The sequence below is a fragment of the Pseudomonas sp. MAG002Y genome (assembly GCF_019400845.1).
GTDB classification, from domain to species: Bacteria; Pseudomonadota; Gammaproteobacteria; order Pseudomonadales; family Pseudomonadaceae; genus Chryseomonas; species Chryseomonas luteola.
This window is the reverse complement of the sequence record NZ_WOEJ01000009.1, coordinates 57236-114906: the sequence shown is the minus strand read 5'-3', so window position 1 is coordinate 114906 and position 57671 is coordinate 57236. Positions and strand designations below refer to the sequence as shown.

53 protein-coding genes and 1 other RNA gene (2 of these 54 running past the window's edge) are annotated in these 57671 nt (G+C 55.0%); 18 read left to right on the top strand and 36 right to left on the bottom strand.

The features are described 5' to 3' along the window. Both GM154_RS14525 and GM154_RS14520 read left to right on the top strand, forming a co-directional pair. Positions 1–429, top strand: partial view of an MFS transporter gene (locus GM154_RS14525; protein WP_219652599.1) — the final stretch only. It extends 735 nt beyond the left edge of the window; only the last 429 of its 1164 coding nucleotides appear in the window; its start codon lies beyond the left edge, outside the window; it ends in the stop codon at positions 427–429. Between the two features lie 21 nt (positions 430–450). Further along, positions 451–1500: an alkene reductase gene (locus GM154_RS14520; RefSeq protein ID WP_219652598.1), complete on the top strand. Its 1050-nt coding sequence runs from the start codon at positions 451–453 to the stop codon at positions 1498–1500. Positions 1501–1545: 45 nt separating this feature from the next. Here GM154_RS14520 and GM154_RS14515 read toward each other — a convergent pair whose 3' ends face one another. The 3 genes from GM154_RS14515 to GM154_RS14505 form a co-directional block, all read right to left on the bottom strand. Next, complete coding sequence (locus GM154_RS14515; protein WP_219652597.1) at positions 1546–2457, bottom strand: ATPase; 912 nt, start codon at positions 2455–2457, stop codon at positions 1546–1548. Between the two features lie 100 nt (positions 2458–2557). Beyond that, entirely contained in the window at positions 2558–3511 is a 954-nt protein-coding gene (locus GM154_RS14510; RefSeq protein WP_219652596.1) for an NAD(P)-dependent oxidoreductase, read from the bottom strand. 12 nt (positions 3512–3523) lie between these two features. Next, positions 3524–4414, bottom strand: coding sequence for a LysR family transcriptional regulator ArgP (locus tag GM154_RS14505; RefSeq protein WP_074824738.1), 891 nt, complete (start codon positions 4412–4414; stop codon positions 3524–3526). 87 nt (positions 4415–4501) lie between these two features. Between GM154_RS14505 and GM154_RS14500 the strand changes: the two genes are divergently transcribed. The 8 genes from GM154_RS14500 (at position 4502) to GM154_RS14465 (ending at position 13610) form a co-directional block, all read left to right on the top strand. After that, positions 4502–4900, top strand: a complete 399-nt coding sequence (locus GM154_RS14500; protein ID WP_074824740.1) for an ACT domain-containing protein — start codon at positions 4502–4504, stop codon at positions 4898–4900. Between the two features lies 1 nt (position 4901). Continuing rightward, positions 4902–5504 carry a LysE/ArgO family amino acid transporter gene (locus GM154_RS14495; RefSeq protein WP_074824742.1) on the top strand — a complete coding sequence of 201 codons (603 nt, stop codon included), beginning with the start codon at positions 4902–4904 and terminating at the stop codon, positions 5502–5504. Positions 5505–5663: 159 nt separating this feature from the next. Continuing rightward, the gene (locus tag GM154_RS14490; RefSeq protein WP_010795280.1) at positions 5664–6245 is read left to right on the top strand and encodes a superoxide dismutase; all 582 of its coding nucleotides are present in this window, start codon (positions 5664–5666) and stop codon (positions 6243–6245) included. A gap of 152 nt (positions 6246–6397) precedes the next feature. Further along, complete coding sequence (locus GM154_RS14485) at positions 6398–8464, top strand: bifunctional diguanylate cyclase/phosphodiesterase (RefSeq protein ID WP_219652595.1); 2067 nt, start codon at positions 6398–6400, stop codon at positions 8462–8464. 104 nt (positions 8465–8568) lie between these two features. Then, positions 8569–9909 carry an imelysin family protein gene (locus tag GM154_RS14480; protein ID WP_219652594.1) on the top strand — a complete coding sequence of 447 codons (1341 nt, stop codon included), beginning with the start codon at positions 8569–8571 and terminating at the stop codon, positions 9907–9909. A gap of 102 nt (positions 9910–10011) precedes the next feature. Next, entirely contained in the window at positions 10012–11430 is a 1419-nt protein-coding gene (locus GM154_RS14475; protein WP_219652593.1) for a di-heme oxidoredictase family protein, read from the top strand. 10 nt (positions 11431–11440) lie between these two features. Further along, positions 11441–12505, top strand: coding sequence for an imelysin family protein (locus GM154_RS14470; RefSeq protein WP_010795284.1), 1065 nt, complete (start codon positions 11441–11443; stop codon positions 12503–12505). A 22-nt stretch (positions 12506–12527) separates the two neighbouring features. After that, positions 12528–13610 (top strand): DUF1513 domain-containing protein, encoded by a 1083-nt coding sequence (locus GM154_RS14465; protein WP_219652592.1) that lies wholly within the window; start codon positions 12528–12530, stop codon positions 13608–13610. Positions 13611–13640: 30 nt separating this feature from the next. Here the strand turns inward: GM154_RS14465 and pncB are convergent, their stop codons facing one another. From pncB to GM154_RS14440, 5 genes are all read right to left on the bottom strand, one after another. Further along, the gene (pncB, locus tag GM154_RS14460; protein WP_197870971.1) at positions 13641–14840 is read right to left on the bottom strand and encodes a nicotinate phosphoribosyltransferase; all 1200 of its coding nucleotides are present in this window, start codon (positions 14838–14840) and stop codon (positions 13641–13643) included. A gap of 318 nt (positions 14841–15158) precedes the next feature. Continuing rightward, positions 15159–15884, bottom strand: coding sequence for a lipopolysaccharide kinase InaA family protein (locus GM154_RS14455; protein WP_219652591.1), 726 nt, complete (start codon positions 15882–15884; stop codon positions 15159–15161). Between the two features lie 2 nt (positions 15885–15886). Continuing rightward, a complete protein-coding gene (locus GM154_RS14450) occupies positions 15887–16567 on the bottom strand; it encodes a class I SAM-dependent methyltransferase (RefSeq protein WP_219652590.1) in 681 nt (226 codons plus the stop codon). 79 nt (positions 16568–16646) lie between these two features. Further along, positions 16647–17942, bottom strand: coding sequence for a HAMP domain-containing sensor histidine kinase (locus GM154_RS14445; RefSeq protein WP_219652589.1), 1296 nt, complete (start codon positions 17940–17942; stop codon positions 16647–16649). Then, on the bottom strand, positions 17932–18615 hold the full coding sequence (locus GM154_RS14440; RefSeq protein WP_010795291.1) for a response regulator transcription factor: 684 nt from the start codon (positions 18613–18615) through the stop codon (positions 17932–17934). Before GM154_RS14440 ends, GM154_RS14445 begins: the two co-directional genes overlap by 11 nt. A gap of 174 nt (positions 18616–18789) precedes the next feature. Between GM154_RS14440 and GM154_RS14435 the strand changes: the two genes are divergently transcribed. Further along, a complete protein-coding gene (locus tag GM154_RS14435; protein ID WP_219652588.1) occupies positions 18790–19518 on the top strand; it encodes a phosphatase PAP2 family protein in 729 nt (242 codons plus the stop codon). Between the two features lie 62 nt (positions 19519–19580). On the opposite strand, the gene groL is transcribed toward GM154_RS14435, so the two are convergent. The 4 genes from groL to GM154_RS14415 form a co-directional block, all read right to left on the bottom strand. Continuing rightward, a complete protein-coding gene (gene groL, locus GM154_RS14430; RefSeq protein ID WP_010795293.1) occupies positions 19581–21221 on the bottom strand; it encodes a chaperonin GroEL in 1641 nt (546 codons plus the stop codon). Positions 21222–21266: 45 nt separating this feature from the next. Further along, on the bottom strand, positions 21267–21560 hold the full coding sequence (locus GM154_RS14425; RefSeq protein WP_010795294.1) for a co-chaperone GroES: 294 nt from the start codon (positions 21558–21560) through the stop codon (positions 21267–21269). Positions 21561–21757: 197 nt separating this feature from the next. Beyond that, entirely contained in the window at positions 21758–22237 is a 480-nt protein-coding gene (locus GM154_RS14420; protein WP_219652587.1) for an FxsA family protein, read from the bottom strand. A gap of 229 nt (positions 22238–22466) precedes the next feature. Then, positions 22467–23480, bottom strand: a complete 1014-nt coding sequence (locus GM154_RS14415) for a DUF481 domain-containing protein (RefSeq protein WP_073449434.1) — start codon at positions 23478–23480, stop codon at positions 22467–22469. Positions 23481–23666: 186 nt separating this feature from the next. Here GM154_RS14415 and GM154_RS14410 point away from each other — a divergent pair, with 186 nt between their 5' ends. Beyond that, the gene (locus GM154_RS14410) at positions 23667–24020 is read left to right on the top strand and encodes an MGMT family protein (protein ID WP_219652586.1); all 354 of its coding nucleotides are present in this window, start codon (positions 23667–23669) and stop codon (positions 24018–24020) included. A gap of 29 nt (positions 24021–24049) precedes the next feature. After that, the gene (locus tag GM154_RS14405) at positions 24050–25777 is read left to right on the top strand and encodes an AmpG family muropeptide MFS transporter (protein ID WP_074824772.1); all 1728 of its coding nucleotides are present in this window, start codon (positions 24050–24052) and stop codon (positions 25775–25777) included. A 41-nt stretch (positions 25778–25818) separates the two neighbouring features. Here the strand turns inward: GM154_RS14405 and GM154_RS14400 are convergent, their stop codons facing one another. Beyond that, the gene (locus tag GM154_RS14400; RefSeq protein WP_219652585.1) at positions 25819–26664 is read right to left on the bottom strand and encodes a mechanosensitive ion channel family protein; all 846 of its coding nucleotides are present in this window, start codon (positions 26662–26664) and stop codon (positions 25819–25821) included. A 117-nt stretch (positions 26665–26781) separates the two neighbouring features. Next, positions 26782–27261, bottom strand: coding sequence for a YajQ family cyclic di-GMP-binding protein (locus tag GM154_RS14395; protein ID WP_010795300.1), 480 nt, complete (start codon positions 27259–27261; stop codon positions 26782–26784). 160 nt (positions 27262–27421) lie between these two features. Here GM154_RS14395 and GM154_RS14390 point away from each other — a divergent pair, with 160 nt between their 5' ends. From GM154_RS14390 to GM154_RS14375, 4 genes are read left to right on the top strand one after another with little or no spacing between them, the layout of a single operon-like run. Beyond that, entirely contained in the window at positions 27422–28336 is a 915-nt protein-coding gene (locus tag GM154_RS14390) for a putative 2-dehydropantoate 2-reductase (protein WP_219652584.1), read from the top strand. Between the two features lie 42 nt (positions 28337–28378). Continuing rightward, positions 28379–30400 carry a HAMP domain-containing sensor histidine kinase gene (locus GM154_RS14385; RefSeq protein ID WP_019366764.1) on the top strand — a complete coding sequence of 674 codons (2022 nt, stop codon included), beginning with the start codon at positions 28379–28381 and terminating at the stop codon, positions 30398–30400. Between the two features lie 17 nt (positions 30401–30417). Beyond that, entirely contained in the window at positions 30418–31008 is a 591-nt protein-coding gene (locus GM154_RS14380; RefSeq protein WP_219652583.1) for a cob(I)yrinic acid a,c-diamide adenosyltransferase, read from the top strand. After that, on the top strand, positions 30998–32053 hold the full coding sequence (locus GM154_RS14375) for an ion transporter (RefSeq protein ID WP_219652582.1): 1056 nt from the start codon (positions 30998–31000) through the stop codon (positions 32051–32053). Before GM154_RS14380 ends, GM154_RS14375 begins: the two co-directional genes overlap by 11 nt. A gap of 39 nt (positions 32054–32092) precedes the next feature. On the opposite strand, the gene GM154_RS14370 is transcribed toward GM154_RS14375, so the two are convergent. From GM154_RS14370 to secA, 4 genes are all read right to left on the bottom strand, one after another. Continuing rightward, positions 32093–33037, bottom strand: coding sequence for a Nudix family hydrolase (locus GM154_RS14370; protein WP_219652581.1), 945 nt, complete (start codon positions 33035–33037; stop codon positions 32093–32095). Continuing rightward, complete coding sequence (locus GM154_RS14365; RefSeq protein ID WP_219652580.1) at positions 33034–33672, bottom strand: glutathione S-transferase family protein; 639 nt, start codon at positions 33670–33672, stop codon at positions 33034–33036. The genes GM154_RS14370 and GM154_RS14365 overlap by 4 nt, the downstream gene beginning before the upstream one ends. Positions 33673–33763: 91 nt before the next feature. Next, positions 33764–34981, bottom strand: coding sequence for a bifunctional glutamate N-acetyltransferase/amino-acid acetyltransferase ArgJ (argJ, locus tag GM154_RS14360; protein WP_219652579.1), 1218 nt, complete (start codon positions 34979–34981; stop codon positions 33764–33766). 90 nt (positions 34982–35071) lie between these two features. Beyond that, positions 35072–37813: a preprotein translocase subunit SecA gene (gene secA, locus GM154_RS14355; protein WP_019366770.1), complete on the bottom strand. Its 2742-nt coding sequence runs from the start codon at positions 37811–37813 to the stop codon at positions 35072–35074. Between the two features lie 205 nt (positions 37814–38018). Here secA and GM154_RS14350 point away from each other — a divergent pair, with 205 nt between their 5' ends. Beyond that, complete coding sequence (locus GM154_RS14350) at positions 38019–38483, top strand: DciA family protein (protein WP_010795309.1); 465 nt, start codon at positions 38019–38021, stop codon at positions 38481–38483. Positions 38484–38522: 39 nt separating this feature from the next. On the opposite strand, the gene lpxC is transcribed toward GM154_RS14350, so the two are convergent. The 18 genes from lpxC to rsmI all read right to left on the bottom strand — a co-directional run. Further along, on the bottom strand, positions 38523–39434 hold the full coding sequence (lpxC, locus tag GM154_RS14345) for a UDP-3-O-acyl-N-acetylglucosamine deacetylase (RefSeq protein ID WP_010795310.1): 912 nt from the start codon (positions 39432–39434) through the stop codon (positions 38523–38525). A gap of 109 nt (positions 39435–39543) precedes the next feature. Next, positions 39544–40716 carry a cell division protein FtsZ gene (ftsZ, locus tag GM154_RS14340; protein ID WP_010795311.1) on the bottom strand — a complete coding sequence of 391 codons (1173 nt, stop codon included), beginning with the start codon at positions 40714–40716 and terminating at the stop codon, positions 39544–39546. 53 nt (positions 40717–40769) lie between these two features. Further along, positions 40770–42017: a cell division protein FtsA gene (gene ftsA / locus GM154_RS14335; RefSeq protein ID WP_010795312.1), complete on the bottom strand. Its 1248-nt coding sequence runs from the start codon at positions 42015–42017 to the stop codon at positions 40770–40772. Positions 42018–42041: 24 nt separating this feature from the next. Beyond that, a complete protein-coding gene (locus tag GM154_RS14330; RefSeq protein WP_010795313.1) occupies positions 42042–42902 on the bottom strand; it encodes a cell division protein FtsQ/DivIB in 861 nt (286 codons plus the stop codon). Between the two features lies 1 nt (position 42903). Next, a complete protein-coding gene (locus GM154_RS14325) occupies positions 42904–43854 on the bottom strand; it encodes a D-alanine--D-alanine ligase (protein ID WP_219652578.1) in 951 nt (316 codons plus the stop codon). Then, on the bottom strand, positions 43851–45305 hold the full coding sequence (gene murC / locus GM154_RS14320) for a UDP-N-acetylmuramate--L-alanine ligase (RefSeq protein WP_010795315.1): 1455 nt from the start codon (positions 45303–45305) through the stop codon (positions 43851–43853). Before murC ends, GM154_RS14325 begins: the two co-directional genes overlap by 4 nt. Further along, a complete protein-coding gene (murG, locus tag GM154_RS14315; protein WP_219652577.1) occupies positions 45298–46368 on the bottom strand; it encodes an undecaprenyldiphospho-muramoylpentapeptide beta-N-acetylglucosaminyltransferase in 1071 nt (356 codons plus the stop codon). The genes murC and murG overlap by 8 nt, the downstream gene beginning before the upstream one ends. Then, complete coding sequence (ftsW, locus tag GM154_RS14310) at positions 46358–47557, bottom strand: putative lipid II flippase FtsW (protein WP_019366775.1); 1200 nt, start codon at positions 47555–47557, stop codon at positions 46358–46360. The genes murG and ftsW overlap by 11 nt, the downstream gene beginning before the upstream one ends. Next, on the bottom strand, positions 47557–48903 hold the full coding sequence (gene murD / locus GM154_RS14305) for a UDP-N-acetylmuramoyl-L-alanine--D-glutamate ligase (protein ID WP_219652576.1): 1347 nt from the start codon (positions 48901–48903) through the stop codon (positions 47557–47559). Before murD ends, ftsW begins: the two co-directional genes overlap by 1 nt. Before the next feature lie 7 nt (positions 48904–48910). Then, positions 48911–49993 carry a phospho-N-acetylmuramoyl-pentapeptide-transferase gene (gene mraY / locus GM154_RS14300; protein ID WP_019366777.1) on the bottom strand — a complete coding sequence of 361 codons (1083 nt, stop codon included), beginning with the start codon at positions 49991–49993 and terminating at the stop codon, positions 48911–48913. Continuing rightward, entirely contained in the window at positions 49993–51360 is a 1368-nt protein-coding gene (gene murF / locus GM154_RS14295; protein WP_219652575.1) for a UDP-N-acetylmuramoyl-tripeptide--D-alanyl-D-alanine ligase, read from the bottom strand. The genes mraY and murF overlap by 1 nt, the downstream gene beginning before the upstream one ends. Further along, entirely contained in the window at positions 51353–52816 is a 1464-nt protein-coding gene (locus tag GM154_RS14290; protein ID WP_219652660.1) for a UDP-N-acetylmuramoyl-L-alanyl-D-glutamate--2,6-diaminopimelate ligase, read from the bottom strand. Before GM154_RS14290 ends, murF begins: the two co-directional genes overlap by 8 nt. Beyond that, the gene (locus GM154_RS14285) at positions 52813–54561 is read right to left on the bottom strand and encodes a penicillin-binding protein 2 (protein WP_010795322.1); all 1749 of its coding nucleotides are present in this window, start codon (positions 54559–54561) and stop codon (positions 52813–52815) included. Before GM154_RS14285 ends, GM154_RS14290 begins: the two co-directional genes overlap by 4 nt. Beyond that, positions 54558–54851: a cell division protein FtsL gene (gene ftsL, locus GM154_RS14280; RefSeq protein WP_010795323.1), complete on the bottom strand. Its 294-nt coding sequence runs from the start codon at positions 54849–54851 to the stop codon at positions 54558–54560. Before ftsL ends, GM154_RS14285 begins: the two co-directional genes overlap by 4 nt. Continuing rightward, the gene (gene rsmH, locus GM154_RS14275; RefSeq protein ID WP_162493722.1) at positions 54848–55786 is read right to left on the bottom strand and encodes a 16S rRNA (cytosine(1402)-N(4))-methyltransferase RsmH; all 939 of its coding nucleotides are present in this window, start codon (positions 55784–55786) and stop codon (positions 54848–54850) included. Before rsmH ends, ftsL begins: the two co-directional genes overlap by 4 nt. A gap of 2 nt (positions 55787–55788) precedes the next feature. Then, positions 55789–56244: a division/cell wall cluster transcriptional repressor MraZ gene (gene mraZ / locus GM154_RS14270; protein ID WP_010795325.1), complete on the bottom strand. Its 456-nt coding sequence runs from the start codon at positions 56242–56244 to the stop codon at positions 55789–55791. 289 nt (positions 56245–56533) lie between these two features. After that, positions 56534–56891, bottom strand: an RNA gene (gene rnpB, locus GM154_RS14265) — RNase P RNA component class A. A gap of 51 nt (positions 56892–56942) precedes the next feature. Further along, positions 56943–57671: the 3' portion of a 16S rRNA (cytidine(1402)-2'-O)-methyltransferase gene (rsmI, locus tag GM154_RS14260; RefSeq protein ID WP_074824803.1), read on the bottom strand. Its footprint extends 120 nt past the window's final position; 729 of the gene's 849 nt are visible here — the last part of the coding sequence; the start codon falls outside the window, past its right edge — the gene reads right to left on this strand; its stop codon occupies positions 56943–56945.

Below are 57671 nucleotides of genomic sequence, written 5' to 3'. Positions count from 1 at the left end.
GTAGGCCTTACCTTCGGCAACATCCTGGGTGGACGCCTTGCAGACTGGCGTCTGTCCACAACGCTCATAGGTATCTTCATCGCGATGGCCGTCGTGTCATCCCTTTTGGCCTGGACCAGTCATAGCACGGTCGCTACCGAGATCACCCTGTTCCTGTGGGCAGCCTGCGCCTTTGCAGCGGTTCCCGCACTTCAAATCAATGTGGTCACCTTTGGCAAGGACGCACCCAACCTCGTTTCTACCTTGAACATTGGCGCTTTCAACGTCGGCAACGCGCTGGGTGCCTGGGTAGGAGGAAGCGTTATCGCCCATGGACTGGGCCTGACCAGCGTTCCGCTGGCTGCCGGGGGACTGGCCCTGATTGCCTTGATTCTGACCCTACTGACCTTTAGCCATGCCCGGAAAAGCGGCTTGGCTGTCAGCCAATGATTCACCTACGGAGTCGTTACCATGCCCAACCTGTTTGATCCGATCAAAATCGGCGCACTGGAATTGCCGAACCGCTTCGTCATGGCACCGCTGACTCGTTGTCGCGCAGATGATAATCGCGTCCCTACCGACCTTATGGCCGAGTACTACGCGCAGCGTGCGTCGGCTGGTCTGATTTTAAGCGAGGCCACCTCCGTCGACCCAATGGGCGTGGGTTATCCAAATACCCCGGGTATCTGGTCCGACGAACAAGTGGAGGGCTGGAAAAAGATCACTTCAGCCGTGCACAAGTCAGGCGGTCGCATCATGCTGCAACTCTGGCACGTAGGACGTATTTCCGCACCGCTTTACCTCCAGGGCGAAAAGCCGGTGGCTCCAAGCGCCATCGCCGCCAAAGGTCATGTGAGCCTGGTCCGTCCCAAGCAGGAATACGTCATCCCGCGTGCCCTGGAAACCGAAGAGATTGCCAGTATCGTCGAGGCTTACCGCAAGGGTGCCGAGAACGCCAGAAAAGCGGGTTTCGATGGCGTAGAAGTTCACGGGGCCAATGGTTATCTGCTGGACCAGTTCCTGCAAACCAGCACCAACCAGCGTACCGATCAATATGGTGGCTCCATTGAAAACCGGGCTCGCCTGATGCTTGAAGTGACCGATGCCTGTATCGATGTCTGGGGCGCCGATCGTGTAGGCGTTCACCTTTCGCCTCGGTGTGACCTGCATGACATGGGCGACGAAAATCCGGCCGAGACCTTCGGCTATCTGGCCCGTGAGCTGGGCAAGCGCGGCATTGCCTTTATCTGCGCCCGTGAGGCTGAAGCTGATGACAGCCTTAGTCCACAACTTAAGGACGCTTTTGGCGGCGTTTTTATCGCCAATGAACGCTTCACCCATGACAGCGCCAATGCCTGGCTGGAAAATGGAACCGCCGACGCTGTGGCGTTTGGTGTTCCGTTTATCGCCAACCCTGACCTGCCGGAGCGCTTTGCCCGTCAGGCCATGTTGAACGAGCCTCACCCAGAAACCTTTTACGTGCCTGGCCCTGTAGGTTATATCGACTACCCCCGGCTGTAATAAAAAAAGCCCCGCTCTGGCGGGGCTTTTCATGTCTGAAGAATGTCAGCGGCGAGTGTTAATCTGCTGCTGAAGGTTCTGCAGCTGGGTCTGAATCGTACTGATATTGCGCACGGTCTGGGCCCTGAACGCATCGAACGAAGCGGAATCTGGTCCACTGTTGTTGCTACGTGAGTCCAGCTCACTGCGCAGTACAAGAAGATCCTGCTGCAGGTTTTCGATAGCGCCAGAAGGGTCGCCCCGTTTCTTGAGCGCGGCGATATCTGCCTGCAAACTCTTGTTTTGCGCCGTGAGCGAATCGATCTGATCACTGAAGCGTTTCAAATCCCCTTGCGCCGCTTTCAGGCCAGCCTGCTCATCAGCCAACGCCGCTACGCGGCCATTCAGATCCGAGGCGTTGCCCTGCTGCGTCTTGAAGTCAGCGGCCAGCTGGTCGATTCGCTTGTCCAGGGCACTTTGCGCATCCACTGCCGCCTGTTGCTGGCGGGCTACGTCTGCTACCTTGGTCTCGATATTTTTCAGCCGCAACAACAAGGACTCTCGACTGGACGTCCCGCTTGACTCGCTGGCAACCAGCTTGCCCGAGATATCCTGAAGCCGACCGGCAGCTTCTTCACTGATTCGTGCAAAGTTCTCCTGGGTCGCGACGACCTGCTCCTGCATGAGCTGAATTTGCTGATGGCTCCACCAACCCAGCCCCGCCAACGCAATGATCATGGCCGCAATCAATGCCCATAGAGGACCTGTGCTCGGAACGCGGGCCGGTTTGGCTCCACGCGAAGCCCGTAATGGCTCTTGGGGATTAGCCGCGACATGGGCCTCGGCTTCCCGCCCCTGTTCCACAGGCGCATGGCGATGATGCCTACCGTGGCTGGCACGCCCATAGTCTTCGCTAAGGTCCTTGTCAGGCGTCAGGCTGGGTACATTGTCGAGTTCATCAAATGAATCGTTTCGCATGGCGGACCTTCATTGGTGAAAAAAGCATGAGCCGACAGGCACGGGGCTTGCTCTCAAAAAGCTAGTATACAAATGCCATCACAGCGCTGGCAGTCTGGCGTTATCGCCTTGCGGAGCGGTTTTCAATATATTCATCCAAAGCTTTCCAGACCGTGGTCTGGGGTTGAAAACCCAGGATATCGCGGGCCCGATTGATATCCAGTGTAAAATTGCGATCCATCAGGTGCAGAGGATCGGGTTCACGTTCTTTTCTGGCGGATTTGATTGCAGCAAGCATATCTTGCAGCAGAACCTTTGGCTGAATGCGAGCCGTGGCCTGCCCCAGAACCGGAAGCTTCAGACGGCGCATCAGATAATTCACCACGTCCCATACCGGCTGAGATTGCCCCTCGCTCAAGTTGAAAGCCTTGTTCAGCGCGTCTGGGTGCTCGGTCATAAGTGCAACACCCAAGGCTGTGCAAAGGCTGTTCATGCTGGTGAAGTCCCAGCGATTGAGACCGTTACCCAATTGACGCAGGCGTTTTTGACGGTTGATCTGAACAAGCTTTGGCGCCCAGGCATTATCAGGCAGCCCAATAATCTGCGCAGGGCGCAACACAATGACGTCCAACCCGAACTCTGCTGCTGTAAAAACCAGGCGCTCGATCTGCAAGCGACGCTGCGCCTCGACTGTCCGCGGCTTGGCAGGTACGGCATCCTCCTTGAGCGCCTCCCCTCCCGCTTCGTAAACATGGCTGGAAGATAGATAGACCAGGCGCGAGACCCGCATATGCAGGCAGGCCTCAATAAAGGAAAAACTGGCGTCCATGGCCTGCGCCGAAAGATCGCCTACGCCATCGGTACAATGTGCAACGGCATCGATATCATCACACAGGCGCCGCGCCTGCTCCGTGTCGGTCAGGGTCCCCGGGATATATTCAGCGCCCTGCTTTACCAAGGCATCGAGCATAGCTCCCGGCTGACCGTGAATACGCACCAAATGCTTGTCCGCCAATAGATCCAGGGCGAGGCGTGCACCAATGTAGTCACTCGCGCCCGTCACCAGAATTCGCATCAGATCTCCCCGTCAAGTCGCTACCAGCCAACAGGCTGCCTGGCTCTCCAGATGTCGAGTCAAGGCCGTCAGCAAATCACCACCGTTACGCCAGGAATGCCAGTACAGCGGCACATCGATCACCTGCCCCGGCACCAGATCAATTAATTCGCCTCGCTCGCGCTCCGCCTGGGTTTGCAGCTCGGGAAGCAACCCCCAGCCAAGCCCGTTGGCGACCATTTTCACGAAGCCCTCCGAAGAAGGACATAGATGATGATCGAAATGACCAGTAAAGCCCAGCCGTGCCAGGAAATGATGCTGAAGCTGATCATCCGGCCCATAGACGACTGCAGGCACCTGAGCGAGGCGCTCAGCCGTTACGTCCTCGGACAAGTAATGTGCATGAAAGGCGGGGCTGGCGACTGCCCGGTAACGCATGGCGCCCAGCAATACCGCCCGGGCACCGGCGACCGGACGTGCACTGGCACAGACGCAGGCGGCTACCTCCCCGGCCTGCATACGCTTGAGTCCCACCTCCTGATCCTCGACAACCAGATCCAGCAGGATCCCCTGTCTGGTACAGAAGGGGCCGATACTGGCCGCCCACCAAGTAGCCAGACTGTCGGCATTGATGGCGACCCGCAAACGCTCCACCGTCCTGGCTTCATCAAGCCCCGGCACCTGACTATGGAGGTCGCGTTCAAGCAATCGCACCTGCTGAACATGGTTTAGAAGCCTTTGCCCTACATCAGTAGAGGTGGGTGGCGATGTACGCACAATGACAGGCTGCCCAATGCGGGCTTCCAGCAGCTTGATTCGCTGTGAGACGGCAGATTGGGACAATCCCAGTACATGTGCCGCGCGCTCAAAACCGCCCTGCTCTACGACAGCGGCGAGCGCAGCCAAAAGTTTATAATCAAACATCAGTTTTCCTAATGACTGATCAGCACTATTTGTTTTTCTTATACAGGCTTTCTCTCCAGACTGGCCATCCCTTTCTGGAGAACACCGATGTCTCACGCCATTCATGATCTTTCGCTTTTGCTGAGCCAAATGCAGCCTGTGCTCAATCCAGGCCAATACGTGTTTTGTTCGTTACATGAACAGACGTTGCCTCAGGACGTAATCCCCTTGGCAACCTTCAGGGAGCAGGAAGGCCTGACCGTTGTCCTGACCAGGCAAGATGCTGACCGCCTGGCGCTCTCCTATACCTACGTAGCTGCCTGGATCACCCTGAACGTTCACTCCGCACTGGAGGCTGTTGGTTTGACTGCCGCGTTTTCGAACGCCTTGGCACAGCAGGGCATCAGCTGCAATGTAGTCGCCGGCTTTTACCATGATCACCTCTTCGTCGCAGAGGCGGACCAAGCACGCGCCATGGCTGCCCTACTCACGCTGGCGGGCCAATAAGATGTGGCAGAGCTATCTGACAGGACTCATGACCATGGGCGGTCTGATCATAGCCATCGGTGCGCAGAACACATTCATCCTTGCCCAAGGATTGCGCAGGGAACATCACCTGCCTGTGGCCGCGCTTTGTCTGTTCTTCGATATCAGCCTGGTAACCATTGGCGTGTTTGGCCTGGCCACCTTACTGGCCGGGAATGCCTGGCTAATGAGCACCTTCAAATGGGCTGGTATTATCTTTCTGATCTATTACAGCGCCTGCGCCTACAGACGAGCACTCACATCACAGTCACTGCATAGCGCAGCGGCGGCACCCCGCTCATTGGGCAAGACGCTAGGCATTGCACTGGCCGTTACGCTCCTGAATCCTCATGTTTATCTGGATACCGTTCTGGTTCTCGGAGCATTAGGCAACCAGCAACCGGCACCACTGGCTTTTACGGTCGGTGCAGGCTGCGCGTCTGCTCTCTGGTTCTTCACATTGGCAATCGGCTCGGCGCAGCTGGCACCCTACCTGACCCGACCGCGCGTATGGCGCATGATCGATATGGCGATTGGAACCGTCATGCTGATCACGGCCATACAGCTCATCCTTTACAAGCCATAAGACCTTCTGTCGGGTTTGTTACATGGCGAGCTAACGAAGCGAGTGCTATGATCCCCCGCCGCGGTATTGAGCCTAATGCCTTACCGCAGGTTAGACCGGCGCCTGATCGGTCGACCATTGCCGTGCAATGCCCTGACGAAACATTATGGAGAGATAACCATGGCTTTCGAATTGCCGCCGCTGCCCTATGAGAAGAACGCCCTCGAGCCGCATATTTCCGCCGAGACGCTGGAGTTCCATCACGGCAAGCACCACCAGACCTATGTCACCGCACTGAACAACCTGGTGCCCGGCACTGAGTACGAAGGCAAAAGCCTGGAAGACATCATCAAGACGTCCTCTGGCGCCATCTTCAACAACGCTGCCCAGGTATGGAACCACACGTTCTACTGGAACTGCATGACGCCTAACGGTGGCGGCCAGCCTACGGGCGCCCTGGCAGATGCCATCGCAACGGCATTTGGTTCCTTTGACAAATTCAAGGAAGAGCTGACCAAGACGGCCATCGGCACATTTGGTTCCGGCTGGGCCTGGCTGGTCAAGAAGGCGGATGGTTCCCTGGCGCTGGCCAGCACCATCGGTGCTGGCAACCCCATCACTTCGGGTGATAAGCCCTTGCTGACCATCGACGTGTGGGAACATGCCTACTACATCGATTATCGCAACCTGCGTCCAAAGTACCTCGAGTCCTTCTGGAACACGGTGAACTGGGACTTCGTAGCGAAAAACTTCGCCGCCTGATCCTGGTATCTCTCGACAAAACCCGGCTTTTCGCCGGGTTTTGTTTTTAAGTCGTGCCTACTTTTGCGAAGAGACAGCTAGACTCGGTTATTACACATTTCATCCTGTAGTAGACATAGGATGGCAAAGCCATCCATGGAAAGGAGCACGGAGTGAAACTGAGCATTCGGCATAGCCTGTCGTTGAAGCTGCTGCTTGTAGCATTACCAACGGCCTTGCTCGTCGGACTGCTGTTAGGCATCGTACAGATTGCCTATGAGGCCAGACAGGTACGTGATCAGATTCAGACGGACGCACGCCAGACGCTGTCCATGTTCAGGGACCCTGCCACCCAGGCCATGTATCGCCTGGATGACACCATGGCCGAGCATGTTACCCGTGGCTTGTTCAAGCATCCCTCCATTCGTGAGGCTTACATTGGCACTCCCGGCGAGCAGCCCTTATCAGAGCACGCTCGCCCACTGCTCAGCGGCTCGACACGCCTGCTTACTGATAGGCTCTTTGGCAAAGAGCAGCGCTTCAGCATCCGTCTTACAGGCGAGCCACCGGTTGAGGAGTATTATGGCGACTTGCGCATCGCTGTGGACACAGCCCCTTACGGGCAGAAATTTTTAAAGAACTCAGCCTTTATCCTCGTCTCGTTACTGGTTCGCGTCCTGATTCTGGTGCTGGCGCTTTATCTGGTCTATCACTGGGTTCTGACGCGCCCCCTTTCCCGACTGCTCAACCATCTGGCGGCGATCAAACCCGGTCTGCCAGGCCACAAACCTCTCCCCCTCCTCAAAGGACATGAGCAGAACGAGCTAGGCCGCTGGATAAACACTGCCAACCAGCTACTTGCCTCGATCGAGCAAAACACTGCGCTTCGTGAAGAGGCCATCAGCAACCTTCAACGGATCAGTCAGCATGACCTGCTGACCGGCCTTTCCAATCGACAAGCCTTTCATGGTCAGCTTGAGTGGACCCTTTCCGAGGCGGATCGACAAAACCTGAGCGTAGCCGTGCTGTGCCTGGGCCTTGATGATTTCAAAAGCATTAACGAGCAATACGGTTATCAGGTGGGCGACAGGCTTCTGCTTAAACTGGTAACCCGACTGCGGGCGGGCTGCCCGGGAGTAGACGGTTTTGGACGGCTGGGAGGGGATCGCTTTGCGCTCATCAAGCTGATCAGGCAACCCGACGAAGCCGCTGAACTGGCCCATGCTGCTCTGGATGCACTCGATTCGCCATTCAGTGTCGAACAGTATCAAGCCCACCTGAGCGCTTCGATCGGCATCACGCTATATCCGGAGGATGGCCAGACCGCCGACCAGTTGATGCAGCGTGCCGAGCAGACGATGGCCCTGGTAAAAACCCAGGGTCATAGCGGCTACAAGTTCTACGTGGCCAGTGTGGATCAGGACATCCGCTTCAGGCGCGGGTTGGCAAAGGACCTTCGTGAAGCCCTGAGACGCCAGGAGCTTTATCTGGTCTACCAACCTCAGATTGACTATGCGAGCCAACGGATCAGTGGAGTGGAAGCCCTATTGCGCTGGAATCATCCTGTCCACGGATTCATTCCACCCGATGTATTCATTCCCCTGGCCGAGCGCACTGGCAGCATCGTAGCTCTCGGAGAATGGGTGCTTGAGCAGGCCTGCAGTCAACTGCATACTTGGTACGCAAGCGGTTACACCTCCCTACGCATGGCCATCAACCTGTCAGCTGTGCAGCTACAACAGGAAAATCTGCCTGCGTTTATACAATCGCTCCTGTTACGCCACGGGATTCCGCCCAAGCGGCTGGAGCTTGAGGTTACTGAAACGGCACTGATGGAAGATGTGGATACTGCCGTGCAAACGCTGCGTCGTCTCAGGGAAGTCGGCGCGCTGATAGCACTGGATGATTTCGGCACCGGTTATAGCTCTCTGGCTTATCTGAAGCGACTGCCTCTGGACAAAATCAAGATCGACAAGAGTTTCGTGCAGGATCTGAGCGACGAAAAAGACGACGCCCCCTTGGTACGCGCCATTATCCAACTGGGCAAAAGCCTCAACAAAGAGCTTATCGCCGAAGGTGTGGAAACCGACCTGCAGGAGGCGTACATTGTGGAGCAAGGCTGTGACGAGGGTCAGGGTTATTTCTACAGCAAGCCAATCCCCGCCGATCAGATCCCCGCGGTTATCGAGGCGCGTACTCAAGGTCTGCCCATTTCACGGGTTATGCCAGTAAAGCACTGACCCCTGGCGAAAAGGGTTTTCAAAAATGAAAATCTTTCGCATTATTATCCGGCTTTTCTCCAGGCTCATGTAATGAGCACCCTATTTTAGAAAAGGATTCCGGAATGACCCGTATGCATTGGGCGAGCGTAAGCCTCCTCGCTATCGCCATTTCCCTGGCAGGCTGTGGTGACGACAAGAAAGAACAGGCACCCGCCAATCAAGCAGCAGCCCCTGCAGCCACCTCAGCGACAACGTCACAGGCGGCGAAACCGGATGAAGTCGCGGCCAAGGCCGTGATCAAGAATTACGCTGACATTGCCGAGGCTGTGTTCAGCGACGCCTTTACAGCGGGTCAGAATCTGCAGAAAGCCGTCGATGCCTTCCTGGCCTCCCCTTCCGACGCCACACTAAAAGCGGCGCGAGAGGCCTGGATGGCAGCGCGCACGCCCTATTCCCAGTCAGAAGCCTTCCGCTTTGGCAACCCTGTTGTGGATGACTGGGAAGGTCAGCTCAACGCATGGCCTCTAGATGAAGGCCTGATCGACTATGTTGCATCCGATTATCAACATGCGACCGGTAACCCGGCTGCTACTGCCAACATCATTGCCAACGAAGAGATTCAGATTGGTGAAGACAAGGTTGACGTCAAGGACATTACTGGTGAAAAGCTGGCCAGTCTGAATGAGCTGGCCGGCTCGGAAGCCAACGTGGCGACGGGTTACCATGCAATCGAATTTCTGCTGTGGGGTCAGGACCTTAACGGGACAGGCCCCGGTGCAGGCAACCGCCCCGCAACGGATTATCTTGCAGGAGATGGCTGCACGGGTGGTCACTGCGATCGCCGTCGCGCGTACCTGAAAGCGGTAACTGATCTCCTGGTTAACGACCTTGAGTACATGGCTGGTCAGTGGAAGCCGGGCGTACCTGATAACTACCGCGCGACGCTAGAACAGGAAAGTGCAGACTCCGGTATTCGCAAGATGCTGTTCGGCATGGGCAGTCTGTCGCTGGGAGAACTGGCCGGCGAGCGTATGAAGGTATCTCTGGAAGCCAACTCCACTGAAGACGAGCATGACTGCTTCAGCGACGATACCCATCACACCCTTTATTACGATGCACTGGGCATTCGCAATGTTTATCTGGGCCAGTACAAGCGTATCGACGGTACAGAGGTGAAAGGCCCAAGCCTTTCCGAACTGGTTGCCAAGGCTGACCCGCAAGCCGATGCCACGCTCAAGGCTGATCTCGACGATACCCAGGCCAAGATGCAGGCCATTGTTGATCGTGCCGAGAAGGACGGTGTTCATTACGACCAGATGATCGCTCCGGACAACACCGCCGACCAGCAAAAGATCCGTGACGCCATTCAGGCCCTGGTCAAGCAGACCGGCGCCATCGAACAGGCCGCGGCCAAGCTGGGCATCCAAGATCTGAAGCCCGATAACGCCGATCACGAATTCTGATCCGCCCCAAGGGCACGGCGTTTTTACGAAGCCACGGCAGGCCCTACCTGCCGTGGCTTCGATACGTTCAGGTCGATCATTTAACGGTACCGTTTGGCTCTGATGACACTAGCTCCCCTTCGTTTGGCCCCCCTGGCGCTTCTCGTCTCGCTTCTCAGTGCCTGTGATGACTCACCGCACTTTACCCACGCAGAACCGGGCGAGGCCTTGTCGGCGGGTACAACCAGCGTCAATGACCAGAGCGCCAATGCCTTTTCGTTTCCCTCCAACAACCTGACGCCCGTTCAGCGTCTGGATTTCAGCGTAGGTAACAGTTTTTTTCGCAATCCCTGGGTCATCGCGCCCTCCTCCACAACAGCGCGAGATGGTCTGGGGCCGTTGTTCAATATCAACGCCTGTCAGAGCTGCCACCTGAGCGACGGACGTGGTCATCCCCCGGGCCCGCACGTAACCAACGCCTTCACCATGTTGGTCAGACTATCCATACCCGGCGGACCGCAGGATCAGGAGACCCTGAAAAGACTGGGCGTTGTACCCGAACCCACCTATGGCGGACAGCTACAGGACAATGCCATTCCTGGCGTACCGCCAGAGGGCAAGGTCAGGTTCGATTACGCGGACGTACCGGTCACACTCAAGGACGGCACCGTCATCACCCTGCGAAAACCTACGCTGCACATAGAAAATCTCGGGTACGGTCCGTTTCATCCACAAGCCCAGTTCTCTGCGCGTGTAGCGCCACCCATGATTGGTCTGGGCCTTCTGGAAGCCATATCGGAAAGTGACATCCTCAAGAATACTGACCCCAATGATGACAACAGGGATGGTATTTCTGGACGAGCCAACTGGGTCTGGAGCTTTGCGGAGCAGAAGACCATGCTGGGCCGCTTCGGCTGGAAGGCAGGCCAGCCCACACTTGACCAACAGAACGCCACGGCGTTTTCCGGCGACATGGGTCTGACGACCAGCCTGGTCCCCAATGACGATTGCACAGAGGCTCAGACAGCCTGCAAGCAGGCACCTAATGGGGGTGATCCGGAAGTCAGCGACAATATTCGCCGCATGGTGCTCTTTTATACGCGCAACCTTGCGGTTCCCGTCAGACGCGGAGTCGACAAGCCTTCCGTGCTGCAAGGCAAGACTCTGTTTTACGCATCGGGATGTCCTGCCTGTCACATACCCACCTTCAAGACGGCTGCCAACGCTGCGGTCCCTGAACTGGCCAATCAGACCATTCACCCCTACAGCGATCTTTTATTGCATGACATGGGCGAAGGACTCGCCGACAATCGCTCCGAATTTCTGGCCAGTGGTCGTGAGTGGCGTACTCCCCCCTTGTGGGGAATAGGCCTGACACAAAAGGTCAGTGGTCATACACAATTTTTACATGATGGTCGTGCTCGCAACCTGCTTGAAGCCATTCTCTGGCATGGCGGAGAAGCTGAGGCGGCCAAGCAAAACGTATTAGGGCTCAACGCCGAAGAGCGTACTGCCCTGCTTGAATTCCTGAATTCGCTATAAGGAGCGTTGCATGTTCCGCCCTCGGCTTTTGCTAACCGGGCTTGCCCTGGCACTCGGTGCCTGCTCGCCACAGAATCAACAGGCCCAGACCAGCGCCGCCCTGGCCGAGCAGGTCCTGCTACCGGCGTACGCTCGCTGGGTGGAAACCGATCGGGCATTGGCGAGCAGCGCCGTAGCCTTCTGCTCCGGCAAGGAAGAGCTTGGCAAGGCTCGTGAAGCCTTTTTCAACGCACAAAAGGCCTGGGCCGAACTGCAACCGCTGTTGATCGGCCCGCTGGCCGAAAATAATACGGCTTGGCAAGTGCAGTTCTACCCCGACAAGAAAAACCTGGTCGCCCGCCAGGTGGAACAGCTGCTCAAGAGTAATCCTCAGGTTGATAAGGCCACCTTGGACAAAGCCAGCGTTGTCGTCCAGGGCCTGACGGCGTATGAATACATTCTGTTCGACAGCAATATCGAACTGGCTAATGCAGAACAGAGGGCACGCTACTGTCCGCTTCTGACAGCCATTGCCGAGCACCAGCAGGAGCTGGCACAGCGTATTCTTACCCGCTGGAAGGAAACGGATGGCATGCTGGCGCAGCTCTCCAAGTTTCCGAATCAACGCTATGCCGATGCTCAGGAAGCTATTGCCGACCTTTTGCGGGTACAGGTCACAGCGCTAGACAGCCTGAAGAAAAAGCTGGGCGTTCCGCTGGGTAGACAAAGCAAAGGTATTCCACAGCCATACCAGGCTGAAGCCTGGCGTAGCGAATCGTCGCTTCTCAGTATTGCCGCGAGCCTTGCTGGCGCCCAGGCGCTGTGGAATGGCGTAGACGGTAAAGGGCTACGTGCCTTGTTGCCCAAGGAACAAAAACCCTTGGCTGATAAAATCGATACCGCTTATGCCGAGAGCAGCAAACAGCTGGCAGAGCTGCAACAACAGCCGCTGAAGTCCTGGCTCAGTAACGAGGCGGGCGTCGCCAAACTGAACGCCTTTTATGACAGCCTCAATACCGTACATCGTCTGCATGAAGGCGAGCTGGCCAAGGCCCTTGGCATCCAGTTAGGGTTCAACGCCAACGATGGTGATTGAGTAACGACATTGGGTATCCGTCATGTCCACTCTGTTGAGTAGTCTGTTCCATAACCTGCAACGCCTGGGTCGCTGGACGTTTACGTCAGGGTCCCAGGAACCCCTGCTGCTTTCTGCCCGGGACGATGTAGATGGTCGCCACTTTGCTGTGGGCTATCGCCTCAACGGCAAGGCTGTTTTCGTTACCGAGGTTACGCAACGATGCCATGCCATCGTCACGCACCCCAGCGAGCCCTTTGCTGTCTTCGTGGCTCGCCGCCCAGGTACGCAGAGCTATGTAATCGACCTGCGCGATGGAAAACTTGTCCAGACGCTCGACTCGCCTGCAAATCGTCATTTCTATGGGCACGGGATTTTCCACGCAGAAGGCACGTGGTTCTACGCTACCGAGAACGACACGACGGACCCTGGCCGTGGCCTGCTAAGTGCCTATCGCTTCAGTGATGGAGCCCTGATTCGCTCCCATGAGCTAAGCACCCATGGTCTGGGCCCCCATGAAGTAGCCTGGATGCCGGATGGAGAGACGTTTGTTGTTGCCAACGGGGGAATTCGCACCGAGGCTGAAAGCCGGGTAGAAATGAACCTGGATGCCATGGAACCCAGCCTGGTCTTGATGAGCCGCTCAGGTGAGCTCCTTTCCAAGGAGACGTTGGACCTGCAGATGAACAGCGTTCGCCACTTGGCCATTGCAACGGACGGCACCATTCTGGCCTGTCAGCAATATATGGGCGCAGCCACCGACGCAGCCGCCATGCTCGGAATCAAGCGTCCCGGAGAAGCCTTCAAAGCCTTTCCGGTGGCAGAGACGCAGCGTCAATCCATGGTCCAATACACGGCAAGCGTAGCAGTACATGACGAATTGAGACTGGTTGCCCTGACAGCCCCTCGAGGCAATCGTTTTTTTATCTGGGACCTGGACAGTGGCATGCTGCGGCTGGACGCACCTCTACCAGATTGTGCAGGCGTAGGCGCAGTGGCAAGCGGGTTTGTCGTGACTTCAGGTCAGGGCCGCTGCCGCCATTATGACTGCAGACAGACACAGATCGTGATGAAGCCACTCGAACTGCCTTCCGGCCTGTGGGATAACCATTTGCTGTTGCATTGATGGGTACTGCGTACCCATCAAGCCTTTCACTCAGGAAGCAACCCGAAAAACGTGTTTCAGGTAATAAACAAAATCCTGATCTTCACTTTGGGTTTTGCCAGGCACATCAGAGATCTTGGCGACGGGCTGACCATTGCAGGATGTCATTTTTAGCACAATATTCATTGGCGCAACGCCCGGCAAATCACACGTGAAGTTGGTGCCGATACCAAAGCTCACCTTGATTCGGCCCTTCAAGGCGCGGTAAAGATTCAGCGCCTTTTCCAGGTTCAACGAGTCGGAGAACACTAAGGTCTTGTTCATCGGGTCGATGCCCAGGCTTTCGTAATGCCTGATCGCTTTTTCGGCCCATGTCAGTGGATCACCAGAGTCGTGGCGCAGGCCGTCGAACAGCTTCGCAAAATACAGATCGAAATCGCGAAGGAAGGCATCCATGGTCACAGTGTCGGTCAGGGCAATACCCAAAAGCCCACGATATTCACGCACCCAGCAGTCCAGTGCAGCGATCTGACTGTCGATCAGTCTTGGCCCTAGTTGCTGGTGTGCCATGAACCACTCATGCGCCATGGTACCCAGGGGGGTTACGCCCAGGCTAAGGGCCAGATGCACGTTGCTGGTCCCTACGAAACGCCCGGGAAAATCATCTCGCAGCGCCTTGACCACCATCTCCTGAACCGGAAACGAGAAGCGTCTGCGCGTCCCGAAGTCCGCCATTTTGAAATCGGCCAACTCGGCCGGACTGGCTTCCTGCTTCAGCCAATCAAATTTGCGATAGAGCTGCTCACGGGCTTGCTCCAAGGTCTGCTCAGGGTAGCGATTGCGGTTGCGTACCTCGCTTATCAACGCAAGGATCGGCACTTCAAAAAGGATCAGATGCAGCCACGGGCCTCGCAGGCGCAGGCTGAACGCACCGTTCTCAACACCAATATGCACATAGCGCGGATTGAAGCGGAACAGGCGAAGAAAGCGGATAAAGTCGGGCTTGATGAAAGGGATACGCTCGAGGAACGCCAACTGCTCATCACTGATACTGATATCGGCAAGCCGTTCGATCTCGGCGCGAATCTCGGCCTCGTAGGGTCGAAGATCTTCATTGTTTCGGCATTTAAATGCCCACTCGACTTCCGCATTGGGATAGTTATGCAGGACAGCCTGCATCATAGTGAGCTTATAAAAGTCCGTATCCAGAAGGCTTTGAACGCTGCACCGGGAAAAAATACCATCAGCCATAGGTTTCGCTCGAGGTAATCAAATCAAACATCCACAGCATGCCCGAGCTCTGAATGAATAAAAACCCTTTTCCCGTACTTCGCAGCGTTAAATATTAATGAGCGCCTGCCGCGCGCTGGGTCATCCCATACAAGAACAGCATGAGGTTTTCATCGGACGGAACCGCTTTAACCATTCGCGCGTTGGCCGGAGTCTGGCAATAAGAGATTCCTTCATGCCCTTGGACTACCATTGCCCCCGGCTCGTGCCAGGCCGAAAACGCCACTGTTGTAACGCCGAGGGCACCCACTAAAAGCAAAGTTCTTGTGATTGTTAAGTTCATGGCTGCAACCCTTTGATGACCCTGCCAAATACTGCTTGGTAACCGTAGACCAAGGTCTGCCAGTCCGCATGACTGAGCGACGAATGGCGCTTAAGTTGCAGAAGATCCCGCCGAGCGGCGCGACGCGCTGAGAAACGACGGCGGCATTTTTCGAGATCCAGTAATGCCACATCGAAATCAACCTCGCCTTGTGTTTCACGGACGCGCAAGAACACATGCTTGTCATACAGGCAGCCATGCTGCCAGCGCGCCTTATGCAGCCGAGCCAACATAGCGCCAAGTTGTTTCAGGAATATATTGCGGGTCGCCTGGTCATACCGCGTCTGGGCACCGCTGGCGTACCAGTCTTCCAGCGATACATACCCATCGAGTTCGGCACTTACCAGCAGTGCGCGCCAGCCTTGCTCATCCCGTCGAGCCTCGCAGAACAAGAGCTCCGGTACGCCCACGCCCAGCGCAGCGATAGAAGTCAAGGCATCTCGCTCACGCAGGGCCGTTGGCCGCCCAAACGGATGACGCAGACTTCGATAGATATGCCCTACCTGACGCTTGACATAGGCAATGGTACCGTCATTGATCTGGATGCGTTGGACGCCGCTTTCTCCACCCCGCCGCTCGTTAGGCGCCTCGACCCACTCCCCCGACATGCCCCACCAGTTTTCAAAGGAACGCTCTGTACCCTTGGACGACGTTGTACCCAGTGGGAAAGACATATCGGACATAATCAGACCTTTCTTAGAATATAAACACGCCACATCGAGTAATGCGGCAAGAAATCAAGATGCTTTTCGACACTAAAACCAGCCTGTACGAATTCGTGCTCGACCTGCTCGGCATTTAGAACAATGCGATTTTGATAACCCGTACTTTTGTTGCGGAGCTGCCGCCTGGCTTCTAGCTGCTTGCGGCGCCATGCCTTGAAATTACCGTCCACCCATAATGACAGAATGACTGTATCGCGTGTTACACGATTGAATTCCTTGAACATTTCCAAGCGGTCTGCGCTATCAGCAATGTGATGCACTAGGCGCATGCAGAAAATACTGTCTACTGCGTTATCAGGAAGATCGATAGCAAAAGCGGATGTTTGCAAGGTACGCACACGCTGGACTATCTCTTTGGGCTGGGAGGCACATGCCACGGCCAGCATATCCGCTGAGTTATCAGCACCAATAATGACCCGATTCTGTTTTTCCGCGAGCAGCGGCCAGAAACGACCGGCGCCGCATGGTAGATCCAGGACTAAATTGGGCTGTCCCGCCAACCTCAGGGCGCGGCGGGCAAGTTGCTCATCTCGCCAATGAGACAAGCGGCGAGCCATGCCATCCTGGTGTTTCTTGAAATACTGCTCGGCATGCGCGCGGTCATACTTCTCGGAGAAGGGAAGCTCAATCGTGGATTTCATGGCGGCACTCCATAAGTCAGATGAAGCCACCTTATGGAGCGCACCGTTAAATCAGGGTCAAGGTCATGTGAAAATTACGTCAATCGTTTTTGCCGCTTTCAAGCAATGCCAACTCAACCCGGAAACAGCAGCCGTTTGGCTGACGATTGGTCAATGCAACCTTCCATCCCTGCAACTGGCAGATACGATGAACCAGTGAGAGGCCAAGCCCTAATCCCTCGCCACGTCTTGCACTACCTCGTACAAAGGGCTTGAAGACCTCATCGTGTTGAGCTTCAGGAATGCCGCTGCCCGTGTCTTCCACCGTAAAAGCAGCCTCCTCCAACGTCAGGCGAATTTCACCCGCATCCGTGTAATGAAGTGCGTTACGCAGCAGATTACTCATGACAGACCGCAGGAATGGGGCGTTGTAGGTCTGCTGATGTTCATAACTCCCAGGTTCATACCTCAAGGTTAGCCCCTTGGCCTCGATTGCTCCCTGCCACTGCAGCACCAGCTCATCGGCAATCGTTCTGAGCGAACTGCGAGGCGCAATGACCGCCCCGTCGCGCTGTGCCCTGGCCAACTGGAGAAAGGTTTGTACCAGATCCCGCATTTCCTCAGTAGCGCTCACCATTCGCTGTAGCTGCGCCTTACCTCTGGGACCAAGACCTGGATCCTCGGCCAGCAACTCACATGATGTGGCAATTACCATCAGTGGTGTTCGCAACTCATGGCTCACATCACTGGTAAACAACTGCTCTCGGGTAAGCGCATCACGCAACTGACCTAATGCATCGTCAAACGCCGCTGCCAATTCCCCTACTTCATCATTGGCATAATCCGGAGCCAACGGGGGAGCCATCAGCAGCATCTGGTCACGATGCCGAACCTGACGAGCCAGACGACTGACCGGAGCAATGACTCGGCGTGCCAGCAACCAGCCGAGAAGGCCTGACAACGCCACACTGAGCAAAAACCCCTTGAGCACGACCCGGTAAAGAGCCTTTTCCCGTCGCTCAAAATCACTTTGATCCTGCAAAAGGATGTAGTGCCGCCCATCCTGGAACCGAACCCAGGCATAGTAGTACCGACCGCCCTCCTTGACCTCACTGAAGCCCTGCTTGAGCCCCACCAGATCCGGCGGCAATGACTGCGGTTCATTTTCCGGCGCGTAGTAGAGCTTCATGCCAGGATCCAGCACCGGCTGACCACCGTTTCGCATGTCTCGTCGCAACATGCGATTCAGCTCGTTGCTCATGTCTTCGGAGATCAGCTGTTCTTCAACCAGGTGTACGACCTCGACAATACCAAAGGAGAACAGGCCGCCCACCACTACGGTCATCAGCACAAATGCAATGATGATCCGGCGTAAAAGGCTCTGCTTATACTCCATTGCTATCATTCGTCAGGCGGTAGCCCACACCATGTACCGTATGGAGCAAAGACGTTTCAAAGGGTTTGTCTATAACTTGGCGGAGCTGGTGAATATGACTGCGCAGACTATCGCTGTCAGGGCAGTCATCTCCCCAAAGCGTCTCTTCCAGGACTTCTCGCCGAATCACATGCGGACTTTTTTGCATGAGCGCCGCAAGCAGCTTGAGACCGATGGGATTTAGCTTGAGCGATTTACCCCCACGGCTAACTTCCAGCGTGTCGAGATCATAAACAAGATCAGCCACCTGGAGCTGCCGCCTGCCTCCTCCACGCGTCCTGCGCATTACCGCTTCGATCCGAGCAGCCAACTCCGACAAGGCGAAAGGCTTGATCAGATAATCGTCTGCGCCAGAGCGAAACCCCTTGAGACGGTCATCCAACTGATCTCGCGCCGTCAGCATGATAACCGGAGTATCGCGCCGGGCATCCTCACGCAAGCGCTGGCATAACGTGTACCCATCGATTCCCGGCAACATGATATCGAGAATCAACAGATCATAATGCTCGGTTGCCGCCAAGTGCAGGCCTGAGAGCCCATCCTGGGCACAGTCGACTGTATATCCCTTGAGACTCAAGTAATCCATCAGATTACTCAAGATATCGCGGTTATCTTCAACCACCAGAATACGCATGAACTCACCTCATAGCCTCGCGCGGTCGCAGCAGGCCTGTTTAACATTTTTTTCACTACCCATTCACCTGGGCATGACAAGGCACAGCGCACTGTACAGAAGCGCCCTGTTTCATCTGCTCAGATAGAAACTGCCTTCCCTGTAAACAATTGCCTCTCTCCTTCTAGGATACCCATGAACGCTTCTGCTTACTCTCGCCCGCTCAACTTTTTCTGGGCTCTGGGTCTGCCTTTGGCAGTAATGATTCTTTTATTGAGTGTTGAGCCCACACGCCTCGACTTTGCACTGGCCGATGCATTCTATGATCCAGGCACAGGGTTTATTGGGCGACACAGTGCCTTTCTTGAGGATGTTCTGCATGATCGGGCCAAACAGCTGGTTATCCTGATCGGTATTATTGCCATTGCAGGCTCGATCCTGAGCTTTTTCTGGACACCTCTGAAACCTTGGCGCAAGTCGTTGGGATACTTGGTGCTTGCAATGGGTACGTGTACAGCGCTTGTCATGCCACTGAAAAAGCTGACCGACGTCCCCTGCCCCTGGAGTCTGGTTCAGTATGGAGGTGACCAGGTTTACTCCCCGTTATTGTCAGAGCGTCCCGCGACCAACAAGAACAATTTGTGCTGGCCCGGCGGCCATGCTTCCAGTGGTTTTACCTTGTTTGCGTTCTACTTCTTTTTACGCGATCGCCGTGCACGGCTGGCACGTGGTGCGCTGGCTGCAGCCTTCGCGCTGGGCTGCATCTTTTCCATCGGACGGATGATGCAAGGGGCCCACTTTCTTTCCCATAACATATGGACGGCACTTTTTGATTGGCTGGTGTGCCTGGCTTTTTACCGATTGATGCTTTACCGCCCGGCCTCCTCACCAGAAAAGACTGCTCCCGCCCCGTCTGCGCTTTAAGTATTGCCCATAAAAAAGCCCGACCATTAGGCCGGGCTTTTTTAGCTAGGTAGCTGGGTGGCTTACATCATGCCGCCCATACCGCCCATGCCGCCCATGTCAGGCATTGCCGGAGCGGCCTTGTCTTCTGGGATATCAGCAACCATGGCTTCGGTAGTTACCATCAAGCCGCCAATAGAGGCAGCAGCCTGCAGGGCGCTACGAGTCACTTTAGCCGGGTCAAGAATACCCATCTCGATCATATCGCCGTATTCGCCGGTCGCAGCGTTGAAGCCGTAGTTGCCTTCACCGGCCTTGACCTTGTCAACCACGACGCTTGGCTCGCCACCCGCGTTGGCAACGATCTGGCGCAGAGGTGCTTCAACAGCACGACGCAGCAGAGCGATACCTACGTTCTGATCTTCGTTGTCGCCTTTCAGACCTTCGATGGCCTGCAGGGAACGAACCAGGGCTACGCCACCGCCAGGCACCACGCCTTCTTCAACGGCTGCACGGGTTGCGTGCAGGGCGTCTTCAACGCGAGCCTTCTTCTCTTTCATTTCAACTTCAGTTGCCGCACCCACCTTGATCACAGCAACACCGCCAGCCAGCTTGGCCAGACGCTCTTGCAGTTTTTCGCGGTCGTAATCGGAAGAAGTCTCTTCGATCTGAGCACGGATCTGCTTGACGCGAGCTTCGATATCAACCTGAACGCCAGCACCGTCGATAACAGTGGTGTTTTCCTTGTTGATAACAACGCGCTTGGCTTGACCCAGGTGCTCCAGAGTGGTGCTTTCCAGGCTCAGGCCTACTTCTTCAGAAATCACAGTGCCGCCAGTCAGGATGGCGATATCCTGCAGCATGGCCTTGCGGCGATCACCGAAGCCAGGCGCCTTGACAGCAGCAACCTTGACGATGCCACGCATGTTGTTGACGACCAGAGTAGCCAGCGCTTCGCCTTCAACGTCTTCAGCAACGATCAGCAGCGGACGGCCAGCCTTGGCAACGGATTCCAGCACCGGCAGCATTTCGCGGATGTTGGAGATCTTCTTGTCAACCAACAGCAGCAGCGGGTTGTCCAGCTCGGCGGACATGGTGTCCGGCTTGTTGATGAAGTAAGGAGACAGGTAGCCACGGTCAAACTGCATGCCTTCTACGACAGACAGTTCGTTTTCCAGGCCGGAACCTTCTTCAACAGTGATCACGCCTTCCTTGCCTACTTTTTCCATGGCTTCAGCAATGATGCTGCCAATGGATTCGTCGGAGTTGGCGGAAATGGTACCTACCTGAGCGATGGCACGGAAATCGGCGCAAGGCTTGGACAGTTCCTTAAGCTGAGCAACGATGGCGATGGTTGCCTTGTCGATGCCGCGCTTCAGATCCATTGGGTTCATGCCGGCAGCAACAGCCTTCAGGCCTTCGTTTACGATGGACTGAGCCAGAACGGTAGCAGTGGTAGTACCGTCACCAGCTGCATCGTTAGCCTTGGACGCAACGTCCTTGACCAGCTGAGCACCCATGTTTTCGAACTTGTCTTTCAGCTCGATTTCTTTGGCAACGGAAACGCCATCTTTGGTGATGGTCGGAGCGCCAAAGCTCTTGTCCAAAACAACGTTACGACCTTTCGGGCCCAGTGTTGCCTTTACAGCGTCAGCCAGAACGTTTACGCCGACCAGCATTTTCTTGCGGGCGGAGTCGCCGAATTTGACTTCTTTAGCAGCCATGTTCTTTTTCCTCTAAACGAATTCGGTGGAAACAGGGATCGGCAATCAGCCTTCCAGTACAGCCAGGATCTCGGACTCAGCCATGATCAGCAGTTCTTCGCCATCAACCTTGATGGCGTTGCTGCCGGAATAGGGACCAAATACTACTTTGTCGCCAACCTTTACAGCTGGAGCGCGAACTTCGCCGTTATCCAGAACGCGACCGGTTCCTACCGCAACGACTTCACCACGATTCGGCTTTTCGGCAGCCGAGCCCGGCAGCACGATGCCGCCAGCAGTCTTGGTTTCTTCTTCGCTGCGACGGATCACGACGCGATCATGCAGAGGACGAAGCTTCATAGTCGTATCTCCTAATATGTAAGCGTTTCCAATTACCGGTGAAGACCACCGGCTGTTTTGTTTTAACCGGCTTCGCCGGGTGCACCCTGCAATGCAAGGTGCGAATTCAGCCTGCCAATGGCAAGAACCTTACGGTGTCCGCTACATGAGGTTGTAGAAAATCATTTCAAGGGGCAGAGCAAAAAAATTTTTCTAATTCAGTGATTAAACGGCTTCTTATCATCTCGCCGCTCGTACTCACCTTCGATCACGCGAGGGGCCTCGGGGCGCTGATGATTCTGATGAAAATCACCTGGTCTGTGCTGATAAGTCTGCCCGCCTCCGCGCACATTGATCCGCGCCATTACAGACCCTATCAGCAACTTGCGTGTAATGGGTAACAGCACCAGCAGCGCCAGCACATCACTGATAAAGCCGGGCAAGACAAACAAGGAGCCGCTGACGGCCATCGTCAGTCCCTGCATGATCTCTTTCTCAGGCGCTTCACCCATGGCAATACGTATACGAGCCCGCCAAAGCGTCGTGAAGCCGGCCACCCGAAGCATGCCAATACCAATGAGAGTACTCAGGACCAGCAGGATCAACGTCCAGCCGACTCCAATGGAACTACCAATCTTGATCATGACTGCCAGTTCCAACAGGGGAAACAGTAAAAACAGAAACAGGAATTTGCGCATCGCAGTGTCCTTTGGGGCCTCCAAGGCCGAACCTACCAAAACTCCAAGGTGGCGTTGACCAGGGATTAATTCAACCCTTGCGTGTGGAATCACGCTATCAATAGACACTCAAGGCCAGACGACACGGGCTTCTGCGCAATAGAAAGGAGTGTTACAAGGTATGGATTGATGAGGAGTCAGCTGACTACTGGCTGGATAAGGCGCCACAAGGGCGCCCTAGCACAAGCAGTTACCACGTTACGCCAATCCCTGCGCTGTATTGGGTTTCGTTGAGACTTCCCTTGGCCCCGCTGACTAGCTGCTTTGACGCCTTCAGGTTAAGAGACGCCCAGTTGGTGACCTTGTAGCGCAGCCCTAAATCCGTATCCAGGCTGAAGTCCGCGGTATTGTCCAGCGGGCGTCCTACTTCACCAGTAGTGAATAGCTGAACCGTCTGTCCGTATACGTAACGGTTGTAGTCCCACTTCATTGACACGGAGTAGAAGCTGTCCTTGTCACCATCGCGGTATTGATAGTCGGCGCGATCCAGCAGCGCTGTCAGGGAGAAGGATCCCAGCTCGTTATCCCAGAACTGATAGCCCGGGCCTGTACCAACGTTACGCTGGCGAGCGATGTCTTCAACTTTGTCCCTGTCGTAGGACAGCCGTCCCTGCCAGAAAAACTTTTCATTGAAGAAACGATCCAGCGCGTACTGAAGCGACCAGTTATCCGTGGATACCGCTCCGTCCTTCTTTTCACGGTCGTAACTGCCCTGGGCATTGTGACGCCACATACCGTGCCGAGCCTGGGTCTTGAAGTCGATGTCGTAGTCGTCTGTATCCTTGTCGGCACGCTTGTAATTCAATGCCGCATCGATGTTGCCCTTCCAGGTAAAGTCATGCAGGAGCGGCTTTGGTGGCACAATCTGGCTGATGCTGGCCAGCGGTACGGTCTGCGCGCCCTGCTCTGCCGTTTCGACAATGACCTGACCCTGGCCGGCAGGCTTGAGGCTCTTGACCTCGACATCCTCCTCGTATTCACCACGCTGCACCAGCACGGGCTGATCGCGCTGCAGCGTAGCCACCTTGTCCCAGGACAAGGGAATGGAGCCACCGTAATCGGTCTGCAACAATAGCTTCTTGCTGTCTAAAAGCTTGATCGTCCCGGTCAAGCGGTCACCATTTTTCAGCCATACCGTGTCCGCAAAAGCGGTACTGGAAAGGGCTGAAAAAGCGGCAAGGCAAAAGAGAGTTCGTGACAACATAAAAGACGCCGTTGTAGAGATATGAACCGGTTATGTTTGTCCGGCTCTTGTTAAGAAAGCAGAAATAATCGCGGGTGAGGTTGAGCAACCTTTTCACGCCAAGCGCATATGACTGATTTTCATTAACAAATTCCACTGGCCCAGCATTTCTTTGCTTGTTTTTTGAAATACGTCGAGTTCAGCCCTATGCCTCACTCCCTTTTCCAACATTCAGACACACCCGAGACTCGCCAGGCAGCGCTTTTCGGCGTCATGGCAGAAATACCTCCTGGAAAGGTCGTCAGCTACGGTCAGTTAGCTGAACTGGCTGGCTTGGGCCGTGCGGCTCGATGGGTGGGACGGACACTTTCCCGTCTGCCGGAAGGGACCACCCTTCCCTGGCATCGAGTGATCGGGACAGATGGTCGAATCAGCTTACCGCCCGATTCCCTTTCGGGTATAGAGCAACGACAGCGATTACGGGCTGAAGGCATCATTTTTCACAATGATCGGGTGGACATGCGTCGGCACAGGTGGAATCCACTTCAGGCTTGCGAGTAGAGTGTGTGTTTTTGTAAATACCGGTTCGCATGATCAGAAACTTCTGGCGAGAAGCCCTCGCCACGTACAAGTCCCCTGCCTGTCTGGCCTTGCTGCTGATGGGGTTTGCCGCAGGCCTTCCGACGATGCTGGTTTTCTCGACCCTGTCCGTCTGGTTGAGGGAGGCTGGCGTCTCGCGTGAAACCATCGGGTATGCCAGCTGGATCGGTCTTGCCTACGCCTTCAAATGGGTATGGTCGCCCATGCTCGATCAGTGGCGCCTGCCGGTCATTGGCAGTCTGGGCCGTCGACGCTCCTGGCTGGTCTTATCACAGATCCTAATAGGTCTGGGTTTACTGGGCATGGCGTTGTGTAACCCGCAATATCATTTGAGTGCCATGATTGCCCTGGCCGTTGTGGTGGCCTTTGCATCGGCCACGCAGGACATCGCAGTAGATGCCTACCGGCTGGAGATAGCAGAGGATTCCCGGCAGGCGGCTCTGGCTGCCTGTTATATGACCGGCTACCGAATCGCCTCTCTTCTGGCGAGTGCAGGTGCACTATTCCTGGCCGAAATGCTTGGGTCCAGCCTGATGAATTACAGCCAGTCCGCCTGGGCGACGACTTATATGCTTTTTGCATTGCTGGTACTGCCGGGTCTGCTGACCAGCCTTCTGATTCGTGAACCTCTACTGGCGGCCCCCATGGGACTGGCCGATTCACGCTTTGGGTTCAACCATCAACTGCTGTCGGTTGCCCTGGTCTTGGTCATGCTGATTTCGATTCCCGCTATGATCAACGCCATCATCGATTTCGCCTGGCCTCGTGCAATGTTGTACGCCTTGTTCATCATTGGCTGCGTGTCCCCTTGGGGACGCCGTATCTATGAGCCCATCAAGGATTTGCTGGAAAAGATTCGGCAGCCTATGGACCTGCATCTGAGTGCGAGTAACGAAAACGAAGTTCCCCGCTTTGACTTTGCTCATCAGGCGGTCTCGGTCATCGTGCTGATCGTACTGTGTATTGCTGTAACCGGTGGCTGCCAGGCGTTCTTTGGTGGCTACTGGCCCCGTGGACTTATGTATCTGCTGATTGCCTCCCTGTGCCTGTCCAGCTCAGGCCGCAAGCTCATGGGCCCGGTTCTGACACCGGTCAGCGAATTCATCCAACGCTATCGCTGGCAAGCGCTCATGCTGCTGGGGTTGATCTCGACCTATCGCCTGTCCGATACCGTCATGGGCGTCATGGCGGGTGTGTTCTATATCGATGTTGGCTATAGCAAGGAAACGATTGCCATGGTCAGCAAGGTATTTGGTGTGGTGATGACGTTATTGGGTGCAGCAGCAGGAGGCGTCCTGACGGCTCGAATCAGCATTCTACCGATCCTCTTTCTCGGCGGACTGGCCTCTGCATTGACTAACCTACTTTTTGCGCTGATTGCCACAACAGGTGCCAATACCATGCTTCTGGTTGTTGCCATCTGCTGCGATAACTTCAGTGCAGGCCTCGCCTCCTCGGCCTTTATCGCTTACCTGTCCAGTCTTACGAACCTACGCTTTTCAGCCACCCAATATGCGCTGCTTAGCTCGTTGATGTTGCTGCTGCCTCGCTTGCTGGGTGGATACTCGGGCAGCGTGGTTGAGCATGTCGGGTATGTATCCTTTTTCATGATTACAACCCTATTGGGAATTCCCACCCTTGTGCTGATCGTTGTGCTCTGGTTGCAGCAGCGCAAGACATCGAGCCAACAACCCACCGGGGAGCCCACGACGCCGTAATGGATAACAAAAAAGCCCGCGTAGAAGCGGGCTTTTTATTATCAGGTGGTGGCAGGCTTTTCCGACACCATATGGACCACTCGCTGTGGGAACGGAATACCAATTCCGACCTCAGCCAGCTGATCGCGAGCACGCTCATTGAGCATGAACATGAGCGGCCAGTAATCGCCGCTGTTGGTCCAAAAACGTAGCGACAAGGTAATGGCGCTATCACCCAACTCAGAGACGACGACCTCAGGGGCAGGGTCCTGATGGACACGAGCGTCCTCGGCCAGCTTGAGTAGCATCTCCCGCCCCCTCTGCAAGTTGGCTTCGTAGTCGACACCCACGTTGAAAATGACTTTACGCTTGGGCTGGCGCGAATAGTTGGTAATGATCCCGTTGGATAGTGTGCCGTTGGGGATGGTTACAGTCTTGTTGTCGCCTGTCAGCAGAATCGTATGGAAAATCTGGACCGATTCGACAGTACCCATAACGCCCTGCGCCTCTATGAATTCGCCGACGCGGTAAGGCCGGAACATGAGAATCAGGACGCCGCCGGCAAAATTCGCAAGGCTACCCTGCAAGGCCAGCCCCACAGCCAGTCCTGCTGCACCAATCACAGCGACGAATGAGGTGGTAGCGATACCGATCATGGAGGCTACGCTGACAGCAAGCAGCACCTTGAGTACGATATTGGCCAGGCTGCCAACGAAGCCAAGCAGTTCGGCGTCAACACGGCGCGCCTTCAGAAGGCGGGCCATGTTGTCGGTGACCTTGTTGATAACCCACCAGCCAATGGCCAAGGTCAGCAAGGCCAGCAGCAACTGCCCAGTATACTGCAGCAGGATCGGCAACCATGCTTCGGAAGCTCTGAGTAGACGATCAAACTGCGCACTGAAATCCATCGTGGGATTCTCCTTAAATCAATGGAAATGACCGGCCAATAGCCGTTAGTCACGCCATGTACGACGTACCGGTACTTCGAAGATTCCGTTGAAACAAACTACATAAAGAAGCTGGAATCAATCACGGAAGTTGTTGAACTGAAGCGGCATGCCCAATTCTTGGCCGCGCAACATGGCAATGGTTTCCTGAAGCTCATCGCGCTTCTTGCCAGTCACGCGGACCTGCTCGCCCTGGATTGCGGCCTGAACCTTGATCTTGCTGTCCTTGATGGTGGCAACGATTTTTTTGGCAAGCTCCTTATCGATGCCTTCGCGCAGTACAACTTCCTGCTTGACACTTTTGCCAGAGGCATAGGCATCCTTAACTTCCAGACACTGCACATCGATCTTGCGCTTGGCTAAATTCATTTTCAGGATCTCCAGCATCTGCTCAAGTTGAAAATCCGCTTCCGCCGTTAGCGTGACGGTAAGCTCTTTGAATTCAAAGGAGCCCTTTCCGCGTAGGTCATAGCGGCGATCCAGTTCCTTCATGGCATTTTCAACCGCATTAGTCACTTCATGTTTATCTAGTTCGGACACTACATCAAAAGAAGGCATGTCATATCTCCATGTAGGCCAGGCGCTTGACTTGATGCGACTGGCTTGACGATCAAAAAGGGGCAGCCATTATAACGACTGTGGTCGATTACCCGGAATTCCATCCTGCCCGGACGTGAAACATGGGTTCCTTCTATTTTTGCTAACGAGGTATAACGTCATGAGCTGGCATATTCTGGGAGCTGGAAGTCTGGGAGGGTTATGGGCAGCGCGCTTGTTTCGCGCAGGCATCCCGGTACGCCTGATCTTCAAAGACCGCTTGCGCCTGGCCCAATACCGGGCAGCCGGTGGACTCTCCTTACGTGAGGGTGAGCAGGACAGCCTTTACCCATTGCCTGCCGAAACACCTCAAGAGACCTCCCCCATCCGACGCCTGCTGGTGGCCTGCAAGGCTTACGATGCGGAGGACGCCGTCGCAGCCGTGGCATCCCGCCTCGTTCCTGGCGCTGAAGTGGTTCTGCTGCAGAACGGCATTGGCAGCCAGGAACGCGTAGTCGAGCGTATACCGCGGGCTCGCTGCATACTTGCAAGCAGCACGGAAGGCGCCTTCCGTGAGTCCGATTTCAGCATCGTCCAGGCAGGGAAAGGCCACACTTGGCTGGGTGATCCGGCTCATCCCGATCATGTACCGGAGTGGCTGGATGAGCTCAACGAGGCGGGCATACCGGTCCAGTGGTCAACAGAAATCATGGGGCAACTCTGGCGCAAGCTTGCCATCAACTGTGCCATCAACCCCTTAACGGTGCTCCATAAATGCCGTAATGGTGAGCTCAACGCCTACGCTGGCGAGATCAAAGCCCTCACCCTTGAACTGGGCGCGTTATTGGAGGCAGTCGGGCACGGAAACCTTGCCCCTGGCCTTCAGGAAGCGGTGCTGGCTGTAATTGATGCGACTGCCGACAACACCTCATCAATGCTTCAGGACGTTACCCATGGGCGTCGTACGGAAATCAGTTTTTTGCTTGGCCATGCACTGCAAGAGGCCCAGCGCCATGGGCTCAAGCTGGGCGCCCTTGAGCAACTCCATCGGCACTTGATCGATCATCTGGAGACCCATGGATTGCCGGTAGACTAAGCGCAGGCTACCCTTTCCGATCCTATTGCAGCGATGTAAGCCATGATTCTGCGCGAGCGACTCAGAAATCTTCCGGTTGGCCAGAAGTTGTTGGCTGCGCTTCTTGTACTGTTAAGCGCTGTGCTGCTGGTAGCTAACATTACCTTCATCTCTGCAGCCTACTGGATTTCCCAGGAAAACATGACGCCCCAGGCGTTGCAAACGGTTGGCAGGCTGCTGGCAATCCCCACGCTGAGCCAGGAGGCGCTGAGCTCCAAGGAGCGGGCTGAAGCGCTTCTGCATCGACTCGACAATTACAGTCCGCTCCGCCTGGCCGCCATTTACAACCAGGACGGGCATCTACTTGCCGAAATACAAAATGGCACGTTGCTAAAGCTGCCTACGCATTACACAAGCCTTGAAAACTGGCGCTTGCGTGAGTTTCGTACGAATGTGCTGATCGAGCTTCCTCAAGAAGATGGCCGCTCCGGCCATTTGCTGCTGGTCGCCAGCAGCGAGTTACCCGGGGCCTTCTATACCGGAACGCTGACCGCCAGTATCGCCATTCTGGTGTTCAGTCTCCTGCTCTGGTTTGTTGTGGCCAGACAGATTCGTCTGTTGATCACCCGGCCGATCCTTCAGCTGGAAGAGCTGTCTCGCCAGGTTACCCGCGAGGAAAACTACTCGCTGCGCGCTGGCAAGGGTAGTGACGACGAAATAGGTCGGCTGGCAGATGCTTTCAATACGATGCTGACCCGCATCGAGGGCCGCGAGCAACAGCTCAAACGCGCCCGTGATGACGCCCAGTCCGCAGTGCTTCAGGCTCAAACCCTGGCCGAAGAAACACGTCGCTCGAACCGAAAGCTCGAACTGGAAGTTCAGGTACGGGGCAAGATCGAGAAAAAGCTCACCGGCTTTCAAAATTACCTCAACAGCATCATCGACTCGATGCCATCGGCACTGATTGCTGTCGATGAACAGTTCTATGTGACGCAGTGGAACCAGGAGGCAACCAATCTCTCAGGCACCAATCTGGATGAGGCGTTGAATCAACCTATTTTTCTGGCCTTCCCCTCAATCAAACCGTTTCTTCCCCAGCTAAGTCGCGCTGCCGAACATATGCGTGTGGAAAAAGTAGAGCGTGTCACCTGGGCGCTGATTGACGCTCCCCGACATTACACGCTGACATTTTATCCGCTCATGGGCGGTGCCGGACGCGGAGTCGTCATCCGAATCGATGACATCACCCAGCGCCTGAACATGGAAGAGCTGATGGTGCAATCCGAAAAAATGCTCTCGGTCGGTGGCTTGGCTGCGGGCATGGCGCATGAAATTAATAATCCGCTCGGTGCCATCCTGCATAACGTCCAGAATATCCGCCGCCGACTTTCGCCAGAGCTTCCCAAGAATATCGATCAGGCAGCAGAGTGCGGCGTGGGACTGGAGGATGTGAACTGCTACCTGGAGGGGCGGGAAATCCCCCGTCTTCTTGATGGGATTCATCAGGCAGGAAGCCGTGCAGCCAAAATCGTCAGTCACATGCTGGCTTTCAGTCGTCGAAGCAACCGCAAGATGGTCGCCTGCGACCTGCCCTCCCTGATCGACCAGGCCATCGAAATTGCTGGCAATGATTTTGACCTGGCAGAAGGTTTCGACTTCCGCGCACTCAATATCCAATGTGAATTTGATCCGGATCTGGGGCCCGTACCGGTTATTGCCAATGAACTTGAGCAGGTTCTCCTCAATCTGTTGAAGAACGCGGCCCAGGCCATTCATCAACGGGATGATGAAGAAGAAGGCGAAACGGGCCGTGTGGTGCTGCGTACATACCGCCGAGGCGATTGGGCAGAAATTCAGGTTGAGGACAATGGGATCGGGATTCCGGAATCAATTTGCAAGCGGATCTTCGAACCCTTCTTTACCACCAAGGAAGTGGGACAAGGGACCGGACTGGGTTTGTCCGTGTCTTATTTCATCATTACCAACAACCACAAGGGTCAAATGGAGGTCCATTCCAGACCTGGTGAAGGCACCTGCTTTACCCTGCGCTTGCCGCTCAATCAGCCGGAGGCAGGTAACAACTGATACCAAGGAGCTTGTACATGGGCTATCGCCTGTCAAAAATCTACACCCGAACCGGTGACACAGGCGAAACAGGTCTGGCAGACGGCAGCCGCGTCCGCAAGGACCATCCTCGTATCGAGGCCATTGGTGATGTGGACGAACTCAATAGCATGCTAGGCGTTCTGCTTGCAGAGCTGGAGGATCAGCAGGTTCACATCCCCGAGCTTGTCTCCGTCATTGACGTCCTGACGCCCTGCCAGCATCGCCTGTTCGATCTGGGTGGTGAGTTGGCCATGCCAGATTATCGCGCGCTGGACTACGATGAGATCGAACGACTGGAGCAGGCGATCGATACTTGGAATGAAGAGCTGGGGCCTCTCGAGAACTTCATCCTGCCCGGCGGTTCACGCGCCGTTGCGTTGGCTCATACCGCACGCAGCATCGCTCGACGTGCCGAGCGGCGTTGCCAGACGTTAAACCTAAGCGAGCCGCTCGAAGGTGTAGGGATGGCTTATCTCAACCGCCTTTCGGACTTGCTGTTTGTTGTCGCACGCATCATTGGTAGGCGTCAGGGTATTGCCGAGCGCTTGTGGAGGCCGGCTCAGAAAGCGGGACATCATGATGGCTGATCCCACCGCCCTTCCACCGACACGTCGCCGCGAAGGGCTCCATGCCGCCTGGGATGGATTCATTCTCGTATTGGTATGTGCCAATCTGGCGTTGATTCTGTTTGATAGCCTTTATTCAATTGGCCCGTTGAATCGTCTGGTTGAGCTGGCCAGCCCCACTGCACATGGCTGGTATGCTCATTATGTGCATGCACACTTCCAGACAATCGATCTCTGCTTTGTTGCATTTTTCATTCTGGATGTACTGCTGAGCTGGGCGATTGCCATTGCAGAGCGGTGTCATGGCAAGTGGTGGTACTACCCTTTTATTCACTGGTATGACGTTCTAGGTTGCATTCCGCTGAGTGGCTTCCGCCTCCTGAGAGCCTTGCGCGTCGCCTCCCTGCTTATTCGTCTGCAACGGCTGGGCCTCATCGACATTCGTCATTGGCGCCTCTACGAGTTTCTTAATCACTACTATCAGCTCTTGATGGAGGAAATCTCTGATCGCGTCATGATTAAAATCTTCGGCGAGATACAGGAAGAGCTTCGTACGCAGGACGACTTTTCCAGCCGCGTTATCGACGATGTCATTCGACCACGCAAACAGCAGCTGATAGATGCGGTCGCCTCGCGGTTACAACGCATGATCAATGAAAGCTATGCTCATAACCAGGCTACGCTGCATCGTTATGTCAGCGAATTGATCAGCTCGGCAGTAGCCGAAAACGAGGACATCAAATCCCTGAAGCGACTTCCCATGGGCGATCGCCTCGCCAAGTCTCTCGACAATACGCTTGCCGATATCGTCAATCGCCTGATCCGTGAGGCGGTTGTTGGTCTGCAGTCAAGAGACTTTAAGGCGTTGGCCAGCCGTATTGCTGATCGTAGCTTCGATGAAAGTCTGCCTCGAGGACAAACGGATCTTGATGAAGTACTGGTCGAAATTCTTGAAGTATTCAAGCAAAAGGTTATTGCTCGCCGAGCTAGCGAGCTGGGTGAACTACTGCTGCCCACCCCGCTGGCTGACGCCTCTCAGCTAACGGGGCCAGACAGGCCTCGTTAGATAGATTCCGGTGACCGTATCAGCACCGGAACTCAACGTTCACTCCGCAGGCCAAAAAGCGCGGATACCCGCTACCCCCTGGGCACCCGACGCCCAGGCACGGGACAAGTCAGCGGGCCCTAGGCCGCCTAGCAGATATGCAGGATGGTTAAATGCCTTCAAAAGCGCTTCCGCGGCTTCCCATCCCAGCGTCGGCGCTCCTGGGTGAGACTCGGTAGGTTGAACAGGAGAAAGCGTTACGAAGTCCACTCCCATCTGCCTGGCAAGCTCAAGCTCCTCAGCATTATGACAAGACGCTGCCAGCCAACGGTGCTCAGGAAAAGGTCGCCCATTGTCAGCGTAACGGCGCAGCTGCTGGCTGGTTATATGCCATCCGGCAGCCGGAAAGTCACCCAACCATTCCAATGGCCCCTTGAGCATGAGCTGAGCACGGCCAGCACAGAGTCCTTGCGCATCCACTGCGAGGTCACGGTATTGAGGATCGAATGAGGCAGGCGTGCGCAGCTGAACCAGCTCGATACCTGCATCCAATGCTCTGGCAAGCCCATTAAGCAACGCCTTCGGCTCAAGATCCCCTGGCGTGATCAGATAGGTGCGTGGTAGCCGGGCAGCCTTGACGATAGGAATGTTTGCCTCGGGAAATTCATAGTCGGGCAAGTCACGTGGCCGTACCCAAGCCAACGGTTGGCCTTCGAGTCCTTTGGCCTCCCCTGCAAATGAAGTGACCTCCCATACGTCGAGTAGAACCGACTTATCCGTATAGTCATGGCAAACCTGGATCAATGGACGGCAGACCTCTACCTGAATACCTAACTCTTCGCTCAGCTCACGAGCCAGGGCGACCTGAACATCCTCGCCAGGCTCGACCTTTCCACCTGGAAACTCCCACAAACCACCCTGGTGCTGCTCCTTTGATCGCTTTGCTATCAGGATTTCACTTTGAGGATTGCGAATAACCGCTGCTGCGACGTGAACTCGACTCATGAAATAACCTCTTTCTCTTTCAATGCCTCCTCATACCAGCGTTGGAATGCAGGCCATGCGTAAATGGCATCTACATATCCATCAGCATCGGATGCAAGAGGCACAGAATAACTTCTCAGGCGTGTAGCGACAGGGGCATAAAAAGCGTCAGCAATACTGGCACGACCAAACAGGAACGGCCCTTCTGCACCAAAACGCTCACGGCACTCTGCCCATAAGGAACAGATACGCTTGATGTCATTTTCAGCTTCGGCAGGCATTGTCGCGAGCCGTTGGCGGCGCTTCAGGTCCATGGGCAGGTGGTTACGCAACGCTGAAAAACCGCTGTGCATTTCAGCACACAATGAACGGGCCATTGCCCGCGCGGCAGCGTCAGACGGCCACAGTCCTGCTTGCGAGTAGTTTTCGGCCATATACTCGGCAATTGCCAGAGAATCCCAAATGACGCCTTCCGGGGTCTTCAGGACAGGTACCTTACCGGTAGGAGAGTGCTGTCTAAGCCGCGCACGGCTGTCTGGTGTGTAGAGCGGAATTTGGAGCTCGTCATAGGTAGCACCGGACAGCTCCATGACCAGCCAGGCTCTAAGCGACCAAGACGAGTAATTTTTGTTACCGATAACCAGGGTAAGAGACACGCGCCTCTCCTTATCCAAAATCATGCATCTATAGGAGCACAAGAGAGGCGCGTTATGAAACGATTCCTCAATAAATCGGGAATGTTTCGCGTCAGGTGCGGTATTCCGCGTTGATCTTCACGTATTCATGGGACAGATCCGTTGTCCAGATCGTCTCACTGCAATGTCCACGACCCAATTCAATACGAATGCCAATTTCCTCTTTGCTCATGACTTCAGCGCCTTGCGCCTCGGTATAGGTCGCGGCGCGACCGCCTTTTTGAGCAATACAGACATCACCAAGGAAAACATCGATCAGGCTGACATCCAACTCCGGAACGCCTGCCCGGCCAACTGCAGCCAGAATGCGTCCCCAATTGGGGTCAGAGGCAAACAATGCTGTCTTGATCAGTGGGGAATGTGCCACAGCATAGGCTACGTCCAGGCATTCCTGATGATTCTTGCCGCCGTTGACTTCCACCGTTACAAACTTGGTTGCGCCCTCGCCGTCTCGAACGATGGCTTGGGCAAGCTCCATGGACACCTCGAAAATCGCTCGTTTGAGCTGTGCGAACAGTTCGCCTTCGGCTCTATCAATCTCGGGGAGCAATGACTTGCCGGTAGCGATCAGCATGCAGCAGTCATTGGTGGAGGTATCGCCATCGATGGTGATGCGATTGAAGGATTTATTGGAAGCGTCACGCAACAAATCCTGCAGAACGGGTTGAGCCACCTTTGCATCCGTCGCAATGTAGCCCAGCATGGTAGCCATGTTGGGACGAATCATCCCGGCGCCCTTGCTGATGCCCGTCACGGTGACGGTTTGCCCGTCAAAGGTAAACTGCCGGCTCGCCCCCTTGGGCAGGGTATCAGTCGTCATGATACCGCTGGCCGCTTGGGCCCAATTGTCTGCCTTAAGATCAGCCAGCGCTGCAGGCAGGGCAGCTTCGATCTTCTCGACAGGCAACGGCTCACCAATCACGCCTGTTGAAAACGGCAGAATGGCTGAGGCTTCCACCCCGGTCAAATCGGCAAGCGCTTGACAGGTACGCTCCGCAGCGGCCATTCCAGGCTCGCCGGTACCTGCATTGGCGTTACCTGTGTTGGTCAGCAGATAACGCACATCACCTGCAAATCGTTTACGCGCCAAAACAACCGGAGCGGCACAAAATGCATTGGTCGTAAAAACCCCAGCGACCCGCGCACCCTCTTCACAACGCATTACAACCACATCCTTGCGTCCAGGACGCTTGATGCCGGCAGATGCAATACCAAGCTCGAATCCTGGAACAGGATGTAACGTAGACAACGGGCCGAGACCAACAGCCATGAGGTTTCTCCTGTAGCTAACAATGAAACGCCGCGAGCGGCTGAGCCGGTCGCGGCGATAGGGTCATAACGTGCGCACGTCAGCCAGGCATTAGTCCAGCTTGCCGTGGCAATGCTTGTACTTTTTACCGGATCCGCACGGGCAAGGCTCGTTGCGGCCTATTTTCTGCTCGTTGCGTGCAGGCTCAAGAGGTACGACCGTGTCTTCGCCCTCCTCCGGTACCTGTACCTCAGGCTGCGCAATGGAAGGCGCTTCGGCATGCTGGAATTGCATACGCTTGGCCAGCTCCTCGGCCTCATGACGCATGCGCGCCTCTTCTTCGGCAGCGTCTTCACGACGAACCTGAACGTGAGAGAGCACACGAATCGTGTCACGCTTGACGCTTTCCAGAAGTTCCTGGAACAGGTTGAAGGACTCGCGCTTGTACTCTTGCTTCGGGTTCTTTTGCGCATAGCCACGCAGGTGAATACCGTGACGCAGATGGTCCATTGTAGTCAGGTGATCTTTCCACAGATCGTCCATGACACGCAGCAGCATCTGCTTCTCGAAGCTGCGCAGAGCCTCGGCACCTGCCATCTCTTCCTTCTCATGATAGGCCGCCACCAGCGTTTCGAGAATTTTCTCGCGAAGTGTTTCCTCGTACAGCTTGTCGTCTTCATCCAGCCACTGCTGAATCGGTAGCTTGAGTCCGAAGTCGTTATAGATCGCTTCTTCAAGCCCTGCCACATCCCACTGCTCAGGCAAGGATTGCGGTGGAATATGGGCGCTGAATGTTTGCGCCAACGCATCACGGCGGAACTCGTTGATCGTCTCACCCACATCCTGCGATTCCAGCAGGGTGTTACGCATGTGATAGATCACCTTACGCTGTTCATTGGCGACATCATCATATTCGAGCAGCTGCTTACGAATATCGAAGTTCCGACCTTCCACTTTGCGCTGAGCTTTCTCGATGGCATTGGTTACCATGCGGTGCTCGATGGCCTCGCCTGCTTCCATGCCCAACGCCTTCATGAAATTCTTCACGCGATCAGACGCGAAGATACGCATCAGGTTATCTTCAAGGGACAGGTAGAAACGGCTGGAGCCCGGGTCACCCTGACGGCCTGCACGACCACGCAGCTGGTTATCGATACGGCGTGATTCGTGGCGTTCAGAGGCAATCACATGCAGGCCACCCGACTCGATGACCTGCTGATGACGCTTCTGCCACTCGGCCTTTATCTGAGCAATCTGTTCTTCAGTAGGATTCTCAAGGGCTGCAACTTCAGCTTCCCAATTACCCCCCAAGAGGATGTCTGTACCACGGCCAGCCATATTGGTAGCAATCGTTACCATACCGGGACGCCCCGCCTGAGCAATGATCTCAGCCTCACGATCGTGGTATTTGGCGTTCAATACCTTGTGCTCAATACCTTCCTTTTGCAGCAGATGAGACAGGTATTCGGAGCTTTCAATCGACGCGGTACCTACCAGTACCGGACGACCTGCCTCCTGGCATTGCTTGACGTCAGCGATAATCGCCGCATATTTCTCTTCCTGAGTCAGATACACCAGGTCGTTGAAATCCTTACGTGCCAGCGGTCTGTGGGTTGGAATCACAATAACGTCCAGACCATAGATCTGACGGAATTCAAACGCCTCGGTGTCCGCCGTACCGGTCATGCCAGCCAGCTTGTTATACAGCCGGAAATAGTTCTGGAAGGTAGTAGAAGCCAATGTCTGGCTTTCAGCCTGGATAGGCAGACCTTCTTTCGCTTCGATCGCCTGATGCAGGCCCTCGGACAGACGACGCCCAGGCATCGTGCGGCCGGTATGCTCATCAATGAGCAGGACCTGGTTGTCCTGAACAATATATTCCACGTTACGGTGGAACAGCTTGTGTGCACGAAGCGCTGCGTAGACGTGAGTGAGAAGAGAAAGATTATGCGCTGAGTACAGGCTTTCACCTTCAGCCAGCAGACCCGCCTGGGTAAGCAGTTCCTCAATGAACTGGTGCCCCTGCTCGGTTATTTCCACCTGACGTGTTTTTTCGTCAATGGTGTAATGGCCTTCCTTCTCCTCCTCTCCCTCCACAGCCTCAACGTGCTGCTGAAGACGAGGAATGAGCTTATTGATCTGGATGTACAGCTGTGAGCTGTCTTCCGCCTGACCAGAAATAATCAGTGGCGTACGCGCCTCGTCGATAAGAATGGAGTCTACTTCGTCGACAACGGCAAAATTCAGCTCACGCTGATATTTCTCCTCGATACTGAACGCCATGTTATCGCGCAGATAATCAAAGCCGAATTCATTGTTGGTGCCGTAGGTGATATCCGCTGCGTAAGCCGCACGCTTTTCCTCCGGCGGCTGGAAAGGCATGACAATGCCTACCGTCAGCCCTAGAAATTCATACAGCGGGCGCATCCAGTTAGCGTCACGGCGAGCCAGATAGTCGTTCACGGTGACTACGTGGACGCCTTTACCAGACAAGGCATTCAGATATACCGGCAGCGTTCCTACCAACGTCTTACCTTCACCGGTACGCATCTCGGCAATCTTGCCCTCGTGAAGCGTCATACCGCCGATGAGCTGGACGTCGAAATGGCGCATACCCATTACGCGCTTGCCCGCTTCACGAGTTACGGCAAAGGCTTCAGGCAGGATATCGTCCAGTGTCTCGCCTTTAGCCAAACGCTCTTTGAACTCGAACGTCTTGGCACGCAATTGCTCGTCAGACAACCCAATAATCTGCTGTTCCAACGCATTAACGGCCTGTACGGCCTTGCTCATGCGCTTTACTTCTCGCTCGTTTTTACTTCCAAAGAGTTTCTTTAACAAAGGCGCAAACATATCGACTTGGGTCTTCCACTCGGAGAAATGGGGGGCGGCGGATCGGTGCCATCGCCCGCGCCGTCAAAAAGACAATGGGGCATTCTACTCGGAAACGCCGACGAGAAAAGGTTGACATCACTCAAAGGTCGGATTTCTGAATAGGTTTATCCGACTCATGAGGTTCATCTGTTAACATGCCAACCCCTGTCTGGAGTGCGCACACATGGTTTTTCGTCCTATTGTTGCCGTAGCGCCTGCCACCTTGCTTCGGCAGGCCAAACCCTTGAAACCACTACTATATCAGGCAGAGCGTCTCGAACGCCTACAACGCCTAGTCGATGCACAGCTACAACCTGCAGCACGCGAGCACTGTAAAGTCGCAACCTGGCAGGACGGGTGTCTTCTGCTCATTATTACGGATGGACATTGGGCTACACGTTTGCGTTACCAGCAGCGCCGCTTGCTTCGACAGCTTCAGCAGTCTTCAGAATTTACAGCTCTTCAAAAGATACTGTTCAAGGTCAAACCCAACCCTGATCCAAATCGAAAGCCAGGCCCGCGACGCGAGCTTTCCAATGTCGCTGCAGAAAGCCTGCTATCCACGGCTGAAGGTATCTCAGACCCTTCACTGCGCGCCGCGCTTGAGCGACTGGCCAGTAGAGCGCAGCCGAAAAAGACAGAAGAATAAAAAAGCCACCTTAAAGGTGGCTTTTTTAACACGCGTTCCTTACACCGCAGCAGCTGGCCGCATGTAAGAAATAGGAGCATCGCTAGAGCCTTCGAACGTTACAACTTCCCACGCATCAGGCTGAGCAATTAATGCACGTAGCAAGCGGTTGTTCATGGCATGCCCGGACTTATAGCCCCGGTACTCGCCAATCAAGCTTTTGCCTAGCAGATAAAGATCGCCAATGGCGTCTAGTATCTTGTGCTTTACAAACTCATCCTCATAACGAAGACCGTCTTCGTTGAGTACACCGTGCTCATCAACAACGATAGCGTTTTCAACGCTTCCGCCCAGAGCCAGGTTATGAGAGCGCAGGAATTCCAGATCCCGCATAAAGCCAAAGGTACGAGCCCGGCTGACTTCCTTGAGGAAAGAGGTGCTGGAAAAATCTACGGAAGCCTTCTGAGTACGACCGCTGACCACTGGATGGTCGAAATCGATCTCAAAGCTGACCTTGAAACCGTCAAACGGTACAAACGTCGCACGCTTATCACCGTCTACGACGCTGACTTCACGCTTGATACGAATGAACTGCTTTGCAGATTCCTGTTCTTCGATGCCAGCGGACTGGATCAAGAACACGAACGGACCGGCGCTTCCATCCATAATTGGAACTTCAGCGGCGGACAGTTCTACATACGCATTGTCGATGCCCAGACCTGCCAGTGCAGACAACAAATGCTCCACAGTGCCGACCTTGACACCACCCTGAATGAGATTGGTCGACATCGTGGTTTCGCCTACATATTCAGCCCAGGCGCGGATTTCCACGACCGGGTCCAGATCAATGCGGCGAAACACGATTCCGGTGTCTACGGGCGCTGGCTTCAGAGTGAGATATACCTTCTCCCCCGAATGCAGGCCAACGCCTGTAGCGCGAATAGTGTTCTTTAATGTGCGTTGTCTAATCATGACAGTTGCCGTTCATCGCTGATCGCGAATAGTTGTCAATAATGGGTCGATCATAACAGAACGACCCATTAATTCCCACCAATCACATAGATTGCATCGATTAATCTATTCAATCAGCCTGACGACGCAGGAACGCCGGAATATCAAGATAATCCAGATCATCGTTTGGATTCATCTTGGCTGCAGCAGCAGAGCTTGTATGGTTCTGACTACGCATGACGGTCGGGCGATCCAGATCACGATAGTTGACGGCAGCATGCTCCTGACGCGGCGCAACGTTAGCCTGCTGAGTAGAGTTATCGACCACCTTGACCGGCTTTTCAAGACGGGCGCCTAAACCGGTAGCAACCACGGTAACGTGGAGTTCATCGCGCATTTCCGGGTCTATTACTGCACCGACCTTGACGGTTGCATGCTCAGAAGCGAAGTCTTCAATGATTTCGCCCACTGCAGCGTACTCACCTAGGGATAGATCCAGACCTGCAGTGATGTTGACCAGAATACCACGAGCCCCATGCAGGTTGACGTCTTCCAGGAGTGGATTACGGATAGCGGCCTCAGTCGCTTCACGTGCACGGTTCGGGCCGCTGGCATGACCAGTTCCCATCATGGCCATGCCCATCTCACCCATAACCGTCTTGACGTCAGCAAAGTCAACGTTCATCAAGCCAGGACGCTGCATGATGTCCGAGATACCACGAACTGCGCCAGCCAATACATCGTCAGCCTTGGCGAAAGCGGCCAGCAGACTGGCATCCTTGCCGAGAATGGTCAGCAGTTTCTCATTGGGGATGGTAATGAGAGAGTCGACGCATTCGGAAAGGGAGCGAATACCCTCATCAGCCACCTGCATGCGCTTGCGACCTTCAAAGGGGAACGGGCGAGTTACCACGGCGACGGTGAGGATACCCATCTCCTTGGCAACTTCAGCAATAATCGGGGCGGCACCCGTACCTGTACCACCACCCATACCGGTAGTGATGAAAACCATATCGGCGCCTTCCAGAACTTCCGCGATACGCTCGCGATCTTCCATGGCTGCCTGACGGCCAATCTCAGGGTTCGTACCTGCGCCCAAGCCCTTCGTTACCCCTGGGCCAAGTTGCAGCACTGTACGAGAGCTCACATTTTTTAGCGCCTGGGCATCCGTGTTGGCACAGATGAATTCGACGCCTTCCACGCCGCTCTTCACCATGTGGTTAACGGCGTTACCGCCACCACCACCTACACCGATGACCTTAATGACTGCGCTCTGTGGAATATTGTCTACGAGCTCGAACATAATCCCCTCTCTTCCTCTCGGTTTTCGCCTACTGCTGCCGCGATTGAATTAGATTACAAATTGCCCTGGACCCAGCGCTTTATACGCTCCAGGACTGAATTCTTGGGTTCGTCACTGCTGTATCCGCCGGTGACAACCGGCACATTGTCGGATTGCTTCTGCAACCCATAGAGCAACAGGCCTACACCTGTTGAATAAATTGGGTTACGTACAACATCGGTCAGCCCCTTGACCGTCTGCGGTACGCCAAGACGCACCGGCATATGGAAAATCTCCTCGGCAAGTTCAACTGCCCCTTCCATCTTTGCAGTACCGCCGGTTAATACGATCCCTGCCGGAATCAAGTCTTCATATCCGCTGCGGCGCAACTCTGCCTGAACAAGCGTGAAGAGCTCATCGTAACGCGGCTCTACTACCTCAGCCAATGCCTGACGCGAAAGTTCGCGAGGCGGCCTTTCTCCCACACTGGGCACCTTGATGGTCTCCCCAGCCCCCGCCAGCTTTGCCAGAGCACAAGCATACCGAATCTTGATCTCTTCCGCATATTGTGTAGGCGTTCGCAAAGCCATGGCGATGTCATTTGTGACCTGATCGCCTGCAATGGGAATAACCGCCGTATGACGAATGGCGCCCTCTGTAAAAATGGCTATATCAGTCGTTCCGCCACCAATATCCACCAGGCATACGCCCAGCTCCTTTTCATCATCCGTCAGAACGGAATATGCAGAAGCCAGTTGCTCAAGAATGATGTCGTCGACCTCCAGTCCACAACGACGAACACATTTCTCGATATTTTGGGCAGCATTAACGGCACAGGTCACTACGTGGACTTTAGCCTCCAGACGAACACCGGACATACCAAGCGGCTCGCGTACACCTTCCTGGTTGTCGATGACATAGTCTTGAGCCAAAGTGTGCAAGACCCGTTGATCAGCTGGTATCGCCACAGCTTGAGCTGCGTCAAGAACACGATCGATATCAGCAGGGCTGACCTCCCGATCACGAATAGCCACGATACCGTGGGAATTCAGGCTACGGATATGGTTGCCTGCAATGCCTACAAATGCCGAATGAATACGGCAGCCCGCCATGAGCTGGGCCTCTTCCACTGCGCGCTGAATCGACTGGACCGTGGATTCGATATTGACCACTACGCCTTTTTTCAAGCCGCGGGAAGGATGCGTGCCGATGCCCACAATCTCGACCTGACCATCGGAAGACACCTCACCCACCAAGGCCACAACCTTTGAGGTTCCGATGTCCAGTCCGACGATCATCTTGCCGCTCTGCACGTTCGCCATGTTTATTGAATTCTCCTCAATTCTTTATTCGGCACGGGCTGACGCTACAGTTGTGGGAGCTACCGGCTCACGCCACGCCACCGCCAGCCCGTTTGGATAACGCAAGTCGATGCGAGCAATATTAGCCATCTGATCCTTGAGTACTTGGTCATACATCTTGACGAAGCGCCGCATCTTGTCCACGAGGTCATCACGACCAAAAATCAATTCAACGCCCTGACCCGTAGTCAGGAACCAACTCCCCCGATCATGCATTTCCAGCCGCGTAACCGTGAATCCAAGTGGACGCAGCATCTGACTGAACAATTGATACTGCTGCATTACCTGCTGCTGCGCACGTTGCGGCCCATAGAGGCGTGGCAGGTTGTCGTAATGTGCCAGATCCTTAGGTGCAAAGGCCTCGCCCTGGTTATTCAGCAGGGCTTCGTCCCCCCAGCGCGCAACAGGGAGCTGCTCCTCAAGATGGATGGCGACTTCATCCGGCCAAACACGGCGAACCTCTGCATGGGCAATCCAGGGCATCTGCTCAAGTGCCTGACGCATATTGGCCAGATCGATTGAGAAGAATGTCCCGTCAGCATAGGGCGCGATACGTTGCTGCACAGCCTCTCGGCTGATGTAGCTCAGGTCACCTTCGACATTCACCTTCGTGATTGGACGATCCGCATAAGGCAGCAGCTGTTGAGACAGCTCATATGTGCCGAAGCCAAGCCCTACCAGCAGAAGTGGCCAGGCCACACGCTTAAAGAGATTGAAGCTGGGCTTTGGCAGCCGAGCCGAGACAGGCTCCTTTTCCACCAGGCGGCTTGCACCACGCGGTGGTACCTTGCCACGAAGTGGCGTGCGACCCAATCCAGGTTGTGTATGACGAAGTGTCGTGACCATGTTAGCCCCTCGACTCCATTGTGCCTGCCAGAACCGTCAGGACAAGTTGTTGATAATCAAGGCCTGCGGCCTTGGCTGCCATGGGAACAAGGCTATGGTCGGTCATGCCGGGGACTGTATTGACTTCCAGCAGCCAGAACCGACCCTCTTTATCCTGCATGACATCAACGCGCGCCCAGCCAGCAGTCCCCACGACCTCACAGGCATGACGAGCCAATACCTTGAGTTCCAACTCACGCTCCTCATCAAGGCCACACGGAATCTGATAGCGAGTGTCGGATGCCAGGTATTTGGCGTCATAGTCATAGAAGTCGTGGGTAGTACCCAGACGAATAGGCGGCAGTACCTGATCGCCCAACAGGGCGACAGTAAACTCAGGACCGCTAATCCATTGTTCGACAAGAACTTGCGAATCGTACGTCGAGGCGGACTGCCAAGCAGTGATCAGCTCATTAACACTGTTCACCTTGGCCATACCAATGCTGGAACCTTCATGGGCGGGTTTGACGATAAGTGGAAACCCGAGTTCCTCAGCAGCCTTCCGACAATCAGACTCACAGCACAAAACGGCGTATTTAGGCGTGGACAGACCCTGGCTCAACCAGAGGTGTTTTGTTTTCAGCTTATCCATGGCCAATGCGGAAGCCAGCACCCCACTTCCTGTATAGGGTATACCCAGGCACTCCAACAGCCCTTGCATGCTACCGTCTTCCCCACCCCGTCCATGCAGGACGATAAAGGCACGGTCTACCTGTTCAGTGTTCAAACGCTGCAGCAGGTCCTGACCAACATCGATACCGAACGCATCAACGCCCGCAGCCTGCAGCGCAGCCAGCACCATTTTCCCTGAATTAAGGGAAACTTCGCGCTCGGCACTCTTGCCACCATACAACACGGCAACACGACCGTAATCGGCTGGCTGGATCGACATTGGATCAAGGATGGCGCTCATAGCGACTTCCTCAGAAAGTCAGAATTGAACAAGGGGCTTTTTATCAATTGCGGAGCCAGAGTGCCGATATCACCAGCACCTTGGCAGAGGAGAATATCCCCAGCCTTCAGGAGAGGCTTGATAAGAGGAGCAAGCTCGGTACCACGCTCGATGTAGATTGGGTCTAGCTGACCACGTTGACGGATACTATGACAGAGACGGCGGCTGTCGGCACCTGGAATCGGCTCTTCACCTGCCGGATAGACTTCCATCAACAACAATACATTGGCATCAGCCAGGACCTGCACGAAATCATCGTACAAATCACGTGTACGGCTATAGCGATGGGGCTGATAAACCATGACCAGGCGGCGCTCAGGCCAACCACCACGAACGGCCTTTATTACCGCAGCCACTTCACGGGGATGATGACCATAATCATCTACCAGCATCACACTGCCATTTTCGACAGGCAGTTCACCGTATACCTGAAAGCGACGACCTACTCCCTGGAATTCAGACAGGCCCGCCACGATGGCGTCATCGCTAAGCCCTTCATCTGTTGCAATGGCGATAGTCGCCAGGGCGTTGAGTACATTGTGTACTCCTGGCATGTTCACAGACACCGCCAAGGGTTCACGACCATTGCGAAGTACGGTGAAATAGGTACGCATGCCTTTTTGACGGATATCGACTGCGCGTACGTCTGCATCCTCGCTGGTGCCGTAAGTCACCGTGGGACGCGCAACCTGAGGAATAATCTCACGCACGACCGGATCGTCAACGCACAATACAGCCAGTCCATAGAAGGGCAGATTATGCAGAAAATCGATAAAGGTTTTCTTCAGCCGACTGAAGTCCCCTTCATACGTATCCATGTGATCGGCGTCGATATTGGTTACTACCGCCACCATAGGCTGAAGATGCAGAAAGCTCGCATCACTTTCATCAGCCTCGGCAACGAGATAACGACTGGTTCCAAGTTGAGCATTAGTCCCCGCTGCATTCAGGCGACCACCGATGACAAAGGTAGGATCGAGGCCTTCGGCCGCCAGCACGGAAGCAATCAGACTTGTAGTTGTGGTTTTCCCATGAGTACCTGCTACTGCAATTCCATGCCGGTACCGCATCAGCTCAGCCAGCATTTCAGCGCGAGGAACCACAGGAATACGGTTTTCCAGGGCAGCTGCCACTTCAGGGTTGGACTTGTTGATAGCGCTGGAAACGACTAGTACGTCCACGCGCTCAAGGTTTTCGGCGCTATGACCTATATAAATCTTGGCACCAAATTGCTGCAAGCGCTCGGTAACAGGAGAAGCCCGGAGGTCGGAGCCGGATACTTCGTACCCCAGATTGAGCAGAACCTCGGCAATTCCACACATGCCTACGCCGCCGATTCCTACAAAATGAATTCGCCGAATGCTACGCATACGACGCACTTCTGCCTGGATTGCGCTCTGGGATTTAACCATTGGCCACCTCCAGGCAGGCATCTACCACGGCTCGGGTTGCATCAGGCTTAGCCAGGGCATGGCTACGAGTGGCCATGGCAGTCAATCGTTCGGGTTGCATCAAAACCTCAGTTAGCTGTGCGGCAATTGCCGTCGCATCAGTCATTTTCTGCGGGAACAAAAGGGCTGCGCCCTCGTTCACCAAAAATTCAGCATTGCGTGTCTGGTGATCATCAATGGCATGAGGCAGTGGGATCAGAAATGCCGGCAAGCCTGCGGCCGTAAGCTCACTTACCGTCAGTGCACCTGCGCGGCAGATCACAAGGTCAGCCCAGGCATAAGCCTGAGCCATATCCGAGATGAATGGCATCACCTCTGCATCAAGATTCGAAGAGCTATAGCGCTGCAGTGTTACTTCAGCATGCTGCCGCCCTGCCTGGTGTTTCACGTTAGGACGCAGGCCGGCGGATATCTGAGCAAGCGCTTCAGGCACAAGTTTATTAATAGGCTCTGCACCAAGGCTGCCACCCAAAATCAGCAGATTGACCCTACGCCCTTCAAAAGAAGGCCGCACGGTTTGCAGGAAAAGCTCCTTGCGAACGGGGTTACCTGTACTTAACCGCTTGGGAGACGCGGCGAACGTGGCAGGAAAACCTTCGCATACTTTTTTTGCGATAGGCGCAAGCAAGCGGTTTGCAGTACCGGCAACTGCATTCTGCTCGTGAATAATAAGAGGAACGCCAGACAGACGAGCCGCCATACCGCCAGGCCCCGTGACGAAGCCACCCATACCCAGCACACAGACAGGCTTGAGAGTACGCATGATGCCGAGCGCCTGCATTAGGGCTCCGCTGAGCTGAAAGGGAGCTTTCAGCAGTGACTGCATACCCTTACCACGCAGTCCGGTAACGGTAATACGGTGTAAGGGAAGACCTGCTTGCGGGACGACATCATTTTCAATACCACGAGGCGTACCCAGCCAATGAACGGTATACCCCCGACTTTCAAACTCCTTGGCGCAGGCCAGCGCGGGAAAAACGTGTCCCCCAGTACCGCCTGCCATGATGAGGACATTACCGGACATCAGCAAAATCCTCTTCCGAAAACTCAACTTCCTCGTCGTTCATGAGTGTCCGTCTTTCCCACTCGATCCTAAGCAACAATGCCATGCTGATGCAGCAGATGATCAGCGAACTTCCGCCATAGCTTAAAAATGGCAGTGTCAGTCCCTTGGTAGGCAATAGCCCGACATTTACGCCGATATTGATCAGGAACTGGCCAATCCAGAGCATGGAAAGTCCATACGCCATATAGGCTGCAAAATACTGTTTGGCCTGCTCTGCCCAATAGCCAATGTAAAGGCCGCGTACGCATACAAAGAGAAACAACCCGACGGTGGCCAAGGCTCCGACAAGCCCCAACTCTTCTGCCAGAACGGCAAATACAAAGTCAGTGTGAGCCTCTGGCAGGTAGAACTGCTTCTGGATGCTGTTACCCAAGCCAAGCCCGAACCAGCCTCCTCGGCCAAAAGCGATTAATGCCTGAGTGAGCTGGTAGCCCGACCCAAATTGATCAGCCCAAGGGTCGGTAAAGGTGATGAGACGCTGCATACGGTACTCCTGGGTCTGAACCAGGATAAACACCGCCAGAACAGCCAGGGCCACCATTAGAATGAAACGGAACAACCCTACGCCACCCAGAAACAGCATGACAGCGGCTGCACCCATCATGACAACCGTTGCCCCGAAGTCTGGCTCACGCAGCAGAAGCATGGCCAGCGGAAGCAACACAATGAAAGGTTTGAAAAAACCGGCCCAGCTACGTCGCACTTCCTGCTCTCGCCGCACCAGATAGCCGGCCAGGTAAATCACAACGAATACCTTGGCTATTTCGGAAGGCTGAACGTTAAATAAACCGAAGCCGATCCAGCGCAGCGATCCATTTACTTCACGGCCAATTCCGGGAATCAACACCATAATCAGCAAGGCGAATGCGGCAATTAGCAGAGTTCCACCAAAACGCTGCCAGGTAGCCATTGGGATCATGAGCGTGGCTCCGCAACCCACGACACCTATCGCCAGATAGATCAGATGACGAATCATGTAGTACAGCGGATTTCCAGCCTGAGCGGCTGCTACTTCCGACGATGCGGAAGTGATCATGACCAAGCCCAAACCAAGCAAGGCCAGACAGCCAGCCAGCAAAGGAAAGTCAAGATCAACACCGTTCCGACTGATGAGCGGCGAAGGATAAGGGCGCAGCAAGGAAAACATCAATTAAGCGCCTCCACGGCCTGAGCAAACAACCGCCCACGCTCTTCAAAATTACGGAACATGTCCAGGCTTGCGCACGCTGGAGACAAGAGAACAGCATCACCAGGCTCGGCTAACGCTGCAGCTCTCTCGACGGCTTGCTCTAGTGTGGAGACATGAACGATCGTGATATCGGTATTCAAGGATTCAGCCAAGCGTTCAGCGTCCCGTCCAAGCAGAACGACTGCGCGGCAGAAAGCACTTATCGGTTTGCGGAGCGGTTCGAAATCGGCTCCTTTGCCATCGCCGCCAGCCAAAAGCACCAGCCTGCCTACGATGTCGCTTCCCAATCCTTCGATAGCAGCCAACGCAGCACCTACGTTGGTAGCTTTTGAATCGTTGTAATAGTGCACACCAGCCTTCTCACCTACCCACTGGCAACGGTGAGCCAAACCTGAAAACTCGCGAAGTGCTTCCAGCATCGGCTCGAAAGGCAATCCGGCAGCATGTCCCAAGGCTAACGCAGCCAAGGCATTGGCCTGATTATGGGCGCCACGAATCTTTAGGTCCTTTACAGGTATGAGCGGATCGAACTGAAAAGCCAGCCACTTCTCACCGTCGTGCTCACGCAGGCCGAAGCCGTTGAAATCCGGCTGACCACAACCAAATGTCCAGCATGGGACTTGCTCGGACACTAACGGGCGAGACAAGGGGTCATCCCGATTGACGACCACCTGACGTGCGCCTCTGAAGATCCGGTGCTTGGCCAGATGGTAAGCAGCCATACCACTGTAGCGATCCATGTGATCTTCACTGACGTTCAATACCGTGGCCACCTCAGCGTTCAACTGCTCACAGGTTTCCAATTGAAAACTGGACAGCTCAAGCACATAAAGGTCGACATTGTCGTCCAATAGATCCAGCGCTGGCGTCCCAAGGTTTCCGCCTATGCCGACGTGCTTGCCCGCCTTGCAGGCCATTTCACCAACAAGGGTCGTTACGGTACTTTTAGCGTTGGACCCAGTAATCGCAACGATAGGCGCCTTGGCCAGACGGGCAAACAATTCAATGTCACCGGAAAGCCTGACGCCCTGCTCCGCCGCCTTCTGAATTGCAGGCGTCTGCAATGACAAGCCGGGGCTGACATAAAGCTCACTGGCGCGGCTCAAGAAATCGGCATCCAATTCACCACAGCGCACCTCTACCTGTGGATAATGGGTGCGCAGTGTTTCCAGCTCAGGCGGGTTTTCCCGCGTGTCCACCACAGCGAATGGAACACCTTGGCGCGCCAAATGGCGAACCAGCGACATGCCACTCTTGCCAAGGCCTACAACAATGCGGAACTGGTCGGAAGCGATCAGGCTCATGGTTGTCTTACCTCAGCTTCAACGTAGCCAGGCCGATCAGCACCAGAATTACGGTGATGATCCAGAACCGGACGATAACGCGCGGCTCAGGCCAGCCTTTGAGTTCAAAATGGTGGTGTATCGGTGCCATGCGAAAAACACGACGGCCGGTGAGTTTGAAGGAGGCAACCTGAATCATTACTGACAGGGTCTCCATCACAAACACCCCACCCATGATGAAGAGCACAATTTCCTGTCTGACGATGACCGCAATGGTGCCCAGTGCCGCACCCAGCGCCAGTGCGCCCACATCACCCATGAAAACCATGGCGGGATAGGTGTTGAACCACAGAAAGCCCAGTCCGGCTCCGATCAGCGCGCCACAAAAGACGATTAGCTCACCAGAACCTTCTACGTAGGGAATCAGCAGATAATCAGCAAACTTCACGTTACCGGATAGGTAGCAAAAGATACCCAGGGCACCACCTACCATTACAGTAGGCATGATAGCCAGACCGTCCAGGCCATCAGTCAGGTTAACGGCGTTACTGGATCCGACGATCACAAAGTAGGTCAGCACAACGAAGAAAATCCCAAGCGGGATTTCGATGTTTTTCAGCAGCGGGACAATGAATGTCGTCTCGATAGGTGTCTTGGCTGTCACATAAAGGAAGATTGCTGCTCCCAAGCCGAAGACCGATTGCCAGAAATATTTCCACCGGCTGGGTAAGCCTCGAGAATTTTTTTCGATTACCTTGCGATAGTCATCCACCCAACCAATGGCACCAAACAAGAATGTAACAGCTAGCACGGTCCATACATATCGGTTGGAAAGATCAGCCCAAAGCAGCGTGCTGATACCAATCGACGTCAGGATCAGCGCGCCCCCCATCGTAGGCGTACCCGACTTCGAAAGGTGCGACTGCGGGCCATCGTTACGTACTGCCTGACCAATCTGCCGTATCTGCAAGGTACGGATCATCCACGGGCCCAAGGCAAGCGAAAGCACAAGCGCTGTCAACACGCCAAAAATGCCGCGTAGGGTCAGGTACTGAAAGACCGCGAAGCCCTTGTAAAACTGTTGCAGGAACTCCGCCAACAGCAGCAACATCAGTGTTTCTCCTCAACAGCTTTATTGCACAGCGCGAAAACGACGTTATCCATCGCCGCACTACGCGAACCTTTGATCAAAAATGTGGATTCAGGAGCCGCCTCGAGAAGCAATGCCTCGATTAACGCAGCCCGATCATCGAAATGTTGTGCATCTGCCCCAAATGCCTCAGCGGCATGCTTCATGAGAGGACCTACGGCGTAGAAAGCGGATACCTTACCTTTCGCATACTCGCCGACCTCACGGTGAGCAGATTCAGCCCATTCGCCCAACTCACCCATATCGCCCAAGACAAGAACAGTACGGCCAGAAAACCCTGTCAGTACATCGACAGCAGCTTTCATGGAGCCGGGGTTGGCGTTATAGCTGTCATCGATAACACGTGAATCGTTGATACCCAGCTTGCTTACCGTCCGCCCCTTGACCGGCTGCAACGCCTCAAGCCCCTGGATAATATGCGCAAGCTCCACTCCCAGGACATGGGCGGCCGCGGCCGCGGCCAGTGCATTGACAACATTGTGCTCGCCCAGCAGATTTAGCTGAATATCAGCAGAACCCGCCGGGCTGAGCAGTGTGAAGGAAGGGCAGCCACGAGCATCACGAACAATATTCGCAGCCCGGAACATAGCCATGTCATTCAGGCCAAAGCTGATAACGTTGCGCCCCTTGGCACGCTTTCTCCATATTTCGAAGGCCTGATCGTCTCGATTCAATATGGCAGTGCCGTTTGCTGCCAACCCCTCCAGGATTTCACCCTTGGCTTCGATAATCTTTTCGACGCCACCAAACTCTCCTACATGGGCTCGTCCTGCATTGGTAATGATCGAGACGTGGGGATGGGTCAGTCCTACGGTATAGGCGATCTCGCCTAGGCGTGAGGCTCCCAGCTCGATAACGGCATACTGATGGCTCTGCTCCAGCCTCAATAGCGTCAGCGGAGCACCCAGGTCGTTATTCAGATTGCCTTGAGTTGCCAGTGTCGAACCCAGCGTATTCAAAATGGCAGCCAGCATTTCCTTGACTGTGGTCTTGCCGCTTGACCCCGTCACGGCAACCACAGGGCCAGAAAACGAAAGCCGGGTAAGTTCACTCAACTGCCCCAGGGCGACACGGGTGTCTTTGACGATCAGCTGAGGAATGTCCAGGTCAGGCTGCGCTTTTTCTACCAATGCAGCGACAGCGCCTTTCGCCGCTACGCTGGATAGATACGCGTGACCATCGAACCGAGGCCCTGTAAGTGCAACAAAGAGCTGTCCAGCCTCAAGTGTACGACTGTCCGTAGAGACCGCTGTAAAACTTACATTTCCACCTTTCAGGGAAGCTGAAAGCGGTTCGGTCAAATCCTGGAGAAACATTGGTTTAAGCATGGCTTTCATCTCTTGCAACCAACTCGCGAGCGGCCTGCTCCAGATCAGAGAAAGGCATCCTGACCCCGTTGACCTCCTGATAGTCCTCATGCCCTTTTCCAGCAATGAGCACTACGTCGTCACGGGAAGCCTCTCCAATGGCATACGCAATGGCTTCGTCGCGAGCGGGTATAAATGTGGCACGCGCCGGTTCATTAAAGCCGGCACGAATATCGTCGATAATTCGAGCGCTGGACTCGGTACGAGGATTGTCATCGGTAACGATAACGGCATCGGCCAGCCGCTCAGCAATGCGAGCCATCAGCGGGCGCTTGCCACTGTCTCGATCGCCACCACAGCCAAACACGCAGATCAATCGCCCCTTGGCATGAGGGCGTAAGGCAACCAGAACCTGCTCAAGCGCGTCAGGAGTATGGGCATAATCGACAACGACCAGTGGTTGCGTACCGCCTCCCAGACGCTGCATTCGCCCGACGGGTCCCTGAAGCTCAGGCATTACACGCTGGATATGGCTGAGAGTGAACCCCATACCCAGCAGAGCCCCTATCGCTGCGAGCAAGTTGCTGAGATTGAAGCGACCAATCAATGAGCTGACCAGCCTGGCCTCTCCCTCTGGCGTTACAAGGCTCGCCTCGATACCCGCATCGCTAAAAGCGATGTGTTTGCAATACAGCGTAGCGGCGGGATTTTCCAGGCTGAACGTAATAAGCCGAGAGGCATGCTCAACTTCAGCCAGGCGACAGCCCTGCTCATCATCCAAATTGATTACACGTGCCCGTAAAGACGGCCACTGGAAAAGCTTGGCCTTTGCAGCGGCGTAAGCCTCCATCGTGCCATGATAATCAAGATGATCTCGAGACAGGTTGGTGAACACGGCCACATCAAACTGCACAGCCGCCACACGGCCCTGCTCCAGACCATGAGAAGAAACCTCCATTGCAACAGCTTGAGCACCCTGCTCCTTGAGTGCAGCCAACGCTGCCTGAACCGCAAAGGGATCCGGCGTGGTATGCCGACCGGCCTCAAGTGCTTCCCAAAACCCTGTCCCCAATGTGCCTACGATGCCGCAGCGCTGCCCTAGGCGATCACAGGCTTGGGCGATTAGCTGCGTCACGCTGGTCTTACCATTGGTACCGGTAACGCCTATCAGCGTAAGAGCAGCGCTGGGCTCGCCATAAAAACGCCCTGCAATGGCTGAAAGCTCGGCGCCAAGCTCTTTGACTGGCACAAGAGGTACCGAAGCGGGAGGCAAATCGGGGGCTTGATCTGCCTCATAGACGATTGCCGAGGCACCATTGGCAATCGCTTCGGAAATATGTAAACGCCCATCACGCACTCCGCCAGGTACTGCAAAAAAAACGGATCCTGGTTGGATACGTCGACTGTCCAGGCAAAGTGCTTTTACAGAAACATCACTACTGGCCTGCGGTATCAACCGGGTGAGAGAGATCATCAGCCACGCCCTCCACTGGATACTTCAGTAGCGCTGGCTTGCTCCTGCTCTGGCAACGGAGCGACATTGTCGGGGGAAACATTCATGAGTCGCAAAGCACCCGCCATGACTCGGCTGAAAACAGGCGCAGAGACCACGCCGCCGTAATATCCGCCCTTGCTGGGCTCATCAATGACGACCACCATGGCAATACGCGGATTGCTGGTCGGCCCGAAGCCGGCAAAAAGGGAACGGTAGGAATTCTGTGTATATCCTTTGGCACCCACTGCGGCCTTACGGGCGGTACCACTTTTGCCAGCCACGTGATATCCCGGCACCTGAGCACGGAACACACCGGTAGGCGCTTCAACTACCTGCTGCAGCATTCCCTGAAGGGTTTTGGCTACCTGTTGAGGAACCACCTGGGAGCCTTGAGGGGAACGTTCAACACGTGTCAGGGACAACGGGATAAAACTTCCATCATTGGCTAACGTAGCGTAGGCATGCGCCAGCTGGATAGCGGTGATGGAAAGACCATAGCCATATGACAATGTGGCTGTTTCTGCTGGATGCCACTTACGGTAGTTGGGTAGATTGCCTACACGCTCACCGGGAAAGCCCAGACCAGTGTCCTGCCCAAGGCCGAACTGGCGCATGGTGTTGTAAATAGTTTCGCCGCCGATATCGAAAGCAATCTTGCTCATGCCCACGTTACTGGATTTGATCAGAATACCTGTTAGGTCCAGGGGGCCCTGGCTGCGAGCCACGTCCTTGATCGTGTAACGGCCGATCTGCAGATAACCAGGATAAACATTCACCGTGTCCGATGGCTTCCAGCGTCCACTTTCAAGAGCAGCGCTCATCGAAAGCGGCTTCATGGTGGATCCTGGCTCGAACACATCGATCATGGCCCGGTTGCGCATGCTGGCCGGGTTCAGATTGCGACGGTTGTTCGGATTGTAGGTAGGTTGGTTAACCATGGCGAGGATCTCGCCAGTCTTGACGTCAACCATCGTCAGGCTACCGGACACTGCGCCAAACTGCGCGAGTGCGTTGCGCAATTCGCGATTTGCAAGGTACTGAAGGCGCAGATCAATGGACAAGGCAATCGAATTGCCCGGCTTAGCGTTTTTTGCAACCTGAACGTCCTTGATGACCCGACCTCGCCGGTCTTTCAGAACCTGCCGTTTGCCTGGGACACCAGCCAGCCAGTCATTGAACGCCAGCTCAACGCCTTCACGGCCGCGATCATCAATGTCGGTAAACCCCACGACATGTGCAGCCACTTCACCCGCCGGATAAAAACGGCGAAATTCCTCGATGTCATAAACACCAGGAATCTTGTGCTGCTTGACCGTAGCCATGACGGCTTCGCCCTGCTCCGGTGTTATTCCCCGAACCAGGTAAAGAAACTCTCGATTGGAATTCTGCTCCAGACGCTTTGCCAAATCGCCGTAAGGCTGACCTACAGACTCCGCCAGAATCGACCATTTTTCCTTGGCGCCGGCCAGCTCCTTAGGGTTTATCCAGATTGTACTGACAGGCGTACTGACAGCCAGCGGCTCACCATTACGATCCGTGATCAGGCCACGGTGGGCGGCAATGGGAATGGTTCTGACGCTTCGGGCATCTCCCTGCCCCTTGAGGAAGGCACGATCAATGACGTGCAGGTCAACGACACGCCAGCCAATAGCGGCGACCATACCTGCCAAGCCAATGACAACCAGGCGAAATCGCCATGGATGTTGAATGCCCCCCAGCTTCATCATGGCGCCACCATCTTGATCTCTTCAGGATCAGGAATGCGCATCTTGAGTTGATCGCTGGCTAATGCCTCGATTCGGCTGTGAGCCGTCCAGGTGCTTTGCTCAAGCAACAGACGCCCCCATTCCGCCTGGGCCTTGTCTCGAACGCTCAACTCTGAATACAGGGTATTAAGCAACTGCCGGTTCCAGTGGGCGCTGTAGGCAACAGCAACAGCAGACAGCAGGACAGCTATGAACAGAACCAACATGGTCGTACTGCCCTTGGGCAGACGCTTTACAAAGAGACTACTCATCGCAGCTTCTCCGCAATACGCATGACTGCACTTCGGGACCGAGGGTTGACGGACAGTTCAGCCTCGGAGGCATACACAGGCTTGCCTACCAGCAAGGCGCGGGGCTCAAAAGCCTGCGTACGAATAGGAAGATTTCGTGGAAGCTTATCGGCCTCACCCTTAGCCAGGCGACGCATGAAGAGCTTGACGATTCTGTCTTCCAGAGAGTGAAAACTGATCACCACGAGCCGGCCGCCTATGGCCAGGCTTTCAAAGGCCGCTTCCAGACCTCTTTCCAGATCGCCCAACTCGTTATTGATGAAAATCCGGATACCCTGAAACGCTCGCGTGGCAGGATGCTTGCCTTTTTCCCAAGCAGGATTCGCGTCAGTCAGTACCTGGGCCAGATCAGCCGTACGCGTAAAGGGTGTGACGTCCCTGCGCTGTACCACAGCCCTGGCCATCCGCTTGGCGAATCGCTCTTCGCCGTACTCTTTGAATACGCGAGTGATTTCATCTTCCGGTGCGGTTGCAATCCAATCAGCGGCGCTTATACCGTGAGAGGGATCCATACGCATATCCAGAGGACCATCATGCATGAAGCTGAACCCGCGCTCGGGATCATCCAGTTGAGGAGAGGACACGCCTAAATCGAGAAGCACGCCATCCGTACGTCCCATCCAGGCGCGCTGCAACAGTTCTTCGCCTATGTCGGCAAAGCTTCGCTGCACAATGACAAAGCGGCCATCTTCGGCCGCCAGTGCTTGTCCCGACTGGATCGCTTGGGGATCCTTGTCGAAACCAAGCAGGCTTCCGCTTTTAAGTCGTGCAAGAATTGCACGGCTATGCCCTCCGCGGCCAAATGTGCCATCGACATAGAGGCCTTCGGGACGCACAGCCAGGGCTTCGACGGCTTCGTCGAGCAAGACAGTGACATGGCTGAACGTAGTGGTCATATTCACAGGATTAAATCGCGCAGTTCTTCCGGCAAACCGCCGGGTTCCTTGATTGCCTTGAGGTCGCTTTCACACAGACCATTCCAGGCATCCTCATCCCACAGCTGAAATTTGTTCAGCTGCCCTACCAGTACAGCGCGCTTATCCAGACGAGCATAATCCCTCAAGCGGGGCGGCACTAAAAAGCGCCCGTTCCCATCAAGCTCAAGGTCTACCGCATTACCGATTAGCAAACGCTGCAAACGACGTGTTTCTTCTCTTAAAGACGGAAGTTCACGGAGTTTGCTTTCGATGATTTCCCATTCGGGAAGGGGATAAACGCAAAGGCAAGTATCAATGGCATCAATCGTTACGATGAGCTGGCCGGCACAGCGCTCTAGAAGCTCATCACGATACCGGCTCGGCATCGTAAGGCGCCCCTTGGCGTCAAGGCTGATGGCATTCGCTCCACGGAACAAGTTGCTTCTTCCTTTGGCTGGCTTTCCCTACCATTAAATCCCACTTTTAACCACTTCGTACCACCGGGCACACTATATTGACGCGCTCCCCCCACCGTCAAGGCGAGGCCATTGCACAAAAAGGCTTGCAGACTAAGGAGTTACAGAAATTATGGGGCTTTTAGCGAAACGGTGACGAACATACTTTTCCGACAAACGGAAATTAACTCAACTAATTGCCTCGACTAGTTAAAGTAATTTCTCAGATAGGGTTATCAGTAAGGATGTGAAGCAGGAGAAGGGAGAGTGAGTGGAGAGTCGATCTGTAAGCCGGGTTCTGTCGAGAACAGTCATTCCTCTAGGACAGCCATCACTGGCTGCCTCAAGCAACCTACCCGAATCCAGCGCGGGCCACGCCTATGGATTCCTATTTGGTCTTGCTCCAGGTGGGGTTTACCTAGCCACGAACTGTTGCCAGCCGTGCGGTGCGCTCTTACCGCACCTTTTCACCCTTACCGGCGCTTGCGCGCTTAGGCGGTTATTTTCTGTGGCACTTTCCGTAGGCTCACGCCTCCCAGGCGTTACCTGGCACCTTGCCCTATGGAGCCCGGACTTTCCTCCCCTCCTGCTGCTTGCGCAGCGGGAGCAGCGACTGTCCGATCGACTCTCCGGGCGCAAGGGTACCTAGATGCCAGGCGTATAACAACCTTGATCTTTTCCTAATGCTTGTTCTGTTGCTCCAAGGCAAATTGGTACAGCATGTTCTTACGCTCTCCCGTGATTTCAGCGGCCAACGCAGCCGCGCGTTTGAGAGGCATTTCAGCGAGCAATATATTTAAAATCCGCACAGCCTCGGGGGGCAGAGAATCCTTGTCAGGCGACTCATAACCCGAGATCAGTAAAACGCACTCACCCCGCTGCTGATTGGAATCGGATCGGATCCACTCGACCAGTTCACCAAGCGGTGCGTCCTTGATGGTTTCAAACGTCTTGGTCAATTCACGGGCCAATACAGCGATGCGCTCGCCTCCCATGATTGCAGCAAGATCTTCAACACTTTCCAGCAACCGATGGGGCGCCTCGTAGAAAATCAAGGTCCGCTCTTCCTGCTTCAAGGCATCCAGGCGGCTTCGTCGCGCCGTGGCCTTTGCAGGCAGAAAGCCCTCGAAAATAAACCGGTCAGATGGGAGCCCGGCCGCTGATAGTGCCGCGATGACAGCACTGGCTCCCGGAACCGGCACAACAGGGATTTGCGCAGCACGCGCCTGTCGCACCAGATGGAAACCCGGATCGGAAATCAGGGGTGTTCCTGCATCGGAGACCAGAGCAACACTTCCCCCTTCGAGCAAACGGTTGATGAACCGCCCACCCTGCTCGCGCTCATTATGATCATGACAAGCGGCCAGAGGGGTATTGATCCCGAAATGCTGCAACAAGCGCGAAGAATG

What these genes read in the sequence shown, in the direction of transcription:
- GM154_RS14420 (WP_219652587.1), bottom strand. Translation starts at nt 22,237, where the DNA reads ATGCGCAAATTCCTGTTTCTGTTTTTACTGTTTCCCCTGTTGGAACTG.
- murG (WP_219652577.1), bottom strand. Translation starts at nt 46,368, where the DNA reads ATGTCCGGTAATGTCCTCATCATGGCAGGCGGTACTGGGGGACACGTT.
- GM154_RS14390 (WP_219652584.1), top strand. Translation starts at nt 27,422, where the DNA reads ATGAGCTGGCATATTCTGGGAGCTGGAAGTCTGGGAGGGTTATGGGCA.
- GM154_RS14495 (WP_074824742.1), top strand. Translation starts at nt 4,902, where the DNA reads ATGTGGCAGAGCTATCTGACAGGACTCATGACCATGGGCGGTCTGATC.
- GM154_RS14455 (WP_219652591.1), bottom strand. Translation starts at nt 15,884, where the DNA reads ATGTCCGATATGTCTTTCCCACTGGGTACAACGTCGTCCAAGGGTACA.
- GM154_RS14515 (WP_219652597.1), bottom strand. Translation starts at nt 2,457, where the DNA reads ATGCGAAACGATTCATTTGATGAACTCGACAATGTACCCAGCCTGACG.
- GM154_RS14400 (WP_219652585.1), bottom strand. Translation starts at nt 26,664, where the DNA reads ATGGATTTCAGTGCGCAGTTTGATCGTCTACTCAGAGCTTCCGAAGCA.
- ftsA (WP_010795312.1), bottom strand. Translation starts at nt 42,017, where the DNA reads ATGGCGAACGTGCAGAGCGGCAAGATGATCGTCGGACTGGACATCGGA.
- GM154_RS14470 (WP_010795284.1), top strand. Translation starts at nt 11,441, where the DNA reads ATGTTCCGCCCTCGGCTTTTGCTAACCGGGCTTGCCCTGGCACTCGGT.
- lpxC (WP_010795310.1), bottom strand. Translation starts at nt 39,434, where the DNA reads ATGATTAGACAACGCACATTAAAGAACACTATTCGCGCTACAGGCGTT.
- GM154_RS14325 (WP_219652578.1), bottom strand. Translation starts at nt 43,854, where the DNA reads ATGAGCGCCATCCTTGATCCAATGTCGATCCAGCCAGCCGATTACGGT.
- ftsL (WP_010795323.1), bottom strand. Translation starts at nt 54,851, where the DNA reads ATGAGTAGTCTCTTTGTAAAGCGTCTGCCCAAGGGCAGTACGACCATG.
- GM154_RS14480 (WP_219652594.1), top strand. Translation starts at nt 8,569, where the DNA reads ATGACCCGTATGCATTGGGCGAGCGTAAGCCTCCTCGCTATCGCCATT.
- mraY (WP_019366777.1), bottom strand. Translation starts at nt 49,993, where the DNA reads ATGTTGCTGCTGTTGGCGGAGTTCCTGCAACAGTTTTACAAGGGCTTC.
- GM154_RS14285 (WP_010795322.1), bottom strand. Translation starts at nt 54,561, where the DNA reads ATGATGAAGCTGGGGGGCATTCAACATCCATGGCGATTTCGCCTGGTT.
- GM154_RS14350 (WP_010795309.1), top strand. Translation starts at nt 38,019, where the DNA reads ATGGTTTTTCGTCCTATTGTTGCCGTAGCGCCTGCCACCTTGCTTCGG.
- GM154_RS14370 (WP_219652581.1), bottom strand. Translation starts at nt 33,037, where the DNA reads ATGAGTCGAGTTCACGTCGCAGCAGCGGTTATTCGCAATCCTCAAAGT.
- groL (WP_010795293.1), bottom strand. Translation starts at nt 21,221, where the DNA reads ATGGCTGCTAAAGAAGTCAAATTCGGCGACTCCGCCCGCAAGAAAATG.
- ftsZ (WP_010795311.1), bottom strand. Translation starts at nt 40,716, where the DNA reads ATGTTCGAGCTCGTAGACAATATTCCACAGAGCGCAGTCATTAAGGTC.
- ftsW (WP_019366775.1), bottom strand. Translation starts at nt 47,557, where the DNA reads ATGTTTTCCTTGCTGCGCCCTTATCCTTCGCCGCTCATCAGTCGGAAC.
- pncB (WP_197870971.1), bottom strand. Translation starts at nt 14,840, where the DNA reads ATGGCTGATGGTATTTTTTCCCGGTGCAGCGTTCAAAGCCTTCTGGAT.
- GM154_RS14520 (WP_219652598.1), top strand. Translation starts at nt 451, where the DNA reads ATGCCCAACCTGTTTGATCCGATCAAAATCGGCGCACTGGAATTGCCG.
- rsmH (WP_162493722.1), bottom strand. Translation starts at nt 55,786, where the DNA reads ATGACCACTACGTTCAGCCATGTCACTGTCTTGCTCGACGAAGCCGTC.
- GM154_RS14410 (WP_219652586.1), top strand. Translation starts at nt 23,667, where the DNA reads ATGCCTCACTCCCTTTTCCAACATTCAGACACACCCGAGACTCGCCAG.
- GM154_RS14440 (WP_010795291.1), bottom strand. Translation starts at nt 18,615, where the DNA reads ATGCGTATTCTGGTGGTTGAAGATAACCGCGATATCTTGAGTAATCTG.
- GM154_RS14435 (WP_219652588.1), top strand. Translation starts at nt 18,790, where the DNA reads ATGAACGCTTCTGCTTACTCTCGCCCGCTCAACTTTTTCTGGGCTCTG.
- GM154_RS14450 (WP_219652590.1), bottom strand. Translation starts at nt 16,567, where the DNA reads ATGAAATCCACGATTGAGCTTCCCTTCTCCGAGAAGTATGACCGCGCG.
- GM154_RS14425 (WP_010795294.1), bottom strand. Translation starts at nt 21,560, where the DNA reads ATGAAGCTTCGTCCTCTGCATGATCGCGTCGTGATCCGTCGCAGCGAA.
- GM154_RS14395 (WP_010795300.1), bottom strand. Translation starts at nt 27,261, where the DNA reads ATGCCTTCTTTTGATGTAGTGTCCGAACTAGATAAACATGAAGTGACT.
- GM154_RS14380 (WP_219652583.1), top strand. Translation starts at nt 30,418, where the DNA reads ATGGGCTATCGCCTGTCAAAAATCTACACCCGAACCGGTGACACAGGC.
- GM154_RS14375 (WP_219652582.1), top strand. Translation starts at nt 30,998, where the DNA reads ATGATGGCTGATCCCACCGCCCTTCCACCGACACGTCGCCGCGAAGGG.
- secA (WP_019366770.1), bottom strand. Translation starts at nt 37,813, where the DNA reads ATGTTTGCGCCTTTGTTAAAGAAACTCTTTGGAAGTAAAAACGAGCGA.
- murC (WP_010795315.1), bottom strand. Translation starts at nt 45,305, where the DNA reads ATGGTTAAATCCCAGAGCGCAATCCAGGCAGAAGTGCGTCGTATGCGT.
- GM154_RS14475 (WP_219652593.1), top strand. Translation starts at nt 10,012, where the DNA reads ATGACACTAGCTCCCCTTCGTTTGGCCCCCCTGGCGCTTCTCGTCTCG.
- murD (WP_219652576.1), bottom strand. Translation starts at nt 48,903, where the DNA reads ATGAGCCTGATCGCTTCCGACCAGTTCCGCATTGTTGTAGGCCTTGGC.
- GM154_RS14490 (WP_010795280.1), top strand. Translation starts at nt 5,664, where the DNA reads ATGGCTTTCGAATTGCCGCCGCTGCCCTATGAGAAGAACGCCCTCGAG.
- GM154_RS14465 (WP_219652592.1), top strand. Translation starts at nt 12,528, where the DNA reads ATGTCCACTCTGTTGAGTAGTCTGTTCCATAACCTGCAACGCCTGGGT.
- argJ (WP_219652579.1), bottom strand. Translation starts at nt 34,981, where the DNA reads ATGGCTGTTGGTCTCGGCCCGTTGTCTACGTTACATCCTGTTCCAGGA.
- GM154_RS14385 (WP_019366764.1), top strand. Translation starts at nt 28,379, where the DNA reads ATGATTCTGCGCGAGCGACTCAGAAATCTTCCGGTTGGCCAGAAGTTG.
- GM154_RS14405 (WP_074824772.1), top strand. Translation starts at nt 24,050, where the DNA reads ATGATCAGAAACTTCTGGCGAGAAGCCCTCGCCACGTACAAGTCCCCT.
- GM154_RS14500 (WP_074824740.1), top strand. Translation starts at nt 4,502, where the DNA reads ATGTCTCACGCCATTCATGATCTTTCGCTTTTGCTGAGCCAAATGCAG.
- GM154_RS14415 (WP_073449434.1), bottom strand. Translation starts at nt 23,480, where the DNA reads ATGTTGTCACGAACTCTCTTTTGCCTTGCCGCTTTTTCAGCCCTTTCC.
- murF (WP_219652575.1), bottom strand. Translation starts at nt 51,360, where the DNA reads ATGCTTAAACCAATGTTTCTCCAGGATTTGACCGAACCGCTTTCAGCT.
- GM154_RS14445 (WP_219652589.1), bottom strand. Translation starts at nt 17,942, where the DNA reads ATGGAGTATAAGCAGAGCCTTTTACGCCGGATCATCATTGCATTTGTG.
- GM154_RS14505 (WP_074824738.1), bottom strand. Translation starts at nt 4,414, where the DNA reads ATGTTTGATTATAAACTTTTGGCTGCGCTCGCCGCTGTCGTAGAGCAG.
- GM154_RS14510 (WP_219652596.1), bottom strand. Translation starts at nt 3,511, where the DNA reads ATGCGAATTCTGGTGACGGGCGCGAGTGACTACATTGGTGCACGCCTC.
- GM154_RS14330 (WP_010795313.1), bottom strand. Translation starts at nt 42,902, where the DNA reads ATGGTCACGACACTTCGTCATACACAACCTGGATTGGGTCGCACGCCA.